We start from the raw sequence: 57,671 nt of genomic DNA, 5'->3' as shown, positions 1-57,671 counted from the left end.
AGTTTCTTTGCATACCTTTGCAATTTTCGAGAATCAATATGTTTTTCTCTCAATCCTCTCTGAAGCGCCTTAAGAGCAATTTCTTTCGAAAGGAACCGAAAAGAATCAATCATAGTACGCTCCATGTCAAAAATGGGTACTGATTCCCCATCAATCTCCCATGTTGTAAGACCCGTACTTACATCCCTCATTCTTTTGATAATGGTATTTGTTCTCATTGGTTTCGTTGTACTATGAGGTACTGCTATCCAATGCTTACGAGGCATTTCATCTGTAAGTTCATAGATTGCTAAGGCGCTAACAAGGCAAATAACACCTTGGGAAATTGATTTTACTGTTAATATCAAATCTTCCCACTTAAAATCAAATTCTTTCTTCACGGAAACAGCTTGATAAAGACCTTTATTGACTCGATGAATAAGATCTTTTTGCATGTAGTAACAAAGCAAACTTGGAGACACACCAAGTTCGTTAGCCTCTTTACTTGTAAAAACAGCCTTTTTCAGAAGAGATTCAATGTTAGCAAGTTTTGAAGGTGTTTTCATATTTATATTTTAATAAATAAACCCAATAAAATCAAATGGGTTTATTTATTAAAATAATTTGCCGAAAGCCGCCATAAATCCGCCACAGAAAACCACCATAAACTCACCACGCTTTCGGCCTATAAAATCCAAGGAATTTTCAAAGATGCATGGTAAATCCCGCCATCCTCATGACGAGTATGCCGCCCTACTGACGATATGTCCGAATATTTTGAATAACTGTCCCAACTATCTCAACCTGCGTGCTTTCATTAACAGTAAAATTAGGCCAGTTATCATTCAAGGTGATCAATTCAAACTCAGGTGAAGTATAGGATAGCTTTTTGTACTGACAAATAATGACATCATGTTTGCCACTTATTTTGACAACAACGAAATCTCCTGGGTTGGGGCTTGTGGAAGGGTCAACTATTTGTATGTCATTGACTCTTATTTCTGGGCTCATGCTGTCATCAAGCATTCTCAAAGCAAATGCATTTTCATCTAGTTGATTTGCAATGTCTGGACTAACAGGAACAAAAGTTATTTTTTCGGAGTGAAATTCTTCTTTAATCTTTTGAATATGATGGCTCGGATCACAAGCTTGCCTGTAGTCAAGTAATGGTATTAATGAGTTTATACGAAAATCACCATCTCGCTCATCGGATAATCCCATGAGAAAAGCTGGGGATACATCTAAAGCTTTAGACAACTGCGTAATTTCTTCGGGTCCTGGCATCCTTGTGCCATGTTCCCAATTATTTATTCGAGAGGGTTTTATATCATCAGTTAAATCAGCTAAAGCCTGCCTGGTTAAGCCTTTTGCTTTCCGCGCTTCATGAATACGTTCCCCAATTTTTTCTCTAATACTCATTACAATAAATTCACCAAAATTGAAAAAGCTCTGATTGATACTTGATTATTACACTTAAAGTGTTATATTCAATTAAATTTACACGATTCGTGTAATTTATTGTGTTTTATCTCTTAAACTTAACACAATATGAGTAATTTAACGAGCGAGAATTTGGAAACAACTACATTTTACAACAATAGTTTGCAGTACTTATTATGGAGTTATTATATGGAACATAGAAACAATACACCCTTTAAGCAAAAACTACTCTTTATCAAAGACGTAGAGCAAATCATTGGTCGGAATAGACTGACATTAAGAAGATGGTGGTCTGCTGGTAAGTTTCCTAAGCCAACAAAGCTTAATGGCACAGCATTAGCATGGCAAACAGATGTTATCGAACAGTGGATTAATCTGCATACTGAATCAAAATAAGCAAAATATCAAAAAATTCTTTAGGAAGAGTGAATAATGCATTTTTTATTTGTTAATGCTGAGGAACTTGAAGCGCTGATGGAATTACCCTATATTCAACGTTTAGCTTATCTCATGGGCATTCGCCCCTATATGGACAGAGAAACGCATATAGTTGGGATAAAGCGTAGAATTAGTTATCAATCACTACGAGAGGCGTTATACGTTGCCCCAATTGCAGGTGTAAAAACTGGCAGCCCAAGCCAGCAACAGGTAAAGCGAGCAGTTAAATCGTTAGAACGTGCAGGTTTGATTGAAATCAAATCCACAACACGGCATCTTATTTTAAAATGCCTTTTAGCCGAAGGGCATCAATTTTTTCCAAAACAGGCCGACCCTAGGCCGAACCCTCAAGCCGCCATAAACCCGACACAGTTTTGGCCTTTTAAAATATAGGAGTTTTCTAACATGCATTGTAAAACCCGCCATGCCTATAATCGTATAGGCCGACCCACCTCATAACTCAGAACTTTAATTATATATATATATTGTTTGTTTTAAAAAATTTTCTTTAAAAGTTATCCACAGAAAAGATATAAATGGTGCTGGAATTTTAGTGAGTATAAGTGACTACGCAGATCAACTGCATTTAGGAAAAATTCGGTGCAGCAATTGCAATGTGTTTTATGATTTAGAAGAATTAATTCCACCACCATTTAATGACGTCACTTTACTATTAACTCATTAATAAAAGTTTCTATGCCCTTCATTTCATGATGAACTCATGGTGAAAAGTGATGAAGGAGTTATATTTATCCCAGATAGACACTAGATCTTTCGTGCATCACCTAATTCATCACACATTCACCACTGTTTTTTGCTGTTTACCACCTGTTTTTTGTAAAAAATCATTATTAATCATATGGATATGATACATATTTATATAATGCGAAAGGTGTGTATTTACTCATGATGTTATTTATCTAACTAATAACTAATCAATTTATACCCATCATTTAGCTTTTTAATTGGATGAGCGCAGTACAATTGCGTGCTTGTGATTGATAAATTTAATCTTTATCGTCATTTCGGTAGGGCTACTCAAAAAAATAAAATACTCTTCATTCAATATAATTTTAAAAAGGATTACTTAATATAGCATTTTATTCATCGTATTAATTAATTGAATCATCTATCCAGCCAGGGCTCAAAAAATGATCTTAATTATAACAGTTGCGTGTAAATTACTTTGATATAATAGGTGTGTTTTGTAATTTATAACTCATCTACAATTTTAAAAAACCATGTTTCAGACCAATAGATTTCATCACCTGTAGGATGAATGGTAACCTCTCCACTTTGGGATTGTATTACATGAGTAATATCACCTAATAAGGGTGGCAAGATTGGGTTTAATGAATTTGGGTTATGAAAGAATACTAATCCTTCTGACCATCCCTCAAAGTAGGAAGGATCATCTAATTCTTTCATTTCCCGCTTTTGTTTTTTATTATATTTCAAGTCGCCTTCCTTAGATCGAGTATATAATTTTTGTATCAACCTTACCCCTTTTATATTTTTTTCACCGTACCCAGCTAAAATACCCATTCGATTAAATTTTGGAATAGTAGCTTGCCCCGAAATCAGAATACCACTAATATGTTTCGATTCTTCCTGTTCAAAAAAATCAATATATTTTTTTTCATCTTTAATTTTATTTAGATACAACCAATCTATTAAATGAAATGGAGTGTTGCCTAAAGTTTCATTTAAAGTGTAATCATGAATTGCAATTATAAGAGGTTTTTCTTTTACCCCTTCTAACTCCCAATATTTCTTTCTCATTTTTTTTATTAAAGCAGACTTGTATTTATTAAGAAGATAAAAATCATCTACCTTAATTGTTTCATCATCAGGTATATTTAAAGTTGTTGCTTCAATGAAATACTCATGATTATTTTCTTTAATGTGTAAGTCAGGGCTAATATTTTCATTAATAATTTTACGGCTTGGATTACTATTTATGTATGAATAAAGATAAAGCTCCCATAAGCGATGATGAAAGCTTTGTTTTAACTGGAATTGTCTAATAAAATTCCCATCTTTAATTTTAAATTGCTCTAAAAAATTTAAAATAAGCTTTCTTGCAGCAATAAAATTATCACTATGGGCAAGTTGCCTAAAAAGTTCATGTTGCTTATTTTCCGCGACAACTGATCTAAATAGATTTATCAAAATTTATCCATTTTCCAAGATTATACATTATACGCAAAATCTATAGTTGCGAACCAATACATCATTTTGACATCTGCTTCCAAAGGATGGGGCATTTTAGCAACCAGGCTACCCTATCTAAGTCTTTTCAAATTCTAAGGGTTAAACACGTCCATTAATTCTTTCCTATATTTTTTTTGCATTAGGGGTGTTAATGAACCTATATAATTTGAAAATTTAATATCTGCATGGGAAGGATTTAATAAAGTGGGCGTATGATTGATATCAAAAGCATTATTACCATTACAATGAATATTAATTACTGCTTGTACCATTGTTTTATAATTACATATGAATTGGTGTTTACCCTTTTCTAAATCTTTTATAACAAATTTAAGTATATTATTAGATAATAATCTTTCAATAGATACTGATAAACCGTTTCCTAAAAGCTCGCTTCTTTGGAAGGCCGCTTCTGTTGGTTTTCCCACAGAATATGCATACATATAATTCATTATATGGCGAAGCAAACAATCATTATTAGCTATTTTGATTGGGTGTTTTGATACATTAGAAGATTTAGAATACATTTCAATTCCCTTTCATCATATCCCTCTTTTTCGGACATAACTTCTCTTCCTTCAGCATCTTTTGCATAGCAATAAAAGCCATTCTCATTAAAAGATATATCTATATAAACAGAGGTATTTGTGGAACTCCATATGAAGTTGACCTCACCATCTTTAGAGAGATACATTGCAGGAAGCTCAATTTGAAATTGTTGCACTAAATGCCAAAAATTAGTTGAATTACTTAAAGTTACATGGGAGGGAGCTACAGCTCCTTGGTTATCCCAATTGTCGTGTAAATCAGAATATATATGCAACATATGATCAATATTATGTTTTGAAATATCTAAGTTAGGCATAGTATTACCATTGCATAAAGCCCCAATATGTTTAATTATACATCATGTAGATGAATTTTTTATTAACAACTGTCTTGAATGATAAATTTAAGACAGTTGTTACAACATAGTTAGAACAGATATTATATTTGCAAATTTTTATTATTGGCATAAAACTCCTGCTACATTTTCAAATGAATAGCAAGTATCCAGTCTCTATTGTCGGGGAAAGGTTCTCCGCGTCTAAACCACCTTCGACCTTCCCAGTCAGGTTCCAACATACCATCATCATCTTCTGAGATGGGTAAATAATATCCATCTTCCTCAGCATGGTCATTTGAATATTTGTTTATAAGCTCCTTGTAGTTCATTTGATCCTCCATCTCAAATTAAATATTTAGCTTCTTGACGATTATGTTCTTTTATTTCTATGTAATAAGATTAGTAAACAATTTGGATAAGAGTTTAAAGGCGCGATGAGATCATGTAACAATTATTTAAAATTTGGGCTCTACCCCAAATAAGGGGACATTTTAATCGAGTAAATATAAACTAAACATTGACAGTCAAAAGGAATTGAAAAACTTCATAGATGTGTTCTTAATATAACGCTATGATTGGCTTTAGCACCATTTTGCAATCGGTACCAAAACTGGTACCAAATATTTCTGCTAGGGGTTGGAGAGTTTTATAAAACCCTTACTGGGCTTGGTCGGGACGGAAGGATTTGAACCTTCGACCACTAGCACCCCATGCTAGTACGCTACCAGGCTGCGCTACGCCCCGATTAGGTGGGAAATGATAGCGAAGTCTGGGGAAAATAACAAGGGTTTATCTGTTTATCGTTTTCTTTGTAGCCTGGGTTGTGGGCTGCGATGCCCTGAGGTACTCCGTCACCGGATTACGCTTTGCTAATCCGGGCTACAAAGTGCTTTGGCTTCATTTACTGTTGCGGAATGATTCGCTTTGAACTTTCTGAAAGAGTAAACGCACAGGCATCAATTCCTGCAGTACACAACATTTGCTTCTCTTCTTTACCCCAATAGGCTCCATAAGGTTTGACGATTTGATTCACTGAGGGTGATAAGTGAATGGTCATCCAGAGGTAAGTGCCCTTCTCTTTTGGATTTGGCCAATGATAATAGCAAACCAGATTATTGTTTGGGTTTATCAACGCTTGCATGAATCCCACCCCGTCCGGCGCCTTCCATTCTTGATAATCCATTTGCCAATGTAATGTCCCGATTTGGAAGGCTTCAGCGTTGTATTGATGTGTTACAACTTCTGCTGCGGGCGGACAAAAGTGGAGTTCTGGAGTTTTTTCTTCTTGTCCTTTGTCTACCAACACCCTATTCATTAACTCTTGAATTGATGCGTGGTAATGGCTGCCAAGAGCAATACCTAATATAAAAATGATAAGGATGAATAAACTATTTTTTAAAAATGGGTGCACGTCCTGACTCCTGCTACCCAACTCCTCAAGTCTGTAATGAATACCCGAGGAGCAGGCTTATTTTTATAATAATGTTTTAATCTTATGGGCTTCAAATTTAGAATGTGAAATTTGAATGTATTGCTTGCAGCTCAATAGCTCGGCATATTGCAAGGCAGCTACTGCATTATTCAATAGCTCTTTTGCCACATCAGAAGAGTCCTGCATGATTAAATAAGCTGCTGAACTCATTTGTACTGAAGCCATATAGAGTTTATTAATGCAGACTTTTTTCTCTTGGTTGTCCGCCAAAGAGACTATCACTCGAGAAAGCTCATAGCACTGATTGGCTAAAAATTCTTTGCTTGGCCCGCACTGCACATTCATACTGAATACAGGTAAAGTTAAAATTAACGCTGTTTTTAAAGTCATTTTAAACATAGGGATACTCCTGTAAGTTGCCGAATAAACCTGCTTCGCTTCACACAATCCTGATGCATGAAGAATAAGTTCTAATTTGAGAAAGAACTCCTGTTAAACCCTGGCGATGCCAATAACTTATAGAACAAAAAGTAACCTGGATCCAATTTCCAGGTTACATTAAGCCATTGATCTTGGTGCTTAACCGTTTGGTGTCTGGTTTAAGCAAAAGCATTAATTCCTGTAATATGTTTTCCAAGTACGAGCGTATGGACATTGTCCGTACCCTCGTAGGTAAAGACTGATTCTAAATTAAGCATGTGACGAATCACATGATACTCAAGGCTGACTCCATTTGCCCCTAATAGATTCCTGCATTTTCGTGCAATATTCAATGCTTCACGGCAGGCATTGCCTTTAGCCAGAGAAATCATCACCGGATTCTCGCGATGATTATCTTTTATCCGGCCTATCTGTAAATTAAGACATTGTGCCTTAATAATTTCAGTATACATATCTGCCAGGTCTTTTTGAATAAGCTGGAATGATGCCAGAGGTTTATCAAATTGCTTACGCTCTAAGAGGTAATCTCGAGTGATATCAAAACAGGCCATTGCCGCCCCCATTACGCCCCAGGCAATGCCATACCGCGCCTGGCTTAAGCAACTTAAAGGCGCACCCAAACCTTTGTCACTTCCAGGGAGATAATTTTCATCAGGGACAAAAACATCATCAAACACCAACTCCCCTGTATTTGAAGCACGTAGTGACATCTTTAATTTGATTTCAGGGCGACGTAATCCTTCAGAGTGAGCATCCACAATAAAGCCACGGATCCCGTCTTCGGTTTTTGCCCAAACAATCGCGAGATCAGCGATGGGTGAATTGGTGATCCACATTTTAGCACCATTCAAAATCCAGCCGCCCTTCACTTTCTTCGCAGTGGTTCTCATCCCACCCGGATCTGAACCAAAATCAGGTTCAGTCAAACCAAAACAACCGATAATCTCACCTGCAGCCATCCCGGGTAAAAAACGTAGGCGTTGCTCTTCAGAACCATAACGAAAAATAGGATACATGCATAAAGAACTTTGCACGGAAACAAAACTCCGTAACCCGCTATCGCCGCGCTCTAACTCCTGGCAAACCAAACCGTATGCAACATAAGACGCTTCAGCACCACCGTACTCAGCAGGCAAAGTCAAACCCAATAACCCCATTTCGGCGGATTTTTTAATAAGCTCTCGTGGAAATTGAGCATGTTCAAAAGACTCGGCCATCAAAGGCATTACATCATTGCTGACAAAACGCGCAACGCTATCGCGTATCATGCGCTCATCACCATTCAACTGCTCATCAAGAAACAACAAGTCGTCCACTTTCTTTCTCCCTTTTATCTGACTGTAACGCAATCACCGCTTCAATAATACTTTCTTTACTGGGTAACAAATATTGCCAGGCATTACCCAAGGGAATAAAGCAATCTTTACCGGTAATTCGCTTGATTTTTAAACTCGTTGAGGCCTCTTCTAATAACAAAGTCATCAAGCCCTCACTGACCGAAGCACTTTGTCTGCCCTCATCCACAATTAATACGTTTTTCGCTTTGGCGATTTCTTTCAAAATTCCTTCGACAGGTAAGGGGCTAAGCCATCGTAAGTCGACTATTTTTACGGAAATATGATGTTCTTCCTGCAGGACCTTTGCAGCTTGTCGTGATAAATAATAACCATTAGCATAGGTTAAGATAACCGTAGTCCCCTCTCCATAGACACCCACCTCTCCTGGGGCAATCACCGTATCCGGTGCTGGATAATTAAAAAGCCATCCATTATCCCCTGCTTCATGCAAGTCTTTCGTCATGTATAAAGCGATGGGTTCTAAAAAGACAATGACCCGACCTTCTTCGTACGCCATACGGACACAAGTACGTAACATTTTTGCAGCGTCAGGGCCATTTGAAGGGCAAGCAACAATCACTCCGGGTAAATCGCGAAGTACGGCAATGGAGTTATCATTATGGAAATGGCCCCCAAATCCTTTCTGATAAGCCAGTGAGGCAATGCGCAGAACCATGGGATTTTGATATTGGCCGCTGGAGAAAAAGGATAAGGTGGAGGCTTCGCCGCGCAGCTGGTCTTCGGCATTATGCAAATAAGCCAAAAACTGAATTTCTGGAACCGGAATAAATCCATTATGAGCCAAGCCAATGGCGGTACCTAAAATCGTTGTCTCATCCAAAAGGGTATCAAATACGCGCCGTTGTCCAAACCGGGCCTGTAAATCGGCAGTGACTCGATATACGCCCCCTTTTTTACCTACATCTTCACCAAATACCAACAGGTTGGGGTATTGCATCATTAAATCTGTCAAAGCAAAATTGATCTGTTGGCATAAATTGCGTTTCTGGGCTAGTTGCGGGAACGCATTGGCAAAAACTTGGGTTCGTTGTTCCTCACTGGGAAGAGGAAGTGCTGGCTTTTTAGCTACCGAAGGGATGAGCGACGACATCACTGCATCAGCACTGGAGAGTTTGGGTTGCCTTATGGCGTCCAGCGCTTTGGCTTCAATCAAATCTTTATTACTTTGATAAAGGCTTAGTATGTCAGGAATACTCATCCAGCCTTCCCGATAGAGAATGCCTGCCGAATGCAACAAAGGATCCTGGGCCTCTCTGGCTTCAATTTCCTCAGAGGTACAATATTGGGATTCAATATCGGAACCGGCATGCCCGAGCAAACGCACACAGCGCATATGCAAAAAAACCGGCTGTTTTTTTACACGCGCCAAATATTCTGCCTCTTGTGCTGCGGCATAAGCATCAGCGAGATTCAAACCATCACAGGCAATGTAATGCAAACCAGGTCGAGCACTGACAGAACGTTCTATCCAGCCTGATGGAGTGGGCACAGAAATGCCTATGCCATTGTCTTCACAAATAAATACAATGGGTAAAGGATAATTTTGCTGTGCAATCCAAGAGCAAGAATTCAAAGTAGCTTGTGCCGAGGCATGGTTGGTCGAGGCATCACCAAATGTGCAAATGATCACAGAATCCGGATGTAAATTGCTGGGGGTATTTAATTCTTTTGCACGAGTAATCGATAAGGCAGCGCCTAGGGCTTTGGGTAAATGCGATGCGATAGTTGAGGTTTGTGGCGGAATATTTAAAGGGACACTTCCAAAAACTTTATGGCGTCCTCCTGAAATAGGATCGGTTGCTGCGGCAACCAAAGACAGTAAAATATCCTTAACCCCATCAGTTCCCTCTATTTTTTTAGCACGTTGTAAATAAAAGGCGCCACTTCGATAATGCAAAAATGCCATATCATCGGGACGAAAAACTTGTCCCCAAACCGCATTTCCTTCGTGTCCACTGCTGCCTATGGTATAAAAAGACAAACCTTTTTCCTTAAGCTGCCTGGCGATCAAATCAAGGAGGCGGGATTTGATTTGCGAATCAAAAAGCTCTATGGCAGTTTTCTTATCCAATTCCGCCGTTTCTGGACTCATTATACTCTTGGGTTTTGGAAAGTCTGCTTGTTGGACTCGATTTATAAATTGCTCATCAACTACAATGGTCCTGTCTAACATCACTACATCCTGTTTGAGTTATTTTCTAATAGAAGATGATGAGTATATACCGATTCAAAATGAACAGGAAGAATGAGTTTATATTACTCCCTTACTCCTTTCCCCGAGAACGGAAGCGGGGAACTTTTTTGTTCGATTTCGAACACCACGCGACAAAAAAAAGCCAGGCTGGTTAATTCTGGATATTATTGTTTAAATAATCTACACTTTCCGTAAGAATCCACTAAGAGGGCTTCATAATGAAATGGATCATTCTGTTAGGAAGTATGGCTTTGATGGTTGGATGTTGTTGCAACACGGTATACTACACACCAGCATATGCACCAGCAGTGGTTGCCTATAAGCCTGTAGTATCCTACAGACCCGTTGTTGTCCGGCCTGCGGTGACACCGGTTGTGCAACCAGTAACCGTTTATTCTTATCCTGTAGGTCCTCTGGATGTAACGACCACAACAATTGATTTTTATTGATCTCACCCACTGTAACCTGGGTGAAGCCTACAGGCCCAACCCAGGATTTACTGCAGCCAGAACTGATTCGCTGCCCTACTGAATTATTCCTCTTCATCCTTGACAGAGTAACCGCATCCATCTTGTGGGCAAAGAATTTGTCGACCAAATTTTTTGCTTTCTTTTACCGTTAAAATCGGCCAATTGCATTTGGGGCACGGTTGGTTGATCGGTTCATTCCATAAAGCATAATCGCATTTAGGATAATTGCCACAAGAATAGAAAATTTTGCCCTTTCTTGATTTACGCTGCAGAATTTTTGCTTCATGACACTTGGGACATTCCACACCTGTATCCGCTGGTTTTTCTATTGGCTCCATGTGCTTGCATTGAGGATAATTACTGCAGCCAATAAAGCGGCCATAACGCCCATTTTTTATGTGTAACGGACTGGAGCACACGGGACAAGCTCTTCCCTCAACCACTTCGGGTTCATTTTTTTCGTGCTCTTGGCCGGCAATATCCTGCGTGTAATCACACTCAGGATAACCTGTGCATCCAATAAATCGTCCTCGTTTACCCAATCTTATGGACAGTGCCTTTCCGCATTTAGGACATTGTTGATCCAAAACTTCTGTAGTGACATCTTTACGCTGGACCTGTTGATCCGTAGTTTCTATTTGTTGTACAAAAGGCTTCCAGAACTCTTCTAAAACGGGAATCCATTCTTTTTCACCACGCGAAATCGCATCTAATGTGTCCTCAAGCTCAGCGGTGAATTTATAGTCTACGTAACGCGTAAAATAACCAGTCAAGAAACGATTCACAATACGGCCAACATCCGTTGGGAAGAATCTTTTCTTATCCACAATCACGTATTCACGCTGTTGTAAGGTATGAATAATGGACGCATAGGTTGATGGGCGGCCAATATCATATTCTTCTAATGCCTTAACCAAAGTTGCTTCAGAATATCTTGGAGGCGGCTCGGTGAAATGTTGATTGGCCAGGATGTCTTGTACCTTAACCTTTTCACCAACAACGAATGCCGGCAGTAATGAGCCTTCACCTTCATCGTCTTTGGTATCATCACGACCTTCTTCGTATACAGAGAGGAAGCCAGGAAAAGTGATGGTAGAACCATTCGCGCGAAAGATGTTCCCTTCCCCACAATTTAAATCAACAGCAACCGTATCAAGGATTGCATCGGCCATTTGGCAAGCTACTGTTCGTTTCCAAATAAGGCTGTAGAGTTTGTATTGATCCGCGGTCAATGCCGATTGCACCATTTCGGGCGTACGCTTAATCGATGTGGGTCGAATTGCCTCATGGGCTTCTTGAGCATTTTTGGATTTGGTTTTATAAAGTCTTGGACTTGAAGGACAATTGTCGACACCATACCGCTCTGTAATAAACTGTCGGGTTTCCTCTATTGCTTCCGTCGATAAATTAACCGAATCGGTACGCATATACGAGATAAGACCCACTGTTCCAGTCCCGATATCTATCCCTTCATACAATTGTTGGGCGACCATCATTGATTTTCGCGCCGTAAAGCCTAATTTTCGTGCTGCTTCTTGTTGCAAGGTTGAGGTAATAAACGGTGGTGAAGGCTTACGCTTGCGTTGCTTTTTCTCAATTTGGCTGACCTGTAAATATCCTTGTGCCTCACGCAGCAAATGTTCTTTGATTTGTTGTGCCTGATCTTCTTTATTTACGGTAAATTGTTGTAATTTTTCATTTTTGAAGTGCGTCAACCGGGCTTCAAAAGATACATTAGTATGAAGACATTGAGCCAAAATCTTCCAATACTCTTGAGGTACAAAACGCTCAATTTCTTCTTCTCGCTCGACAATAAGTCGCAGTGCCGGGCTTTGTACTCGACCCGCAGAGAGTCCTCTTCTGACTTTTTTCCATAACAGAGGGGACAAATTAAAACCCACTAAATAATCCAATGCGCGTCGTGCTTGTTGGGCATTAACTAAATCCATAGAAATTGAACGGGGATGATTGATTGCATCCTGAATTGCTGATTTGGTGATTTCATTGAAAAAAATCCGATGAATCGGTTTATCCTTGGTCAGATTTTTTTCTTTCATTAATTCATAAATATGCCAAGAAATGGCCTCGCCTTCGCGATCAGGGTCCGTTGCCAGTAATAAAGAATCTGATTTTTTCAGCATTTTTGCAATGGTTTCGATATGTCTTGAGTTCCTCTCAATCGGAACATAAGTCATAGCAAAGTGTTTATCGGGATTAACCGACCCTTTGCGTGCTGGCAAATCACGAACATGTCCATAAGAGGCAACAACCTCATAGTCACTGCCCAAATATTTTTGAATCGTCTTCGCTTTGGCGGGTGATTCAACGATCACCAAATGTTTACTCATAGTAACGTTAACCTTATCCTTTTCACTTCATCCTTAAGCCACCCAATATCCCCTATTGCAGAAAAAAATGGGGGATTGGTGCTGAATATGAAATAGCAACAACTTCTAGTAGTATAGGAATAGATGATCTTTTAATGTAATGTCAATTGATCTTCTGATTGATAAAGAACTAAATCAAGAAAAGCCAATTGTTCTTCATTCAAAGTACTGGCTAAAGTATTTCTAATTGTCCATTTAGTTTCTTGAAGCGTCACGATTCGAGAGTCAGAAAATTGCAATTGATTCATAACCATTTCAAATGATTCTTCATTGAGAATTTTCCATTGTTTCATACGAATGAGAAATTGATAACTGGCTTTAGTCAATTTCATTTGCTCATCGTAAGTAAATACTCGCATTGATGTTTGTTGTTGTAACTTCAAATGCAAAACTTGTTCTTCCGAAGCCAAACTCTCTTCATCGTTTAGTTCCGTTGCATCCTGATCAGCGGTTTTATGGCTTTTTTGCAGTTGGGTAAGACTTTGTTCAAATAAACTCAATAACATTTCAAATAAGTTATCTTTCATATACTAACACCTCATATAGCCACCGGGCACAGATACAACAGCCCCATTTAATTCTAATTTTGCAAGCTCACTAGTGACTTGCTCAACGGTGCATCCACTACGTAAAATGATCTGATCAACAGTTGTCATTTCAAAGCCAATGAACTTTACTAGGTTTTTATTCCCGCTGGCAAGAGGTAAAATCGCTTTATCAGTTGTTTGCTGTTCTGAATCAATCCGTAACTCTTCAAGAACATCGGCAACTGAAGTGACTAATTTAGCTCCTTGCTGCAACAGGTAATGACACCCTCGAGCCAGGGGGTTATGAATGGAACCAGGGATTGCCAAAACATCTCGATTTTGTTCCAGGGCCATTCGTGCTGTGATTAACGAACCACTCTTTATTGCTGACTCAACAACCAAAGTGCACAATGATAAACCACTTATTATACGATTTCTTCGTGGGAAATGTCCAGCAGTCGGAGGACTTTTTAGAGGAAATTCGCTCATTAATAGCCCGCATTGTCCAATTTTTTGCGCAAGTGACTGATGTCGGTAAGGATAAATCCGATCAATTCCGGTTCCCAAAACAGCGATTGTCTGTCCTCCAGCCTCCAAACATCCTTCATGAGCTTCAGCATCAATTCCTAAAGCTAAACCACTGACAATGGTCACTCCATGGGCGGCGATAGCTTTTGCAAATTGGCGGGCATTTTCTCTGCCAGTTATCGTTGGATTACGGCTGCCTACCACCGCTAATTTCGGTTGTTTTAAGCAGGCAAGCTGTCCTTTAACATACAAAACGATCGGAGGGTCGATAATTTCCTTCAATAAGGCGGGATAATCAGGCGAATCCCAAGTCAATAGATGATGGGTATCATCAGCCTCTAGCCAGCTGAGATCTTCTTCAATCAAATGCCAATCAAAACCCGCTATGGTTTGTGCCAAGGGAGGTGATAGTCCGGCTTCTTCAAGCTCCATTGCTGAGAGTTGGAACATTTGTTGCAGATCAGGCCAGCGTTTTTGCAATGTTGCAACCGTACGCGGCCCCACCCTTTCCATTCGATTTAATGCGAGGTAGGAAGATAAATTATTCATGGGTTAGTCACAAAGTTTGATAAATAAACAGCGCGAGTTGAGCGAACGATTAAAGCAAAACTGGTTTTAGTGAATACGCGAAACACCATGAGTTCGCCAATACGCTCGGGCGGTAATTTGATAGGAAACAGTTTATTTCTAGGGTCACTGACAGTACCTGAATCTCTATAGATTCCCAGTACATCTCCTGCTTCCAATCCTTCTCGTGCCCCCAAACTGATTACTACTACACCACCCACTGCCTCCTGGACATTCCCATTGGGCATCCCATCAGGCATATCAATAATAAATCCCCGCACGAGAAATCGAGGCGCTTTAGGTTCAAACAATAAATTAAACTCAGGACTCTCATTGATTAAAACACTGTCTTGAACTTTAATCCCTTCGTTAATACTGGTTAATAAAATGGTCGCCGGTTCTCCTCCCGCAACTAACTCAGCATACCCGACTAAATCTGCTCGATATCCCAAGAGCTCCCTGGTTTTGGGATGCTCATAATTTTTTCCCCCTCTAAAAATAGAGTAAGCAGGAATACCCCCAGTAGGCAGTTCTCGAGAAGGATGCAGCCCTTGAACCCAAGCTTGATCCCCTTGGCCACCCATCATATGCTCCCCGACTAAAGCAACAATATAAGGAGCACGACTGAGGACATCCTGATCCAAAATGAGGGATTCATTTAAAAAAGGCTTGATTTCACTTAATGGAATTGCCGGCACCGGGTCTTCTAAGGGCATAGGACGAGCCTTAGGTGATAATTTGATAGTGCCATTCGAGAGTACTTTGAGGTAAGGCTTATTTTCGTAATAGGCTAAAACCAGAACCGCCCCAGGATACAATCGATTGGGATTTTTGATTTTAGGGTTGGCATGCCAAAGCTCTTTCCATTCCCAGGGATTATGCAGATAACGACTGGCGATGCTCCATAAAGTATCCCCATGCTGAACCACGTAACGCTCAGGAGCATCTGTGCGTAAGCTTAGAGCATAATTCAATGTAGAAAAGAAAAAGAAGAGTATAAAGAGAATAAATCTCATCAGAGTCAATCCTTTGTTGGAATATCTTGCGTGATTCGACCGCTCATCAAGACTTTTAGATCCCACGTAGCCTATTACGATCTTGCAGCATTGCAATATATGGAGGATAATATAACATGATTTTTACGCAGAGAACCAGATAAACGATGGCTATTCATACGATTCTATATTTACCTGATGCTCGATTAAGAGATGTAGCAAAACCTGTTGTTCATTTTGATGATAAATTGCAAACGTTAATTGACGACATGTTTGAGACCATGTATGACGCCCGTGGTGTTGGACTTGCTGCACCGCAAATCGGGGTGAGCTTACGTTTATCAGTGATTGATATTGAAGGGGATAAGCAGAATCAAATCGTGATTATCAACCCTGAAATCATTGCCTCTGAGGGTGCAAAAAAATTTGAAGAAGGCTGTCTTTCTGTTCCTGGAGCTTATGATACAGTGACCCGCGCAGAAAAAGTTACCGTAACTGCCTTGGACCGAAACGGAAAACCTTTTGAAATTAAAGCCGATGGCCTGCTCGCTGAATGTTTGCAACATGAAATAGATCATATGAATGGCAAATTATTTATCGATTTGCTTTCTCCATTAAAAAAAGCCATGGCTCGCAAAAAGCTTGAAAAGTTCAAACGCCAACACGCACGAAAATAATGTGCTGCACTGTTTACTAGGCATTCTCAAGACATGTCCTATAAAAAATATATAAAAATCCAGGTGGACGGTTACGGCCGTTCCTCAATACTGAGTGCCCCTTTACCTTGAGTACTTACCATGAGTCAATTGAACATTATTTTTGCTGGAACCCCAGAATTTGGCTTGCCTTGTCTTGATGCCTTACTGCATTCTGCACATCATATTCAAGCCATTTATACTCAACCGGATCGACCTGCCGGACGTGGTCGCAAACTTCAGGCCTCGGCAGTAAAAGAATGGGCTTTGACGCAGAACATTCCCATTTATCAACCCCTGAATTTTAAAAACCCAGAGGCAATATCTGAGCTTGCCGCATTAAAACCCGATGTCATGATTGTTATTGCCTACGGGTTAATTCTGCCTAAAGCAGTACTTGATATTCCACGCTTAGGTTGTATTAATGTGCATGCATCTTTGTTACCTCGATGGCGTGGCGCCGCTCCAATTCAATCGGCAATTCTTCACGGTGATACTGAAACGGGAGTAACTATAATGCAAATGGATGTGGGTATGGACACCGGAGCAATGCTTCGTAAAGTAAGTTGCTCCCTAACTGCATCAGAAACCGCACAGAGTTTACATGACAAGTTAGCCCAGATCTCCGCTCAGCCTTTATTGCACACTTTGGACGAATTAGCCAACCAAACCATTCAACCTGAAATTCAAAATAATGAATTAGCGACCTATGCGCACAAAATTAAGAAAGAAGATGCATGCATTAACTGGCACCACTCTGCAATCGAAATTGATCGACTCATTCGCGCATTCAATCCTTGGCCCATCGCTTATACACCCTTTGAGCATGAAACTTTACGGATTCACCAAGCGCAAATTGTTGCGTTGCAAGCGCAACACGCTCCAGGTACAGTAGTTCACCTTGATAAAAAGGGCATGTTAGTTGCAACGGGCGACCAAGGGTTGCTGATAGAAAAAATTCAATTCCCAGGAGGTAAAATCATTTCTATAGCTGATTGGTTAAATTCCTCTAAGTCACAAGCGCGCGTAGGATATGTCTTTTCATGAACAAGAATGAACGATTGCATGCCTTAAACATTTTAACACGCTTGCTTGCTGAAAAATCATCCTTATCCCAACTGATGTCGGCTACTGAAGTATCCCCAATGACCAAAGAAATCTGCTTTGGCTTTTGTCGTCATTATTTTCGTTTGCAAGCCATTGCAGCGTGCTTGCTGCAAAAAAAACCCAAAGAACTTGAAATTTGGGTGGCATTACTGATAGGTCTTTATCAATTACACTTCATGCAGCAACCTGATTACGCGGTAGTTAAAGAAACCGTCGCCTTACTCGAAAAAATCAAAAAACCTTGGGCTAAAGGTTTGGTCAATGCCGTATTACGCAATTTCTGTCGTCAACAAAAAGAGATCATCAGCCGTTTGAGCCAAGATCCTGTGTTTCTTCATGGCCAACCTCAATGGCTGGTAGAGCGCTTGCAAGTCGATTGGCCCAATGACTGGCAAGCAATAGCTCAAGCAAACGACGCACATCCTCCTATGACCTTACGAGTGAACCTTCAAAAAAATTCGGTTCAAGAATACCTGCAGAGGTTAAACCGTGCAGGGATAGCTGCCGAAGCTCATCCTGTAGCACCGGAGGGAATTACTTTAAACACCCCCTGTGATGTCCATCAATTACCCGCTTTTGCCGAAGGAAGCGTCTCGGTTCAGGATGGTGCGGCACAATTGGCCGCTTCTTTATTGTCTTTAAAACCAGGATTACGTCTTCTTGACGCCTGTTGCGCTCCTGGAGGTAAAACCTGTCATATTTTAGAAAAAGAGCCCAACCTGGCGGCATGTATTGCATTGGATGTGGATAGCAAACGGTTAAAACGGGTTCAAGAGAACCTGAACCGGCTTAATTTACAGGCAAGTTTAGTTCAAGGAGATGCTCTAACGCCCTCCTCGTGGTGGGATGGGCAGCCCTTTGATCGCATTTTACTCGATGCCCCTTGTTCCGCCACCGGGGTTATCCGCCGTCACTCAGACATTAAGTTATTACGCACTAACGAAGAAATTGTTACTATAACCAATCTACAGCGTGATATGCTGAATTGTCTATGGCCTTTGTTAGCCAAAGGTGGCTTACTGGTTTATGCAACCTGTTCCGTAATGTCGGTGGAAAATGAACAACAAATCGCAAATTTTGTTGCTGCTCACCCTGACTGTATCCAATTAAATGAACCCAGGAATTGGGGACATGCAACAGGTCATGGCCAACAAATTTTGCCAGGGGAACAAGGGATGGACGGATTTTTCTACTCAGTACTATTTAAGGATGAAAAATGACAATCAACTGGCCTTTAATTACTGTTTTGTTCTGCTTATCCATTCCAGGGGTGCTCATCGCAATAAAACGTTTAATCTTTTTTTTATTGCCTGATAACTCTGAAGCGTTAAAAAAAAGAATCAGCTATTTTGCCATTGTGCAAACTTTATTGATGGTCTTTATCCTCAGTCTTGCCGGTGCGATTTTATCGCCGATGACCGGGTTACATGACGCCCTTCTTGAAGGACTTTTACAAGGAACTACCCATGTAAAAGCATTACTTCCTATCATGTTACCTACCGTCTTCTATGCCTTTTTTGGTTTACTGGTGTTTTTAGCACTCCTCTATGGCTTGATTGCACGCATCATCGATAAAAAAAATATGCAAATCATGGCCAATATTCGTACCGTTCTTGGTGTTGATGGCTGTGTTCTTTATGGCGGTGTAGTGGAGGAAGTGATTGGACGCTGGGGATTATTGAATCTTGCTACTTTTTTTGCCTTGCTGTTTACGAAACAATTTCCCAATTTGCTTATCTGGATTTCAATAGTTATTAGCGGCTTAATTTATGCAGTGAGCCAAATTCCGATTTACCTTGCTGCCGGTTGTACCAGAAGCCGCCGTTTCATTTACTCGGTTATTATACTGAGTTTGTATCAATCCGTGCTTTTTGGATATCTATTTTGGCAGTATGGACTTATCGCTGCGATTTTGTCCCATATGTTATTTCATTTGGGATGGGCCGCATTTGAAAATGTAAAAAGATCGTAAAGCCCTCCCCCCTTAATTTTGTCTTAACCTTCATCTTTTATCCTACAAGGGAATGTAATGAAAGTTAGGGGGGGTAGGATATGGCCACTTCAAGTAATGAATTTGCTGCATTAGTCAAGCAATTACATCAATCACCTAATGATCCTGTTTTGAAACAGGCGATAGTCCAACATTTACCTAAAATGATGGCTTTAGCTCAAGATAACCCTATGGCTTTGTACCATTTAGCTCATATTTATCCACCTACTTCTTCTCAATACAAACAAACCATGCGCCAAGCAGCTAACTTAGGGTGTACGAGCGCGATGCTGGTTATGGTGCAAGTTTTAGGCAACTCAAATGATGTGAGCGATCTAAAAAAAGCAGCCCATTATATGAATATGATCAATAAATCGGGTGATCCTTACATTAAAGATCAGGCTCAATTGCTCTTAAATGAATATTCTGAGTTAGCAAAAACAATAAAAGAACAAGCGAAGCCTCATTTAACTTATGGACTCGCTCATCGTTTCTTCACGCCACAACGGGAAAAAGAAGAACCAATTGAACTCTTGGAAACGGTAGCGTATAACGCTTAACCTTAAAAACGGTAGCCTGTTTGCACGCATCCAGGCTACTGATGGAATGACGAAACATTTAAACAATCAAGAATCGAAAATTCTTTTGAATCTCATTCAAATCAAATTGATTTAAATATAAAGAAAAACTCATCCATGCACTTAAAGCCGCTAAATCTTGAAATGGAGGAGGAAGATAAACGGGATTGGTTAAAACGCCGCGCTCTTTGAGTTCAGTGAGTAAAGGCAAATCATCCAAGACCAATTTCCCAGTAAATAATAAGGGTATCGAATCCACATGCTTCTTACTTATTGCAAAACGTATGTAATTATAAATTAATACAAAACCTTTGGCATATGATAAATCTTTAGTAAAAGGACCACCTGTTGGTGTACTTCCTCTAAAAACACGAACCGATTGGTTATAACTGTCCTCTTCGCTCAAACCACAATCCATAAAATAGTTATAAATATCCAGAAAGTCAGCCCCTTGCGTCACCATATCCAATGCAATAACACGATTGGTAATCTTTAACATCCGACTGGGATAAGAAGAAAAAGTAACTATCTCGGTAATGACTGCCAAACCCTCCTGAATGACGCTGCTCGAAGGAGAACCCTTAGAAAGAAAAAAACAATTGGGCTGCATCGAACCATTCAAGGTGGTCCCAACGTGAACCCAACCTTCATGTACTTCAAGATAACGAAGGTCACGATCACTAAACATCGCTTGCTGACTTAATTTAATATTGTCCGCACCCGCAGAAGCATCTGCAATCATTTCGTCGCTGACCATTACGGTTACCTTGCCAGGATGTTTATCAAAAAACTGCCCTAAACGCGCTTGCAAAATTTCCTGAGCCTGCTCTGGGGTATAACGTTTGATATCTGCTTCAGATTGTAATTGAACGCTAAGACCTGTTAACACATCAAAAAGTAGAGTACCCATCTCTGACATGCGTGGCCCACCTGCGTAAAACACATCATTGGGGCTACCATACAACTCCATCGCCAGTTCAGAAAATGCAGGAGTGCCCCGCGCAGCAAGCATTTGGGTAGCACGACTGTATTCCTCGCACTGCCGACGTATTAAACGAGTTAAGGTAGAATATTGCCCGAGTTGATTCTGGGTATCGCGCAAAATAATCCGAAACTCTTCTTGTTTTTCGTGCACATCGAAAGGCAACGGTTTTTTTTCATAATATTCTTTATCAACAGGGGGAAGCCTTTTGCCTTTATGTTTAAAAAATTCCTTTTTTATTGTTTCATCCCATTTGATACTATCAAGAATCCTGATTTTGCGTTGCGCATCCACAATACGCTGTGATAATTCCTGTACTATAAGCAATTCAGCTGATTCTGATGGTGTCATAATAAATCCCCTATGATACAGGTGGTGCGATACTCACACGTGCATCCTGGTTCTGTTGTGGCAAATCATAAAAATTACTGATATTTGCTTTCGTTAAAGGTGGCGGCACTTCTAATGAAGGACCATTACGGCTGCTCAAATAGAGACTCTCACCATTACTGGCATAACGACTGCATCCGGAGAGTACGAGCGCCACAAAAACAATAAAACACAATTTTTTCACTTAAATCAACTCCAAACTTTTCATAATCTTTTCTAAGGGTTCATGATGCTCTTCAGACAAACATGTCAATGGCATCCTTAACTCGTTTTCCATTAACCCCATTCTGTTTGCGGCCCATTTTATCGCAATCGGATTCGTTTCAATAAACAATAATTCATACAGAGGTGCAAGCTGTTCATTGATCCGTAAAGATGCAGCGTGATCACCGTCTAAAGCAGAATCACATAATTTGGCCATTAATTTTGCAGCCACGTTCGCTGCTGCGGAAATATTTCCTTTTGCTCCAGCCAGCATCCAGGATGCTGCGGTAAAATCATCGCCACTAAATACATCAATGCTGCCTTCTGAAAGACGTAAAATTTGCTGTAACCGGGTCATCTGCCCTGTAGCATCTTTGATTCCTACAATATTGGAAATCTTAGCAAGTCGAGCCACTGTTTCTGGCAACATATCACATGCCGTTCTCGTTGGCACGTTATAAAGAATAATCGGCATTGCGACCGCTTTGGCGATTTGACTGTAATGCAAATATAACCCTTCTTGGGTCGGTCTGATGTAGGCAGGAGTCATAATTAATGCTGCATGCGCGCCACACTCCATCGCCTCTTGGGTTAATTGAATGCAATCGCGTGTTGCATTCATACCGGTACCAGCAATTACCGGGATTCGCTCTTTTGCCTGGTCTACTACTGTTTTAATGACCAATAACTTTTCTTCATGAGATAAAGTTCCTGATTCGCCGGTAGACCCCGCCGCAACAAGACCATGACTGCCCATTTCAATATGAAATTCGACCAATTCCCGTAAACGTGGAACATCAACTTCATCATTCTTCATGGGCGTTAATAAAGCAACTATGCTTCCTTTAAACATACAATCCTCTGTTCTTATTCTTTATACTTCTAATACTACTGGAAAATGAGGGTAAGAGTAAAATCTGATCGCAAAAAGCCGCCTGCAAAAGCAAAATATGATCACTTATTTTACATTAAATATTTTTTTTGTACTAAAATCATAGTGAAGATGAAGAAACCAGGATTTTCCTGCCGTGAATCTGCCTTATCAATGCAGAAGTCCTGAAAACTATAAAAAGGAGTTCGCTATGAAAAAAATTATTGCTCCCTTATGTTTTGTTGGTCTATCCGCTTTTATGCTCGGGGGTTGCACTAACACTCAAGTGGGTACTGCTGCTGGTGGAGCTGCAGGAGCTGGTATAGGGTATGCAGTAACTGGAGGCAGTGCCGTTGGAACTGTGATTGGTGCCGGAGCAGGCGCATTAGTAGGCAATGCAATCGGCCAAGATCAAGACCGACGAGCATACTATTATCGACATCACTACTATCGTCCTGGTTACAATTATTACTATTACTAATACCATCCAAAATACCCTTAACCTTTTCGGGGGTTAAGGGTGTTTTTATTCTCATGATGAATCAAAGTGAAATACCCTGTTGTTCTGCAAAAAATTAGAACATGTTTTATGGAATTTTCTTTAACCCATAAAAAAACTTAATAATATAAAGCAATATCAAATTTCCATTGCTATACTTTTTAAAAGGAATTTCAGGTTAATCCTAACCGATTGATCATTAACTCAAAAAATACAAGGATTGTAATCATGCGCTTAAAAAATAAAGTAGCAATAATTACCGGTGCGGCCAGTGGAATAGGTAAAGAAATCGCCCTTGTTTATGCCAAAGAAGGAGCTAAGGTTGCTATTGCCGATCTTAATCTCGAGCAAGCCCAAAATACAGCTGAAGAATTAAAGTCTATGGGTGGAGAAGCCATGGCTGTTGCCATGAATGTCGTCAATGAAGATGAGGTCAATAAAGGTGTTGACGATGTTGCAAAATACTTTGGCGGCGTGGATGTGTTAGTCAGTAATGCAGGGATTCAAATCATCAGCCCCCTTGAACAATTGGCTTTTGCGGATTGGAAAAAATTATTATCCATTCATCTGGATGGAGCTTTTCTAACCACTCGTGCTGCACTAAAACATATGTATGCCTCAGGTAAGGGAGGCAGTATTATTTATATGGGCTCAGTCCATTCTAAAGAAGCCTCTAAATTGAAAGCACCTTATGTCACTGCAAAACATGGATTACTGGGTTTGTGTAAAGTGGTCGCCAAAGAAGGGGCTGCTCATAATGTCAGAGCCAACGTCATTTGCCCAGGTTTCGTACGCACACCGTTGGTGGACAAACAAATTCCAGAACAAGCTAAAGAACTGGGAATTACTGAAGAGCAAGTCATTAAAAACGTCATGCTTAAGGATACAGTAGACGGCGAATTCACTACTACAGATGATGTGGCACAAACCGCGTTATTTTTCGCCTCTTTTGAATCCAATGCGCTGACCGGTCAATCATTGGTGGTGAGTCACGGATGGTTCATGGAGTAGTCCTATGGCCCGGACAAAAAAAAGTAAATCGAAAAAGCATCTACATGTTGCCTGCTGTTTTCAGGGTGGAGGCGCTTTAGGCGCCTATCAAGTGGGTGTTGTACGTGCCTTGGATGAAGCCGGTTACGACCCTGATTGGTTTGTTGGCACCTCAATAGGCGCGATTAATGCAGCCATTGCAGCCGGTAACCCGCCTGGGGAACGTGTCGAAAAAATGTATCAATTTTGGCAAAAAATTGCCACCCCCTCTTGCATCACCCCTAACCTTCTACCTAATGATGATGAAAGTCGAAAACTGGAACATTATTTATCGGCTCAATCCGCTTTACTTTGGGGTCAACCGGGCTTTTTTACACCTCGTTTCCCACCTTTGCTCATGGGATATTATGACAAGCCCGATACCATCAGTTTTTATGATACGCAATACTTAAAATCCTCTCTGGAGCAATTTATTGACTTTGATCGCATCAACTCCAAAGCTACTCGATTGAGTGTCGGTGCTGTTGAAATTCGCAGAGGAGAAATGGTGTATTTTGATTCACAAGACACCAAAATCGGCCCCGAACATATTATGGCCAGTGGTGCATTACCCCCTGGGTTTCCGGCTGTTGAGATTGAAGGGGAATATTATTGGGATGGTGGAATATCCAGCAACTCACCAGCAACTTATGTATTGGCTGTCAATCGATGCCCTCGCGATTTACTTTGCTTTGCGATTCACTTATTTGACTCTTATGGTTTGTATCCAACCTCTCTAGATGCAGTGATGAAGCGACAAAAAGATATAGAGTACTCCAGCCGGTTTTCCCAAGCGATTAACATGTATCAGCAGATCCATGCATTAAAAAATACCATTCATATCCTTTCTCGCTATGTTCCTGAAGAGGAACGCGGAAACCCGGAACTAAAACTGTGTATCGCACGCGGACATCAATCTACCGTCTCTGTAGTTCGTTTTTTATATGAGCACGATGAGTCAGAACTTTCTTCAAAAGACTATGAATTTTCACAAAAAAGTATTTTGGAACGCATTAATAATGGCTACTTAGATGGAAGAAGAGCCATTAAAAAATCACCTTGGAATCAAAAGGTTTCTCAAACAGCAGGGATAGCTGTTTACGATATGTCACCCAACAAACATTTAAAATCGGAGTTTGAAAATGAATGAAGCAGAGGTCAAAAAACAAGCATTTGCGATGCCACTCGTCAGTCCATCTTATCCTCGTGGCCCATACCGCTTTATTAACAGGGAATTTTTGACAATTACCTATGAAACCGACATGGATGTGTTGCGGGAGGTAGTTCCTGCCCCACTAGAGGTGGTAGAGCCTTTAGTCAAATTCGAATTCATTCGGATGCCTGATTCCACGGGATTTGGTGACTATACCGAGTCTGGGCAAGTCATCCCTGTTCGCTACAAGGGTAAAATGGGAAATTACACCCATGCCATGTTTTTAGATGATCTCCCTCCTATCGCAGGTGGTCGTGAAATATGGGGATTCCCTAAAAAACTGGCGCAACCCAAATTGGAAGTTGTCCATGAAACTTTGTTAGGGACATTAGAATATGGACCTTGCCGTATCGCGACAGCCACCATGGGTTACAAATATGAAGCACTTGATGTAAAAAAAGTAGCCGAATCAATGAGTACCCCCAATTATTTGCTTAAAATCATTCCTCACGTGGACGGTAGTGTGCGAATTTGTGAATTGGTTGAGTATTATCTTGAAGATGTTGTGGTTAAAGGTGCTTGGCAAGGACCAGCTCAACTGCAATTAGCACACCATGCATTAGCTCCTGTTGCGAATCTTCCCATACGACGCATAGTAAATGGAGTCCATTTATTAACCGATCTCACCTTGCCTTATGGTCGCGTTGTGCACGATTATCTTAAATAGAGGTTAGGAGAGCGAGACAAAATGTTAATTATAATCGGCTACATAGTCATACTACTCTGTGTTTTTGGAGGATTTGCTTTGGCTGGAGGCCATCTTGCAGCAGTCTTTCAACCCATTGAACTGCTCATTATCGCTGGGGCTGCCATAGGTTCACTTATTGTGGCAAACAGTGCCTCAGTTTTAAAATCCCTGTTAAAGGCCATACCTAAAGTATTTCGTGGTGAAAAATCCATCAAGGAGAACAATACTAATTTATTAGGCCTTTTATACAATCTGCTGAATAAAGCGCGGCAGCAAGGATTAATGTCTTTGGAAGCAGACATTGATTCACCCGAAGAAAGCCCTATTTTCAATACTTATCCTTCGTTAATGAAAAACCATCATGTGATTGAGTTTATTTGTGATTACTTAAGATTGATCATCACTTCGAACCTGCAACCGTTCCAACTTGAGGCTTTGATTGACATGGAAATTGAGTCACATCATGAAGAAGAAATGATTCCAGCCAATGCCCTATCGAAACTCGCTGATGCGATGCCTGCTTTCGGGATCGTTGCTGCAGTTCTGGGTGTAGTTCATACGATGGAATCGATCAATTTGCCTCCGCCTGAACTTGGAGTACTTATTGCCCATGCCCTGGTAGGTACTTTTTTAGGGATTTTAATCGGTTATGGCTTTATTGGTCCCGTTGCATCGGCAATGGAACATCATGCCAACCAGACCCAGTTGATGCTGCACTGCATTAAAGCGACTATACTAGCGAGTTTACATAATAACCCTCCTATTATTGCCGTCGAATTTGGGCGTAAGGTATTGTTTTCGGGCCAACGTCCCTCCTTTGCTCAGCTTAATGATGAAATTAAAAATTTCAAACCGGCCGCATCCTCATCCAGCTCTGAGGGTTCTGCTGCTGAACCGACCCCGAGTTAATGAGGTTACAGCATGAGTGACAATGGTGGTAAAGGAAAAGCGGGTTCAACCCCAATAATTCGAAAAATCAAAAAAAATCAACACAAGCATCATGGAGGCTCATGGAAAATCGCTTTTGCCGATTTTGTTACCGCGATGATGGCCTTCTTTTTGTTGATGTGGCTGATTGCATCACTGAATAAAGCGCAAAAAGATGGTATTGCCGAATATTTTAAACAGCCAATGAAAATCACTTTTTTTGGCGGTAAAAACGTTGGCAATCAACAACTAAATCTTAAAGGCGGGGGACCAAATCTCAAGGACACCAATGGTCAAGTTTCTACAACTGACAAGGCATCCACGCAAAGTAAACAAGCCCAAGACATTCAAGTCATTCAATCGGATAAAGAGGAAACCCAAAAACTTGAAGAATTAAAATCACAAATTAATTTAAGCATCCAACAAGATCCCTCACTCGCAGGATTAAAGAATCAACTACTCATGGAGGTAGTAAAAAATGGGCTGCGAATCCAATTAATTGACAATCAGAAAAAGCCCATGTTTGATGTGGGATCAGACAAACTCAATCCAGGTATGGATCCTATTTTTGCCCAGATTGCCAAACTACTTAAGACAGTACCCAATAAAATCACTATTGAAGGACATACTGACGCCCACCCCTACCATAATCCAGATGAATTAGAGTATACCAACTGGGAATTATCCACCCAAAGAGCCAATGCCGCCCGTCGTGCTTTGGTTAAAGCCGGCTTAGATCCTGATCGGGTCTTGCGCGTATCTGGTTTTTCATCAACCATGCTTCTCAATACAAAAGATCCCTTCAGTCCCGAAAACCGAAGAATTAGCATTATTGTCATCAAAAAAGGGTCGGAAAACAAAATAATGAAGAAGTAAGCGGTAGAGAACGCAACACGCCCATTACATTCAGGCTCCCTTCGCCTCCAGGAAGAGAAGGTGCCCGTTAGAGCGGATGAGGGGATGATGGGGATTAATAAAAGAAAAAACCTCAAGCACCACTCACCTCTGCCCCCTCCCACACGTCGGAGAGGGGATTTTAATCAAACCAAACAGGGGACAAACCAGCTCAACCCAGGTTGCAAACTACCAACATTGTGACCGGTCATTGACAAAAATTAAACCGTAGAGGCATTCAACATCCAGCGTGCTTTTTCATGAGCCGCGATGCGTTCACTGAGTAATGCAACAGTCCCCTCATCACCATGTTCCTGAGCCAGTTTAATTGTTGTATTTAAATCCTTAACCAAAGTTCCATGATCTTGGGCTAAATCGCTCACCATTCGATTCGCATCGAAGTTGGAATCACCATCCATAATTGTTTTTAATTGGTTCAATGCTGTAAATGTCGCAGGAGCCTTATGCCCCATAATCAAAATGCGTTCGGCAATAGCATCCACGGCTTCGGCCAATTCCTTATATTGCATTTCAAATAATTCATGCAAACTTTTAAAATGCACGCCTTTAACATGCCAGTGATAATTTTGCGTTTTAAGATATAAAGCATAAGTATCAGCCAAAACTACTTCCAATTTTTTAATTATTGTTCCCATTATGACTCCCGACTTTATAAATTCTAGTTATTTTGAATAATAGCACGCCATCTCGAGCGCAGCGAGGGATGATGTTCTTCTTTACAAATAAAAAACCCGCCATTACGGCGGGTTTTTAAAGGAATAGGGATGGAGAGAGGCTTACATCATGCCGCCCATGCCTCCCATACCGCCCATTCCACCCATGCCGCCCATATCACCAGCAGCGTCATCTTTCTTTGGTAAATCAGCAATCATGCACTCAGTAGTCAGCATAAGGCTTGCTACAGAAGCAGCATTTTGTAATGCCATACGAGTTACTTTGGTTGGATCCAAAATACCCATTTCAACCATGTCACCAAATTCACCAGTCGCAGCATTGAAACCATAGTTATCTTTGTTTTCAGATACTTTGTTTACAATTACTGAAGCTTCATAACCAGCGTTAGATACGATCTGACGCATTGGCGCTTCAATAGCACGACGAAGAATGTTGATACCCATGTTTTGATCGTCATTGTCGCCTTTCAAAGAATCCAGAGCTTTTTGGGCACGAATTAAAGCAACGCCACCACCTGCTACGATACCTTCTTCTACAGCAGCACGAGTAGCATGTAATGCATCTTCAACACGAGCTTTTTTCTCTTTCATTTCGACTTCAGTAGCAGCACCAACTTTGATGACCGCAACACCGCCAGAAAGTTTAGCAACACGCTCTTGTAATTTCTCACGATCGTAATCAGAAGTAGTTTCTTCGATTTGAGCACGAATTTGAGTAATACGCGCATTGATTTCAGAAGCTTTACCTTCGCCATCAATAATTGTGGTGTTTTCTTTGGTTACTACGATGCGTTTTGCTGTACCTAAATCTTCTAAAGTAGCAGCTTCTAAGCTCTTACCAATTTCTTCAGAAATAACTTGGCCATGAGTTAGAATTGCGATGTCTTGCAACATTGCTTTACGACGATCACCAAAGCCAGGCGCTTTAACTGCACATACTTTAACAATACCACGCATGTTGTTAACAACCAGAGTTGCTAAAGCTTCGCCTTCAACATCTTCAGCGATAATCAATAATGGACGGCCAGATTTTGCAACGCCTTCCAATACAGACAACATGTCACGAATACTGGAGATTTTCTTGTCAACCAACAGAATGAATGGATGCTCAAGCTCACAAGTCATGTTTTGTTGGTTGTTGATGAAGTATGGAGAAATATAACCACGATCAAACTGCATACCTTCAACAACAGATAATTCATTTTCAAGTCCATTACCGTCTTCAACAGTAATAACACCTTCTTTACCTACTTTATCCATTGCACTGGCAATAATAGAACCAATTGCTTCATCAGAGTTAGCAGAAATAGTACCTACTTGAGCAATTGCTTTATTGTCTTTGCAAGGCTTAGACATCGATTGTAATTTTTTGGTGATTGCAGCAACCGCTTTGTCGATACCGCGCTTCAGATCCATAGGATTCATACCCGCAGCAATTGCCTTGTACCCTTCGACAACAATCGCACGAGCCAATACAGTAGCAGTAGTAGTACCATCTCCAGCAGTATCAGAAGTCTTAGAAGCAACTTCTTTAACCATTTGTGCGCCCATGTTCATGAAGCGTTGATCAAATTCGATTTCTTTCGCTACAGATACACCGTCTTTAGTTACAGTGGGAGCACCATAAGCTTTTTCTAAAACTACATTACGACCACGTGGGCCCATAGTTACTTGTACTGCATCAGCTAATGCATTAACACCAGCTAACATTTGTAGACGCGCGTCGTCACCAAAACGTAATTCTTTAGCCATTATCTCTATCTCCTAAATGAAACGATTACTTCTCGATTACACCCATGATGTCGTCTTCACGCATCACAACTAATTCTTTACCGTCGATTTTCACTTCAGTACCTGAGTATTTGCCGAACAGGACAACATCACCCACTTTTACAGCTAAAGCGCGAACATCACCGTTGTCTAATACTTTACCGGCGCCAACAGCAATGATTTCACCACGCATTGGTTTTTCAGTAGCGCTATCTGGAATCACAATACCACCCGCTGTGGTACGCTCTTCTTCCATACGACGAACAACAACTCGATCGTGTAAAGGACGAATTTTCATGCTTCTATCTCCTGATTAATTAATCTTTAAAAGTCAATTTGCAATGTTACTGACTGCCATATGGGGACAAGGAAAAGAGTTTCAAGGGTCAAAATAAAAAAAAATTTAATTTTATTTTTTTCACACCACCCGATGTTCTGATATAGTTACACTATATATCAGTAAAATTCTGTAGCCTGGGTAAAGCACAGCGAAACCCGGGATTTTTTTAGATGAATTTCTAATCTCGGGTTTCGCTGTGCTTTACCCAGAGCTTCATGGTCATAATCGTAATAAAGGTTTCAGAATGAGAAAATGGTTTTTATTGTTATTTTGTTGCATAACCACATTTGCTCTGCATGCAACCCCTCTTCCTGCTGCAGAAGTTTTCCAAGTCAATGTAACTACAGTGGATCCGAATACATTTGCCATTAATTTCCAGATAAAGCCTAATTATTTTCTCTACAGCGATCGAATTAAATTAACGACCAAAACGAACGGTACGGTGCAAATAGGCACCCTTCGGTTCCCCTCTACAGAGAAAAAAGTAGATAAACAAGGACATGTGTATCCTGTCTATCGTAATCACGTCACCATTCCCGTTGGTATTTTAGGCAATAAACCTGGAAAAGCTTTGGTCAACTTACACTATCAAGGCTGCTCTGACGATGGTTTTTGCTATGCCCCAGAAACCCAAGCAATTCAGTTAACTATAGACGAGAATTTGGCTTTAACCGGAGCAAGCCTGGATCAAGGCCACAATACGCAACCCGCGGTTGCTGAAGAAACGCAAAGTGAGGGAATTACAAAAGTTTTTTCGAGCCACAATTGGTTGCTCATTTTGATTACTTTTTATGGCTTTGGTTTACTTTTATCATTCACTCCCTGCATCTTACCTATGGTGCCCGTTTTGTCTGGAATTATTGTCGGTCACGGTAAGGAAATTACGACGCGAAAAGCCTTTTTTCTCTCATTAAGCTACGTACTGAGCATGTCGATTACCTATTCTATCATTGGCGCAGTTGTCGCTTTACTCGGATCCAATCTGCAAGTGAGCATGCAATCACCCTGGTCTGTAGGTGTATTTAGCCTAATTTTTTTGCTGTTAGCCTTATCCATGTTTGGGTTTTATGAATTCAAGTTACCGCATTCCTGGCAAGCAAAAATACACGGTTCCAGCAATCAAAGAGGAGGCCACTATCTTGGGGCAGCGATCATGGGTTGTTTATCCACCCTGATTCTCTCACCTTGTGTCACCGCGCCATTAATCGGCGTCTTAACCTACATTGCGCAAACTGGCAATATTGTTTTAGGTTGCCTAACCTTATTTGTTTTAGGCCTGGGAATGGGTACACCTTTATTGCTTATTGGTACTTCTGCAGGCAAATGGTTGCCTGAAACAGGCAGCTGGATGAATACCATCAAGGCATTTTTTGGTATTATTTTCATTGCGGTGGCCATTGTGCTTATTTCGCGAATCACCCCCCCCTTGTTCAGTATGATATTATGGGCAAGTTTGCTTATTTTTTCAGGAATCTACAGTGGCGCCCTCACCTATTCAGCGACCCATCGTGAAAAATTCAATCAAGGAGTGGGCCTCATCCTGCTGGTGTATGGTTTCTTGATTTTGGTGGGAGCAAGCATGGGGGCAACAAATCCGCTGCAACCCTTAACTACAGCCCAATCAGCAAATGCGGCGCCTATTAATACTGCGATTAAAACACAACCAGAACAGACCTTGAGTTCCATAAAGAACGCTTTAACTGAAGCCAAAGGCAATCCGGTGATGCTTGATTTTTATGCTGACTGGTGTACATCCTGTAAGGTAATGGATGCAACCACATTTCAAGACCCTCGTGTACAGGAAGCTTTGGCCCGTTTTACGGTAATTAAAATCGATGTCACCGCAAACACTGCGGAACATAAAGCCATCCTCAATTACTTTCATGTCGTGGCCCCCCCAACCTTTATCTTTTTTGATGCGCAAGGCAAAGAACTGAATAAGCTCAAGCTGGTTGGTGAAGTCGCTACAAATAAATTTTTAAAAATCGTACAGCAGATAGACTAGACAGAGAAGAATATCCTCCTCCACTCGGAATGAAATGCCTTAAGGACGGATGTGGGTCTCCCGAAACAGTAGAGCGTGTAGCTTAGGCCCACCTCCATTTGCAAAGAACCATTCATTTACCTAAATGCAATCAAATACTTAAAACCTCCATAATCTTGTCGACAATAAGACTCATTAAGAGGTATAATTCGTTCACTTTTTTTACAGTTAGAGTTTTATGAATCATAAAGTAGGATTTGTTAGCTTGGGTTGTCCCAAAGCTCTGGTAGATTCCGAGCGCATCATTACCCAACTGCGTGCGCAGGGATATGAGTTGGTATCCAGTTATCAGGATGCAGGTGTTGTAGTGATTAATACTTGCGGGTTTATTGATAGCGCCGTCAAGGAGTCTTTGGATACCATTAAAGAAGCAATGGCAGAGAACGGACGTGTTATTGTTACAGGTTGTCTCGGAGCTAAAGCCGAGATTATCAAAGAAGCCTGTCCAGATGTTCTGCACATTAGTGGTGCGCATGCCTATGAAGAAGTAGTGAATGCCGTTCATCAGCATCTCCCTCCACCTGCCGATCCCTTTACACAGTTGATCCCTCCCCAAGGAATTAAATTAACACCACGTCATTATGCCTATTTGAAAATATCTGAAGGCTGCAATCAAAAATGTACGTTTTGTATTATTCCAACCATGCGTGGAAAATTGCAAAGCTACCCAATGGCCCAGGTATTGACCGAAGCGCAAAAATTAAAAGACGCGGGGGTTAATGAAATTTTAGTGATTTCCCAAGATACCAGCGCTTACGGAGTGGATACTCGCTATCAACCTATAACCTGGAAAGGAAAAAGTGTTGATACTCGTTTTTATGATTTGTGCGAACAATTAGGAGAATTAGGCATTTGGATTCGCCTGCATTATGTCTATCCTTACCCGCATGTCGATGAGATCATCCCTTTAATGAGAGATGGTCTGATTCTTCCGTATTTGGATATCCCATTACAGCATGCTAATTCGCGAGTACTTAAAGCAATGAAGCGTCCTGCAAGCAGTGAAAATACCTTGCTGCGTATCGCTTCCTGGCGAGAAATTTGCCCCGACATTACCTTACGTTCAACCTTTATTGTCGGTTTTCCCGGAGAAACTGAAGAAGAATTTGAGGAATTACTCGATTTTCTCGAGGAGGCGCAGTTAGATCGCGTAGGGTGTTTCAAGTACTCACCCGTTGAAGGGGCTAAAGCGAATGAATTAAGTGACCCCGTACCGGAAGAAGTAAAAGAGGAACGTTACCATCGCTTTATGCAATTACAGGCAGAAATTAGCCGCGATAAATTAGAAAATAAAATTGGCAGTACGCAAACCGTATTAATTGATGAAGTCAATCCAGAACAAATTATTGCCCGAAGCCAAAGTGATGCCCCAGAAATCGACGGACTTGTTATTCTGCCACCAACTCCCGGCGTTAAAGTGGGAGCGTTTGCAGAGGTCCTGATTACCGATAGTGATGATTATGATCTCTATGCGGAATTCAAGTAAATGCAGCCTTTTACAAGGATCTGTAGGGCTGTAGCCCGTATTAGCGCAGCGTAATACGGGGCTAAATCCAGATTCCCAATGTTAGCGTAGCGTAATCCGGCTTTAAGTCTAGTTCCCCCGTATTACGCTGCGCTAATACGGGCTACAGGTAGAAACTATTTCACCCGATTATAAAGTTCTTTGCACACACTCAATATCTCATCTTGCATGTTTTCATGATTCACAACCCCAGGACGCAGTATACTCTGATGCAATAACTGATGGTGTTTTTTGTATGCTCTCTTTAAAAAACTGAAGTGCTCTTTGCTTAAAACACCGGCTAAAAACAAGTGGTGGACTTGACTTAACGTATGCGTATATCGTGATAAAGAAGGAGCTCCCAAATGCAGTATTAAAAACTGTACCAAAAACTCCAAATCCAATAACCCACCAGAAATAGGATTTCGATCCTGATGTTGCTCCATTTTGGACCTCATCGCCAATACATCGTGCAGCAGCGTCGGTTGATCACGCGTCATGAACAATACCGATTTTTTCAACTGTAAAAAGGTATTTCTAATCTTTGTATTTCCGTTCAGGATACGTGCTTTCAATAACGCCTGATGCTCCCATGTCCATGCTTGATTTTTTTGGTACTCGACAAAGGCATCCACATGACTTACCAATAATCCTGCCGCACCAGAAGGCCTAAGGCGTGTATCAACAGTATAGAGGACCCCTGACTGGGAACGAGTAGTCAGCATATGTAAAATTTTTTGCGTTAAACGGGTAATCAATGCTTCCTCAGACAGAGGTGCCGAATGTAAAAAAACCAAATCCAAATCAGAAGCATAATTCATTTCCCTGCTCCCTAATTTCCCATAAGCAATGATTGCAAAGTGCGCTTTAGCTTGCTTCATTTCCGGATATCGCACGCCCAATTGATCACTAGCAATGATTAACACTTGGTTGACGATGACTTGCGCCACATCCGACAAAAATTGTCCAATACGCACCGCATTACATAAACCATAAAGCTCTGCCCGGGCAGCCATTAACCAATTGGTTAGCTTAAATTGACGCAATATTTCTTCTTGTGCTTCCACATCATGATGATGGGTTAGTTTTTCAATTAATTGCCCTTGTAATTGATGCAACGACTGGGGTCGCCATTCCTCCCCCTGATCCAACAACACCTCCAACAAAAAAGGTTGGTTTACGAGTAAGGAGGTGATAAACGGACTTTGGGCAAACCAAAACAGCAACTCAGTCAAGACCTGAGGATTCTCAGTTAATAAAGCAAGATAGGCGCTACGGCCTACTATATTTTCGAGTAAATGCATCACTTGCAATAAAACTTCATCGGTTTGTTCCACATGGGTTAACTCGGCAAGCAACATCACCATAAACCGATCCAGTCGCATCCGTGCCCCTTGCGTAAGACGTCGGCAACGAGGGCTATGACGAAAAGAATGAATCATTTGATAGCAGTGAGAGGCATTGGTAAAGCCTAAACTAGTGAGCAAATTAATTGCCATACTGGTTTCTACATGTCCTTGCCAAAGACTGGCTAATTGATTGGCTAATAATCGTTTCTCATCTTCATAATCTTTGACCTTCCCGAGCACTGAATGAAATGCATAGCTAATAATCCTCTGATATTTATGTAGTTTATTAAGCAAATCGTCCCATGACCTATATCCCATCGCTAAAATAATTTGCTCTTGTTTCACCAAATCATCGGGTAACGAGTGGGTTTGCTGATCGTTTAAACTCTGGAGTGTGTTTTCAAGCTTACGTAAAAACAAATAAGCTTGCTTTAAAGCATCCGTGTGCGATAACAATTTTTCTCGCTTTAAAACAGTCAGTGCCAGCAAAGCATTCTGTACCTGCAATTGCGGTAAGCGGCCACCACGAATTAATTGAAAATTTTGAATGACAAACTCTACTTCCCTGATCCCGCCTTTGCCACGCTTTATATCATCCAATCGTGGATTTAACTGTACCTCCCGTTCAATCATAGCCTTCATACTACGTAACGATTCAATCACACTAAAATCGACATACCTCCTGTAGACAAAGGGTACGATCAACCGTGTAAACCAGGCAGGCACCTCATCCGCTGTTTCAGCAATCACCCGTGCTTTAACCATTGCATAACGTTCCCAGTCGCGCCCCTGCTCTTGATAATAAGTTTCCATGGCAGCCAAACTAGAAACCAGTGGGCCACTGTCTCCATTGGGTCTTAATCGTAAATCGACTCGAAATACAAAGCCATCAGGCGTTACATTTTGTAAGGTCTGTACCAGTTGCTGCACGAGCCTACTAAAATAGTGCTGATTATCAATGCGCTCCTCACCGTCCGTTTCTCCCACAACAGAATAGGCAAAAATAAGATCCACATCCGAGGAGAAATTTAACTCCCTGCCTCCTAATTTACCCATCGCCAGAGCAAATAATTCGACCTCATTCCCTTTTTCATCGCGGGGGATCCCATAACGTGAAGATAATCCTTGTTTGCAATAATTAATCGCATGCAAAATAAGCGCATCAGCACAATCAGACCAGGAACTCATAATCTGTGCCGTACTGGCAATATCGGCGAATTCAAGAAGAAGTAACCGCAGAAAATGCGTATTACGGAATTGTCGCAATGCACGAAAATAGGCCGCCTGGGGCAAGTTAAGTGACACATCCTGCACCCTATGAAAATAATCCTCGCGAGACAACAACGAGCAGCACTCATCTTCGTTGACTAAGGTCTTTAATAATTGAATCTGTCGGCACGCATAATCACTGACAAGAAGCAACTTGACGACCTGGTCATACAAGGGATGATGCAAATCCGACAGGTGTTTTTCAAGGAACCATGCTTTTGATTCCAATAATTTAGGGATTTCGATTGTCATAAATTTTTATTTTTCATTTCCCAAATTAATACTCTCGTTATAATCTATAAAAATCAATAAATAATTCTATAATTAAAAAATGACTCGATTAATTTTATTTGCATTTATTTGTTTCACCTCCTCGCTTTTCGCACAGGGCGAAACACTCAATGTAGGGATTGAAAGTTTTGATCCCCCCTTCGTCATGCAAGGAACCCGTAATGAAGCATACGGCTTTGATGTTGATATGATGAACAGTTTATGCAAAATTATGAATAAGACCTGTGTCTTTCATGTGATGCGTTTTGATAAATTAATCGATGCAGTGGTTAATAATAAACTAGATATTGCGATAAGCTCCATCACGATTACTAATGAACGCGCAAAAATAGTCAATTTCAGCCTACCTTATTTACTCAGTTACTCTCGTTTTTTAGAGAAGCAGTCTAGTTCAAAAGACAAGTTCAGCCTAAATCTTTTGAACAGTAAAACAATAGGATTAGAAACCGGTACCGTATTTTTAGAACAACTTAAGGAGATGGGTGTAAATAATCCCAATATTAAAGAATATTCGGGGATTGAGGATCAGCTTGCGGCCTTAAGTAAGGGTGATGTCGACATTATTCTACTTGATAATGCAACCGCCATTTATTGGGCATCTAACTCATCCGATGCATTTAAATTGATAGGACCACCCTACATGTACGGATCGGGTTATGGAATAGTCATTAATCCTGCTAAACCCGATTTATTAACCGAAGTAAACCAAGCCTTAGTCAAATTTCAAAATTCGGATGAATACAAACAAAATTATAATAAGTACTTGCTTGAATTCTAACCATGGAAGGCGCTGTTTAGGTGCCATGCTTGAATCTTGGAGAGCGGTTGGATGTAAGCTCATGCACGATGTGCCAAATACCACCGCTCCGTAAACCGTTAAATTAATGGAGTGTTTGTCCTTGCGTCAAACAACGAGTAATAATTTGTCGGGTCACAAAATCACCCTGACTCACACCATACATTGAATTAAAATGCTTTGCCAAAATGACCACCCAACCAGACAAACGAAAATTCATCTTCTTTTCCGCCTGATCCACAACAATTTCAAAAAGGCCTAAGGTATCACTTTCACGATCACTAGCATACTCTTCCATAATCACGCGGGCGGCTTGTAAATCTTTGTCTCTGGTAGGCCAGTTTTGATTCATATAATTCTCCCTAAAAAGCATGATTAGGATCTCTGTAATTTTGCTATCATATTGAGATAACTTCCAAATTACAAGAGCAAAAATAGAAGCATATTGTCTCATATTTCAACCAAATTCTCAAGATGCAAGACCTGGGCAAACACACACTTTAGTTCCATAACACGTGGAATGTTTTTTCAAGACAGAATATGATATACCTATTCCTCCAAATTAAATAAATACTCTATGACTTATCATATTTTACCCTCGATTTTGTCTGCTGATCTCACTTGCCTAGGCAATGAAGTAGAATCTGTAATGAATGCAGGAGCTGATTTTATCCATTTTGATGTTATGGATAATCATTACGTTCCTAATCTGACGTTTGGTCCTGCGTTCTGTGAGGCGTTGCTCAAACGTTTCCCTAAACTTCCCATTGATGTTCATCTGATGGTAGAACCTGTTGATGCTCTCATTGAAGCATTTGCAAAAGCAGGTGCAAAACGAATTAGTATTCATCCCGATGCAACAATCCATTTGGATCGCAGCTTAAAACTGATCAAAGATTTAGGATGTGAAGCAGGTCTTGTTTTAAATCCAGCAACCCCGATTGAGGTATTAACTTGGTGCGCTCATAAACTTGACTTTATATTGGTCATGACGGTAAATCCTGGCTTTGGAGGACAGAAAATCATCACTGAAATTATTGATAAAATCCCTCAAATCCGAAAGCTTTATCCCAAAATTGATCTTTGTGTTGACGGTGGGGTAACCATAGAAAATATTGCTACTTTGGCACGTGCAGGAGCGAATCAATTTGTGGCAGGTGCTGCCGTATTCAACAGCAAGAATTATAAAGAAACAATTGACTCCATGCGCAAACAATTAGGGACTGTTTAAATTTTAATCTAAGAAAAAGTTATGAAAAAAATTATTTTATTTTTATGTGGATTCATTTGTTCTCAGGCCTGTATTGCCCTCTCAGGTGAGGCATATATGGAACGCTTTAATACCTATTTATCGTTTAGCCAAAATCTTCCGACAACCACACCCAGTGCTTCTTTCTTGGATTTTATTAAAGGAACTGCTCCTTTATCCACCAAACTTCGCGAAAAATGGTTGTATGAACTGGCAAAAAATAAGAATTGGGTGACCTTTAGTCAATACTATCAACCGTCTAACGATTTGAATCTGGTTTGTTATGAGCAAATCGCAAACTACAATACAGGCAAGCAGGAAGAAGCATTAAAAGCATCTATTCCTCTATGGCTAAGTGGTGATTCAAGGCCCCCTTCATGCAACAGTTTATTTGACTTTCTTTTAAAAGATAATCACTTTGATCAAAACTTAATTACTCAACGAATCGTTCTGGCTTTGGAACGACGCAATATTCAACTGGCTCGATATTTATTAAAGCAATACAGAACACCACATACATCTGATTTAAATACTTTAAACCTCGTTTATCAAAACCCAGCAAACATCAGCAAGTTAAGCCCTGGTGGTTTAAATAGTGACTTTTACCTGTACGGCTTGAAGCGGATGGTTTCCATTAATATGAATAAAGCGCTGCAGTTATGGCAGCAAAGCAAAACTCAAAAAATGCTTAACCCAGCACAAAAGCAAGCATTTTTAGCCCATGTAGCACTTTATAGAGCCATGCGCAATCATGAAGATGCGCTGGAATGGTTTGCTAAAGTCAAACCTCAATATTACAACGATGTATTACTGGATTGGCAAATACGTTTTGCATTAAAAAGAAAAGACTGGGGGCAAGTGGCTACATTAATCAATGATTCGAAGAACAAAGATGAACCTTGTTGGCAATATTGGTTAGCCCGATCTTTAGAAGAACAGGGAAAGAAAGCAGAAGCCAAAGCCATTTACGAGCCTTTAGCCAGAAACAGGCAATATTATGGATTTCTTGCCAGTCTTCGCCTCAATAAAACGCCCAGTTTTACCAATGAAACGCCAACAACAAATCTGGACGTGTTGAAACCCTATCAAAGCTTCATTGATCAAATTCAAACCCTTTACCTAAGCAAACAAACGCTGCAAGCATCCCGCTTACTCAATGATTTTATTAGTGAGTTACCTAAAGACGAGGCGAGTGCCTTAGTTTATTGGATTGATCAGAAACTACAATGGCATGGTAAATCCGTTTATTTAAGTAATAACGAAACCTTAAATAATCAACTTTCGTTACGATTTCCTTTGGCTTATAAAGACAGTATTTCACTCTATTCTAAAAAATATGCTGTTGCCCCTGAGTTTATTTATGCCATTATTCGTCAGGAAAGTGGGTTTAGAGATGATGCAACCTCTTCTGTAGGAGCTCGAGGATTAATGCAAGTCATGCCCTATACCGCTCGAGTTGTCTCCAGAGCAGATAAGATTCCCTATAATGATCAAAAACAATTATTTCTTTCCCAAAAGAACATTAACATCGGTGTTGCTTATTTAAAACAACTTGCGAAGCGATTCGGAAATCATCCCATACTGATTGCTGCTGCATACAATGCAGGCCCTAAACAAGTCGTTTATTGGTTAAGGACGCATCCGCCCAAGGAAATTGATGTATGGATAGAGACACTGCCCTGGCAAGAAACACGCAACTACCTAAAAAACATAATGGCTTTTTATGTAGTGTACCAATACCGCCTGGGCCAAAAACCTAATTTAGGTAATTTCCTGGAGCCATTATAATTTATTGATGTCGTAAATTATCGCGAGGGCAATCAGCAATCTCCAGGTAGTGACAGGGTTCTGACTATAGGAGATCGCTCATTGCACTGGAGATAGTGACAAAGAGCCTGCGTGCTCTGCCCCGCCACAAGGCTACAAATATCGGCTACACCCACAAGATAAAATTATACCCAATCTGTTCTATAATTATACAATACAGACAGTAAGGCAATACAATATATTTTTGTATTCCTAAGGGTGTTTTTTTATGCTGAAGACCACCGGTTCTATTAGTCTTCTAGGAACAATACTTATTTTAGCAGGATGCGCTCCAACGGCTTATGTAGTAGGTACATCAAATCCACCAGCCAATTACACTTTTGCTCCTGGATATAATCCACCGCAAGCGGCTTATCCCGATGTACCATTAGATGCAAATACGTCCATAGATAGTCCTGCGATTGTCCAGCAAGAAGATGCCATCAATGCCATGAATGACTCGATTGCCGCTGCCCAACAGCAAAATGAAGCCGCTCAGCAGCAGGCAATTCAACTACAACTCAATAGCATGGCTATTCATCCTTAATCATTAGCTCAACTTAAGAGCAACGATCGATGAAAGCAAGCGTTTATTGCATGTGTTTATTGATTAAATACATGCGCGGGAGAATTGACAGGAAATTTCAGAAATAAAATGGTCTTGTATTATTCGCTTGAAGTCTTGAATATCCTGAGCAGACACTGCTGCGTGATTCAATAAATCCAACATTTTTGCTAATTCTTCTTTCTCGAAGTCAACAATCAAAGGAAGATTGCTTAGTGCATCAATGATCTCATTTCGATTGAGTATATTATCCTTTTGTTGACAAATTATTTTAAAATTAGGTTCATCTAACATAGAGGCGTGTTGTAAAAGTTTCATAAAGTGAAATGCACCCGCCCCTAAATGACTTATTGTTGATAAGCACTCAGGATTGCGACAATCTATCAGTGATTCGCTCTTGAGTAACAAAATATTTTTAGCAAAGATGTTGGCATTTTGAGGATTGTCCTCAATCATCGTAAAATAGTCTGGGAATAGAGCTTTTTCTGCGGCAAGCTTTTGAGCCCCTTCGTAAATTTTATCAATATGCTTTTCTTGTCTTTGAATAATATCAACCACATCAGGGTAAAAGAGATTATGTTCTAATATTAAATCAAGCAAACCGATCGCTGTATCCATACGCTCTGGAGCAATCAAAACAGCTTTAAGTTTATCCACTAAAACTGTAGGCGAATAAGCGCGTTCTTGAAGCTTAATTAGCAATTGTGAGATGTTGAGCGATTGCTCCGGATAGGCAAGCAATAAATTAAAAATATTTGAATCAAGCATCCCCAGTAAAGCCAAATCTCGTATGCTTTGTGTTACGGATGCTTCAAATTTCGCAGCATAAAATAAACGCGTTATTGGCAGAGAGTCAATGTTCATAGGAACATCTTTTTTGATTAACTCTAATAAACTGACAACCCCTCCTACTTGAGAAATATTTTCTCTAATCGTGCTTTCAAGACCGTCCGTCAAATCGATTTTAAATTCCTTGAGTGCCTTAAATAAAGAAATCAAACGATTACCAAAATTAGAATGTGCCCGAATCAGAGACACCATTCGAGTATCATTTCCTAGATTTAATTTCTGCAAGCGGCTAATAAAGGGATCAGTAGGTCCTTCATAAACTACAGATGCGACAGGTGCAACAGGTGCAACAGGTGCAACAGGTACCACCGGTACTAAGGGTGTTTCAGATATGGTCTTGATTCCATTAGGCTTTAAGCTGGTAATCATTCTATTGGTGCTGCTGTCTGTTCCACCCATAACTGTCCCTTAATTGATCTCTAAGAGCACAAATATAACATAAATGACTGTCTTAAAGCAATTTTCCATTTTTTTACCAATGGAGTTTACTGGTTAAATCATGCTTTTGAATCATTTCAATTAATTCATGTTGATCACTATCCGAGCTGGGTTCTTTAGTAATCAAAACAAGCATGTGTTCCAATTCTTCCTTGTCGAACGCGGCGAATAAGGGAAGACCACATAAAGCGTCATTGACTTTTTGGGAATTCAGTATGGAATGATGCTGACTCACTTTTTTATAGTTCTCAGCATCTAACATTCCTGATTGCTGCAAATGCGTCAAAAAGTGAAATGCACCAGCCCCCAATTGGCTTGCAATTAAAAGATCTTCGGTTTTTTTATAATCGATAATTGAAAGGTTCTGTAGAAGCAAAATAAGATTTGCGAGAATATTAGCATTTTGGGGATTTTTTCCAACGGCATCAAAATAACTTGATGAAAGTTTATTTGCTACAGCAAGTTTTTTTGCTCCCTCACATATTTTACCTAGATACTCTTGCTGTCCTAAAAAGAGGTCGAGGCAGTCAAAATAATAGAGGTTGTTATTTAAAAGTAAGGTAAGTAACTCGATTACTGCGTTCATACTTTGTACCGAGAATTGTCCCAACTTTTCTACTACTTTTTCAGTAGGATAGGCATGCGCTTGAAAATTAATAATTAAATCGGCAAGTAAGTAAGACTGCTCCGGATAAGAAAATATCAGTTTTAAAGTGGCAGCATCAAGCGAGTTATGTTTGATAAGTTGGCGCATTCCATGTTTTAGTGTTGTCTCTGATTCTGCAACCTGAAATAAAAGTTCTAGCGGAATAATCGCAGTATCAATTCCTTCTTCGCGCATAAATTCTAAAAGATTTACCACATAGCTGGCATTGGGAACATGATTTGCAATGATTTGATGGAGACTATCATCCAGTGTGATGTTGCATTTTTTTAACACATTGAACAAGGCGGTCAATCGATTGAGATAAGGAAGATTTTCCTCAAGAGTTTGGATCATCCGTGGATCAGACTTCAAACCTAATTTATCGATACGTGCCATGATCTTACTTCTTGTCTCAGTTGTTTGATTGAACTTCATAAATGCCATTTGCTGCCTCACTTTCCTGTGTCATTGCTTTACTGTAAAAATTTTTATCTGTTATCTTTGAGTTTATCATCAAAAAAGACTCACCAAGGTCAAGATACTATCAAATAATTGAATTTTAAAATACCGTAGGCCTATCTACCTTAGCTACTGTATATCATATACCCCCTGAGATGATCAATTTGACACCAGCGAAATCACTTAATGGTCACTTAATATTCTTTTTGTATAATCGCAAATATTAAGTACATTGTGAGACTTAATTTACAAATTAAATAATAAAACTACTTAATGGTAACTTAATATTCATTTTGTATAATCAAAAACCTTAGGCGACTTGTCACCTAAATACCCAAATATAATTTATAAGGATCTAGATTATATTTTTATTTTTTAAAAATTATTCTATGGGGAGATTCTTATGGGCGCTAATGGCGAAATTGTTAAAAGACAGATTGCAGATCTTAAGGATTACACAGATACCGTTGCAGCAGTTCATTTATTAAAAGAAGTTGTAACCAATGGAGCAGTGGTTACAGTAGGTTCAGCAAAAGAGATAATTGCTGTAGAAAACTCAAAAAAAGATCCTAAGATTGGAAATGTCGTAAAAGCGATTTTAGCGAAAGCAGGTAAGCCCGGAGAAGAAAGGAGTCAATGGATTCAAAAAGCAGACGGATTGCATCTTGAAGCGGCCATTACTATCGGCGGCGCGGTTTATACCGTAGATTTTACTTATAATGGCATAAAAGACGATCAACAAGAATACACCGTTAATATAACCAGCAAATTAAATGCCGAAGTGAGCCGAGGCAAATTATTTTTCGATCACGATCATACAGCCACTGTTAAATTAACCTACGATAAAGAAGGTGATCTTCGTGCAGTGACTAAGAAAGGGTTAGCTGTTGATACGAAATCTTTTGTTCCACATGCGTATCAAAATGAAATATTAGCCAAATTTACTGACAGCTTAAGTGCAGGAAATGAACAACGTCTCGCAGTGATGGGTACCGGGTCAGGCAAGAGTATTGTCATGGCAGGTATTGCTCAAGCTGTTGGACGCACCGTGATGATTGTTCCTGATAAAACATTAGTGGATCAGCAATCTGGTGAAACCCAAAAAATGTTGGGTGCCGGAAAAGTTAATGGCATCTCGCATGTTCCTACTGTTTTTACCTTAGAAACGATTAAATCAAAAGTAGATGTGTTTTGGGATGGTTTGAAGGACGATTTAAGTGATATGGAAGAAGAGGACAAGCTAAAAATTAAGGAATACTTTGCTAAAGTGATTGCTGGTACCGAACCGTTTGATCAGATTGTTTTACAAGCGGAACACCCCCTATTCAAGATAATTGCCAGCGAAATCAAAGATTCAATGGTATTAATTGATGAAAGCCATCGTCATACCTTTAATGAGGAAGACACAAAAATTTTAGAAGGCTTAAAAGGGCGCAACTCCATTTTGGCACTAACAGCTACACCAACTTCCAAGTTGTACGACCTCTTTTCTGGTACGCCTTTGGATGATTTAAGTCTTGGTGCTGCAATTCAGTTAGGGACCATTCGTCCAATTAAACCGGAAGTGGCTTATTTGGAAGAAAAAGATTTGGTTGATCAAGCAGTAACTCATTACTTTGATGATTATTATCTCCAACAGGGAATGAATGGTTATGTTGATCCAGTCGAATTAAAAGAACAGATCAAAAAAGCACATAGTGGGATTGAAGACTCTGTGGCACAACAACAAGCCATTGATCAAGCTTTAGAATTGAACCGTATCCGTGCTCAACGCAACATGGGCTTCTCTGATGACAAAGAAACACGTGAAAAATTGGCTGAGACCTATCAGAAATTAGCCAATGGGGATGAAGCAACTCTTGAAAAATACCAAGCAAAAGTAGCAGAGCTCAGAAAAGAATCTGAATCGCAAGCCAGGGTAGAATTGGCCAAAAGATTTGGGGCTGTTAATGAACTAGAGGTGCGTGGTCAGGTTCCTTTACGTGAAGTGAATTTAAAAAATGATATCAGCACAGAACAACAGAAAGACATTCAAAGAACAATCAATAGTTTTGCTCTTGCATTGATCTTTAATGAAAAGTTCACCGATATTGCTGAGAAGGACAGAACTCATAAACTTGAGGAATATGTCAAAGAATGTGATGAGCATATCAAGAAATACAAAACAAAAGATGTAGAAATACCGCCTCCGTTTTTAAATAAGCTTAAAGTATGTGAAGAGACAAACAGGGTAAAATTAAATGAAGCTTTGACGAAATTGGGAGCGCCTATTTCTAAATTGCCTCCTGAGCAAAAAGAAGCCATGGTCAAATTGATTTTGGATAGAGCTGAAGCAATGGTGGCAAAAATCAAAATGTCACAACCTATATCTGATGTGGTTACCAAGGCTGCTCCTGTTGATTTAGCTGTATTAAAAGCAACGGAGAATTACGCTGGTGCAATTGATATGAAAACGAAACAAGAGGTCATTGATGCACAGCTTGCACAAATTGAAGCAGGACTGAGAACGCATATCGTAGCCGATGAGGTCATTGCCACAGGGGTAAGTATTCGAGATATCCTGAACGTACAAGTGATTAATTCTAATTCGCCAGTAATCGAATCAAATATCAATGCGATTAATGGAATTCTATCAGGTCCTCAAGCAACGGGGCGTTGTGTACGAAATAAAGATGTTGAAGCTCGTGCGCAACAGTATATTGATAAAAGATATCAAGGTACTGGTCTCATTCTTACTGTGGAAGATATCATTGATCCTAAGAATTCAGCTGAAAAAACAAGAGAAGTGATGCTGAATAGAGAAAGACAAGCTCAAAAAGAGGCACAAGCCGTTGTTGCTATTCAAAGTGCTATAAGAGGATTCCAATCGTTTCGATTGTTCCAACAATCGATCCCTTTACATGAACAGATTGTGTCACTTACTGCAAAATTGGAAGTAGCCAATAACAAATTAATGGATCAAGAGAAAACTCATGGTTCCCATAAAGACAGATTGGTTAAACTTGAAGAAATAGTCAAACTTGACCATGAATTAGAAATTGTACCAGGAAGAAAAAAAGAAGGTCCGCTTCCGGCAGAATATGCTCGAAATCCGTCTCTTTATTTGGCATGGGTTAGATCAACTCTGATGAAAGCGGAACTCAAACTGACAACAAAAGAAGCAAAAGAGGCAATACAGGAAGTGAAGCATGAAATCGATCTACTCGAAAAATCGATAACTGAACTTAAGGGAGTAATCAAAGATGGATCTGAGGAATTAATTAAATTGCAAGAGCAAGAAGCTCAGTTGTTAGAACGAATGGAGGCAATCAACAAACAATTCCAGATATCTTAAACATACCTTTTAAAACCTCCGCCTCAGCGGAGGTTTTTTTTACATCAACAGGGTTAAATTTCATTCCCAACGATTATTGCTGATCACTCACGCCCCTCATCATCAACAGTCACTCATCCTTAATAATCAAGTAGATTAGCAGCACTAAAAAAGTAATAAATAGTTGAAACGCTATGGTTAAAGATCCTCTTAACGAGGAAGACATCCATAGGCCAAACCACTCACCGCCGATGGACATAAAAACAACGTGCCAGGTTAAAAAACCCAAAGTAAGGCCCGCTACGGCCCACCTTTTAGTACCATTAAAAATTAGTGCACTTGCATGCCTCACTTTAAATAACTTCCAAGCACCTACGGCACAAAGCACCGTGGTTAACGTTTCTAAGCCGATGATAATTAGGTATGCTGCATGATGTACTGTGGGATTAGAAATAGCCCGATAGCCAATTTGAGAGTCTGCAAAGAGGTCGTTCATCATCAACGCACGCTCTACCAGAACATAATTGTTTTTATAATCGGTCACATTACCCAAAACAACAAGAAAACAGTAAAAAGCAAGTGCAATCACACAAATTATTTTTGATGTCCTTATCATCATGATCCTGTAGTATTCCTCACAAAACGCGACAACACATGATCGGTACGTAGTGCAGATTCCCGCAATGCTTCATTTGGGCTTAAAAATCCTGCAAACATCGCCTCCAAAATTTCATCGTTAATCCCCCGAATCTGATTCTGTGGACCAAAGCGGGGTAAGAGTTTGTCTTGCGATGCCCCTGCTAAATCAGTACGCGCCATCAATAAAGTGGGATGGTGGCTGCTGTGCAAAATATCAGCATAAATACCGTTTAAACCTATAGGAAAATAGCCCGTATGCTCATGCCAACGCTTTTGTATTTCAGGTTTGGTGATAAACGCAAAAAATTGGGCAATTCCTTTATACTGCTCTTTTGTTTGTCCCGCTACAGCCCATAATGCCGCACCACCAGCAACATTGGCATGTCTTACCTGACTGACCTCGGTATCCAATGGCATGCTGGCAATTCCTAAGCGGAAGGGGACTAAGGCAGACAAACTGTTATAAGCCCCAGAAGATTGGCTAAACAAAGGACAAACACCACTTGTAAATAAGATAGTGGCATCATCCACCCTTCCTGCATAGCGAAAATAATGCAATGAATGCCAACGCTTCAAACGTGCGAAATGGCTCTCTAATTGTGGCGTATTAAAAACAGCGCGCGCAGGATGCTCTTGAGTCAGTGGCAACCCATGAATTGCTAAAAAAGATTCAAAAAGCACCCAGCCTGGGTAAGCCGTGGTATAAGTACAATCATAGCCTGCTTTGTTTAATTTTTCAGCCAATACTTCCATCTCAGCCCATGTGCGTGGAAAGTTAGCTGGGGAGTAACCTACTTTAGCAAGTATATCTAGATTGTAATACAGCGTTGCAACGGAGAGATTAAAAGGCAACGCCATGAGTTGTCCGTCTTTACTGTAAAACTCACGAACAGATTGAATAAAGTCCTCTTTAGGCAAGCTTATCCCTTGTTCCTGCATCAGTTCATCTACCGGCTTGATGGTTCCTCTCGGGGATTCCATAATAGCAGTTCCCACTTCAAAAATTTGTACGATCGCTGGTGGATGATGTGCTCTGAATGCAGCAGCAAAACTCGTTAATGTTTCAACATAATTGCCCTTATAAACGGGCTTAATCAGGTATTCTTTTTGACTTTGATTAAAATCATCAGCAAGTAATCGGACCTCATCTCCCAAATGCCCGGCCATTGCATGCCAAAACACCAGTTCAATCCGTTTTGCCTGAGCAGATAGAGCAAACAAAATGACAAATAAAAAAAGAATAATTTTTTTCATGCTAATAAATCAGGATAATCACTAAAAACCGCATCGACACCCCAGCTAAATAACTTATTAGCCAAGCGTTTGCGATTCACCGTATAAGCACAAAGAACATAGCCTGCTGCTTTAATTGCCTTAACACGTTCCTCAGTTAAAACCCTACGATTAAAATGAATCGAGAAACAGTCTAGTTGCTTTGCTTTTTGCAACCATTGTTCATCCCAAGCATGCAAAAGTAAACCTAAGGGCATTTCTGGAGCAATACTTCGACATAAAACTAATGCATCCCAAGAAAAACTGGAAACTAAAGGTAACTCTTTTCCCTGTGGCCAATAACGTTGAATGTGGCTCATCACCGCAACTGCAGTTTGCTCCTCGGTACCAGGATAAGGTTTGATTTCTATGTTTGCCTGTACACCTGAAAAAGACAACCACTTCAATACCTCTTTAAAATGGGGAATATGCTCGCCTTTAAATTGGCGGGAAAACCAAGAGCCCGCATCCAAAGAGTGCAAATAGGATGACTCCACTAAGCCTACATCACCGCGTCCATTTGTTGTTCTTTTTAAATTATCATCATGAATTACAAAAGGTTCCCCATCAGCACTGCACATGACATCAAATTCAATGAAATGACATCCTAAAGTCAGCGCCTTATCGAATGAGGATAAGGTATTTTCAGGGGCATAAGCGGATGCGCCTCGGTGCCCAATAATTTTTTCAACAACCAACAAAATTCATTCCCCTTTTGTAAAGTGTAATGTGCCCCCATTGGGAGAAGATACCGCCCAGGACGGATGAGGATAATGTCGTAATTCCCTCACCCCTGCCCCTCCCCTCAGGGGAGAAGGTGCCCGTTAGGGCGGATGAGGGTTTTAACCCCTACCCTTCTCCCACAAGTTGCTGAGGGAGTTTTAGCGTCAATTACTTTGTATTTGGTTTGCGATTCGACGCAACCTCAACAAGCGCTGTTAGAATTAATTCATTACTTACCGTTAAAGCAGGCGCCGCAGCAGATGCTTCGCCGACCATCAGGGTATTCATAGCTTTCGCTTGTAAAGGTCTAGGCTGCGACGGATTACTTCCTTCAACAAAAACCAAATTGCTCACACTGTAATTTTGGTTTGGGTAGGCCTTATTAATACGAGCCAATTCATCATTCACCTGCTGATACAACCGTTGTCGAATTTGACTTAAAACAGTCTGGGTTTCATCAAAACTGGGTTTAAAATCCACACTGGATATTTCATATTTCGCACCCGGTAAACTGACATCCTTGGCATTTTTATAAATCTCCGTTAATGCTTCCTGATTGACTCGCGCTTGCGCTTGCACAAAGAGCTTTTCAAGTCCTGAGCTATCTTGAGAACGGTCAAATTCAATTAAATGCCAATCCCCTTTCGCGATTTTATTTAATCGTTCCATAATATCAGCACGCGCTTTCACTAAATCAGCACTGGTCAATGTCACATTAATACTCACACCCAATAGAGCAGTTTGCGTTGTAACCCACTGTTTTGCGGAAAGTTGAAAATCAATTTTATCAAGAACCAATTGAGGTTGTGGTGGAGGAGGCGGTGGTAAAACATCTTCAGCAAAAGCAAACGGTGTGATAACCAATAAAACCAGGATTCTGGTAACGATTTGGCGCATAACCCTCTCCGATCTGATGAATAATCAAATTAGTGTATACCAGCATGCCTTAAGATACCAAATTATTCACTGGGCCTGAGACACTTTAAAATACTCTGGTTTGGCAATTTATTTTTTTTGTCTTGGACGTTTTGATGAGAGGAAATAGCCACTTTCTCTTGCGAATTGTTAAAAAATTCCAGAGCGAGAAAAGCAATAAGATAACAATAGCATTTTAGAGTTTCTTGGGATATACCATTGATTTAATCAAAAAATAGGAATATAACTTCTGCAACTATTTGCAAGAGGAGCATTAATAATGATTTCTGTCGACAATATATCAAATACTAACCAAATAGCAACCGAAGATGATTTCCTCGATTACGCTCTCTCTCATGATTTTGGTGACTTGCACTTTAAAGTAGATCCTAAGACTGGAATGAAAGCAATAATCGCCATCCACAATACCAAATTAGGCCCTGCTTTAGGGGGTTGTCGTTTTATTGAATACCCAAATACTTATGCAGCGATTCAAGATGCCATGCGTCTTGCCCGAGGAATGAGCTTTAAAGCTGCATCAGTCAACTTGCCCTTGGGAGGCGGTAAATCAGTTATTATTAAACCCAAAGGTCCATTTGATCGTGCTCAATACATGCATCAATTTGGTCGATTCGTTAATGAATTAAACGGTCGCTACATTACTGCTCTGGATAGCGGAACTGAATTACCTGATATGGACATCATTGCAGAACACACACCCTACGTAGCCAGTTTATCCAAATATGATGGCGACCCTTCACCTTCTACTGCAAAAGGGATTCTACGTGGCATTCAAGCAGCTGTTGCATTTAAACTGGGGAAAGAAAGCCTCCAAGGAATTCATGTGGCCATCCAGGGTTTAGGCCATGTTGGATTTTTGCTCGCCAAACATTTACATGAATTAGGGGCGACATTGACGGTTGCGGATGTTTCTCCAGCAGCAGTAGATCGCGCTGTTACCCAATTCGGCGCTAAATCAGTCAGTACGGATCAAATTCATAAAGTTCCCTGTGACGTTTTTGCTCCTTGTGCGTTGGGTGCAATTATCAATGATATTACCATTTCTCAATTGCAAACAACGATTGTTGCCGGTGCGGCCAACAACCAGTTAGCGCATACCTATCACGGTAATAAATTACATGATAAAGGCATTTTATTCGCAGTAGACTACGTCATTAATGCTGGAGGATTAATTTTTGCAGCATCGAAATATCTGCATACTCCAGAAGAAAAAATTAACGAACAAATCGATGCGATTTATACCCATCTAACTGAAATTTTTGTGCGATCTGCTCGAGAAAATTTACCTACTAGTGAAATCGCAGATAATTTGGCAAAAGAGAAGTTATCTTAGGGCTCTCGTCATCCCGAGTGCGCCGAGGAATCTCCATGTTGTAGCACCGCATTAAGTCCGGAGATTCCTGCACTCGACGAAGTAGTAGATGAGCATTGGACACTTAAAAGCCAATGCCATTTTGGCCCAAATAATAGAACTTAGGAATCTATGAAACATTTAAACCTGACTCCCGAACTTTATGAATACATGCTGGACAAATCTTTGCGCGAGCATCCCTCCCTAACTGGTCTACGCAAAGTGACCTCCACTATGGAGCTGGCGAACATGCAAGTTGCGCCGGAACAGGCACAATTTATGCAGTTGCTCCTACGCTTAATCCGCGCCAAAAATGTTTTGGAGTTAGGTACATTTACGGGCTATAGTGCCTTAGCCATGTCCTTGGTTTTGCCTGATGATGGAAAGCTCATTACCTGTGATATCAATTCCGAGTGGACAAGCAAAGCCCATCCCTTCTGGAAAGAAGCACAGCAAGACCGTAAGATTGAATTAAGACTTGGCCGTGCATTAGATACCTTACACAACCTTCTCAATGAAGGCTGGGAACAAAAGTTCGATTTCATTTTTATTGATGCCGATAAAACCAATTATGTGCATTACTACGAATTGGCATTAAAACTAATTCAACCTAAAGGGTTAATCGCTGTAGATAATATTTTCTGGGATGGTAAAGTAATTGACGAAAAGGAACTAGGTGGACAAACCAGAGAAATTAGAAAACTGAATGATTTGATTAAAAACGATCAACGCGTGTTTGTTAGTTTGTTACCTATCGCAGATGGATTATTTTTAGTACAACCATCTTAAGACAACCAGTAGCGAGGAACCCCCTCTCCCTATGTGGAGGAGGGGTAGAGATGAGGACCCATTAACCCAATCAACATCCTCATCGGCCCTAACGGGCACCTTCTCCTTGTCTTCGTGATTCCGAGCACAGTGAAGGATCTCCCCATTTTAGAACAGTGTTCACCCTGGAGAGAACCCTGCCTGCACCCGGGATGACGGGCCAGGGAACAGGTCAATAGCTGAAGGCCACGAGCCAGGCAAGGTAATCCTACTTTACCCATCTCCTATGGAGAAAGGAGTTTTTAAGTACCGAATCATTTTAAAGGAGTAATCAACAATGCAAACAAATAACAACCCCTGTGGATTAGATGGTTTTGCTTTTTTAGAGTTTTCAGGTCCCGATAAAAAACACCTCCATCAACAGTTCATGGATATGGGTTTCCAAGCTACCGCGCATCATAAAAACCAGGACATCACTTTATTTCAACAAGGCGAAATTCAATTTATTGTCAATGCAGCAACCAATTGCCAAGCAGAAGAACATGCCAAAACGCATGGAGCGGGTGCTTGCGCCATGGGATTTAAAGTAAAGAATGCCAAGGCAGCATTCGAATACGCACTCAAACATGGAGCCAAAGCATTTGACGATTGTGCTCACGCGCATCATGGTTTATTGGGTATTCAAGCTATAGGTGGCAGTGTCATTTATTTTGTTGACGATCAACATCAACCGTTCTCATCGCATTGGGAAAATCAAGCCCATAAAAAAGTAAAAGGTAATGGCTTAGTACTCATTGATCACTTAACCCATAATGTATTTCGCGGCAATATGGACAAATGGGCTGAGTTCTATGAATCCATTTTTAACTTCCAGGAAATTCGTTATTTCAATATAAAAGGGAAAATGACCGGATTATTAAGTCGTGCTCTAGGTAGCCCTTGTGGAAAAATAAAAATTCCTTTGAATGAATCGAAAGATGATTTATCGCAAATTGAAGAATTTCTCCATGATTACAAAGGTGAAGGCATCCAACACATCGCATTAACTACAGAGAACATTTACCACACGGTACATACATTAAGGGAGCAAGGGGTTAAATTCCTTGATGTTCCAGATACCTACTATGAAATGGTGCATGATCGCCTTCCTTGGCATCAAGAATCAGTGAGTCAACTTCAAGAAGAGAAAATATTGATTGATGGTGAAAGCGATCCCAAACATGGTTTATTGCTGCAAATCTTTACTGAAAATATCTTTGGTCCAGTGTTTTTTGAAATCATTCAACGTAAAGGAAATCAAGGATTTGGTGAAGGTAACTTTCAAGCCTTATTTGAGGCAATTGAAAGAGATCAGATCAAACGTGGAACTTTGAAAGAAAAGTCTGCCTAACAAAAATATGGTCTGGGCACATAGGGTAATGATTCCCTTCTCCCCATGGGGAGAGGGTGCCCGTTAGGGCGGATGAGGGTATGGTTACCGCTAATGAAACCCTCCCCCCCACCCCTCTCCCACCAGTGGGAGAGGGGATTAACTTACCCTGGACTACAACTAAATGAGGAGCTTATGAAACTTGCCAGTCTAAAATCAACATCATCACGCGATGGGGAATTATGCGTGGTCAATCAAGCATTGACTCGTGCAATACGAGTACCTCAAATTGCACCCAATTTGCAATATGCCCTGGATCATTGGAATGCAGTGGAGGAACAGTTACAAAAAGTCTATCAACAACTGAATGAAGGACTTTTGGAGCATACCTTTAGCTTTGATCCACAACACTGTGAATCGCCCCTCCCTCGTGCTTATCAATGGGCGGATGGCAGTGCTTATGTTAACCATGTTGAACTAGTGCGTAAGGCACGTGGTGCAGAATTGCCAGAGAATTTCTGGACTGATCCTTTGATGTATCAAGGAGGTTCTGATTCCTTTTTGGGCCCCAGAGATCCCATCTTGGCAGCAGATGAAGCATATGGCATCGATTTTGAAGCAGAAGTTGCTGTAATTACTGATGATGTTCCTATGGGCATAAGCGATGAAAACGCAGGGCAACATATTAAGCTGCTCATGCTGGTCAATGATGTTTCATTACGCAATTTAATACCCAATGAACTGGCAAAAGGTTTCGGTTTTTTCCAATCCAAACCATCCAGCAGTTTTTCTCCTGTAGCCATCACCCCTGATGAACTAGGGTCTGAATGGGATGGTCAGCGAGTGCATCTGTCTTTATTAAGTCATCTGAATGAGCAATTATTTGGTCAACCCAATGCGGGGATAGATATGACGTTTTCCTTCCCAAAACTGATTGAACATGCTGCAAAAACCAGAGTCCTCCGTGCAGGAACCATTATTGGTTCGGGTACAGTCTCTAATCTGGATCGCAGCAAGGGTTCATCGTGTATCGCGGAAAGGCGAATGCTGGAAACCATAGAGCAAGGTCAGGCAAAAACGTCTTTCATGCGTTTTGGCGACAGAATTCGTATTGAGATGCTCGATAAACAAGGCAACAGCCTGTTTGGGGCAATCGATCAAGTTGTGAAGCAGGTATAAGCGATGAAACTCTATGATTATTTTCGTTCTACAGCGTGTTATCGGGTCCGTATCGCTCTGAATTTAAAAAATATTGCCTATGAGAAAATAAATATCCACCTGGTGAATCATGGTGGAGAACAGCATAGTCCAGAATACCGAGCGGTTAATCCCCAAGAATTAGTACCCAGCTTAGAAATCAATCAGCGCGTGATGAGTCAATCACTTGCCATAATCGATTATCTGGATGAGACGTACCCTAATCCTGCATTATTGCCTTCTGATCCTTGGGATAAAGCCATTGTAAAATCCCTTGCTTTAATTGTCGCATGTGACATGCATCCGCTGAATAATTTAAGGGTATTAAACCGCTTAAAAGAGCAATTTCAAGCACATGAAACACAGGTCACCGAATGGTATCACCATTGGCTGAAAGCAGGATTTGACGCTTTTGAAATGAAATTACACCAGATAAAACGCAGTCCATCTTTTTGTTTTGGCGATGCAGTGACCTTGGCCGATCTTTGCCTTATCCCCCAAGTCTATAATGCCCATCGATTTCATTTTGCTATGGACAACTACCCTCTTATCAATGCAATCAACGCGCATTGTTTGACACTGGAACCCTTTCAAAAAGCAGCTCCCGAGATTCAATAATTATTCTAGGTTGGGCCCTGCCCCAACCTACATGACTTAATTGTTAATCAATAAGACTTTGTCTCAAAACCAAGCCTTCTTTAATTCTACGGTAACCACACCTTGTGGGGTTTTCTGGAGCATGCTCCAAACATTTTTGCATCGCTGTAAATGGCCAACTAGATAATTTTTACTGCTGCATTGATAACGCACAGGCATTTGATCATAAATTTTACCCGAATTAATCGCCATACAATGCTCACCATTGGTCAGCTCGATGCCCCAAGGATAAGTGAGTGACATATCTAATGTTTTATTTTGCTCGTTATGCAAAGGTTCTTTCACTTTAATCAGTACACTCTCTCCAATCCAAGGAGATTGAGGGCATAATGCCTCGGTCCGCCCTGGTCCTGACTTAACAAAACACGGATCATAAGTTTTGCCATCTGCCAGGCAACGCCAAGCATCTTCACGCACAATTAATTGGGATTGAGAATAACATTCACCCATGAGTGTGTTTTTCACCTGCGGAATCGCTTGATCCGTGACATCACCAAAGGGTCTATATAATTTTAATATCGTATCATCTGCTGCAGCCCCTAAAGAGCAAAAAAACAATGAGATACAGAACACTTTTCGCAACATAATGTTTCCTCAATGATAAAACTCGAAAAAGCCGTGGAGATCAAAGCACTTTCATTCTTATTTGGAGTTATCGTAATGCAGCAAGAAAATCAACATGTTTTAGCACTAAGATAGTAGAAATGCTAATAACCCCAGTGTATCATCTCATTTTTAGTTAAAGGTATCTATACTTCGCGAAGCCGCAAATCGGGATTGGCATTGCCCATTCTCGCTAACCAGACGAATTCTTCAATCGGGAAAAGCTTGGTGTAACGCAAATACTTGCGCTGTATTAATAAGCGTACTTCGACTGATAGAATTTAAATGCACCCAAACTGTGCCCTTGTGAGTGCGCAAAGTATAATCAGAGTGAGGAGTAAAAAAATGAGTGAAGTTTTTACCATAAAGCAGTGTTTAGATGGTGAAATCAGCATTGATGAACACGTTACCGTGAGAGGTTGGGTTAAGACTCGCCGCGACTCCAAAACGGGTTTATCTTTTGTTAGCTTACATGATGGTTCTTGTTTTGCTCCCATTCAAATCGTGGCAACAGATAATTTGGACAATTACCTTGATGAAGTCAGTAAACTGACGGCTGGGTGTTCTATAATTGCTACAGGAAAATTGGTAGCCTCTCAAGGTAAAGGCCAGGCATTTGAGATTCAGGCTGACTCGATTAAAGTAGTAGGTTGGGTAGAAAATCCAGATACTTATCCTATTCAAGCCAAACGCCACACGCTAGAATTTCTGCGTGATGTAGCTCATCTACGTCCACGTACTAATACGATCAGCGCGGTAACACGAATTCGTCATTGTTTGTCACAAGCCATACACCGCTTTTTCCACGAACAGGGTTTCTTTTGGATACATACCCCCATTATCACTTCCA

The 57,671-nt window shown here is 40.5% G+C and carries 56 protein-coding genes and 1 tRNA gene (2 of these 57 cut by a window edge); 27 read left to right on the top strand and 30 right to left on the bottom strand.

Annotated features, from left to right (window positions below; translation table 11 throughout):
• Together OQJ13_RS12450 and OQJ13_RS12445 are read right to left on the bottom strand one after the other, a co-directional pair.
• On the bottom strand, positions 1 to 545 hold the 5' portion of the coding sequence (locus tag OQJ13_RS12450; RefSeq protein WP_265711136.1) for a type IV toxin-antitoxin system AbiEi family antitoxin domain-containing protein. It extends 43 nt beyond the left edge of the window; the window shows 545 of its 588 coding nt (coding positions 1–545); the start codon lies at positions 543 to 545; its stop codon lies beyond the left edge, outside the window.
• 187 nt (positions 546 to 732) lie between these two features.
• Positions 733 to 1,398, bottom strand: coding sequence for a LexA family protein (locus OQJ13_RS12445; protein ID WP_265711135.1), 666 nt, complete (start codon positions 1,396 to 1,398; stop codon positions 733 to 735).
• A gap of 210 nt (positions 1,399 to 1,608) precedes the next feature.
• On the opposite strand from OQJ13_RS12445, the gene OQJ13_RS12440 reads away from it, so the two are divergent.
• Both OQJ13_RS12440 and OQJ13_RS12435 read left to right on the top strand, forming a co-directional pair.
• Positions 1,609 to 1,815: a helix-turn-helix transcriptional regulator gene (locus tag OQJ13_RS12440; RefSeq protein ID WP_265711133.1), complete on the top strand. Its 207-nt coding sequence runs from the start codon at positions 1,609 to 1,611 to the stop codon at positions 1,813 to 1,815.
• A gap of 36 nt (positions 1,816 to 1,851) precedes the next feature.
• On the top strand, positions 1,852 to 2,250 hold the full coding sequence (locus OQJ13_RS12435; RefSeq protein WP_265711132.1) for a protein LvrA: 399 nt from the start codon (positions 1,852 to 1,854) through the stop codon (positions 2,248 to 2,250).
• 819 nt (positions 2,251 to 3,069) lie between these two features.
• Here the strand turns inward: OQJ13_RS12435 and OQJ13_RS12430 are convergent.
• The 9 genes from OQJ13_RS12430 to OQJ13_RS12390 form a co-directional block, all read right to left on the bottom strand.
• Positions 3,070 to 4,029 (bottom strand): hypothetical protein, encoded by a 960-nt coding sequence (locus OQJ13_RS12430; protein ID WP_265711131.1) that lies wholly within the window; start codon positions 4,027 to 4,029, stop codon positions 3,070 to 3,072.
• A 134-nt stretch (positions 4,030 to 4,163) separates the two neighbouring features.
• A complete protein-coding gene (locus OQJ13_RS12425) occupies positions 4,164 to 4,598 on the bottom strand; it encodes a hypothetical protein (protein ID WP_265711130.1) in 435 nt (144 codons plus the stop codon).
• On the bottom strand, positions 4,553 to 4,936 hold the full coding sequence (locus tag OQJ13_RS12420; RefSeq protein WP_265711129.1) for a hypothetical protein: 384 nt from the start codon (positions 4,934 to 4,936) through the stop codon (positions 4,553 to 4,555). Before OQJ13_RS12420 ends, OQJ13_RS12425 begins: the two co-directional genes overlap by 46 nt.
• Before the next feature lie 161 nt (positions 4,937 to 5,097).
• Positions 5,098 to 5,286 carry a hypothetical protein gene (locus OQJ13_RS12415; protein ID WP_265711128.1) on the bottom strand — a complete coding sequence of 63 codons (189 nt, stop codon included), beginning with the start codon at positions 5,284 to 5,286 and terminating at the stop codon, positions 5,098 to 5,100.
• A 338-nt stretch (positions 5,287 to 5,624) separates the two neighbouring features.
• Positions 5,625 to 5,701, bottom strand: a tRNA-Pro gene (locus OQJ13_RS12410).
• A 157-nt stretch (positions 5,702 to 5,858) separates the two neighbouring features.
• Positions 5,859 to 6,368, bottom strand: coding sequence for a hypothetical protein (locus tag OQJ13_RS12405; protein WP_265711127.1), 510 nt, complete (start codon positions 6,366 to 6,368; stop codon positions 5,859 to 5,861).
• Positions 6,369 to 6,431: 63 nt separating this feature from the next.
• A complete protein-coding gene (locus tag OQJ13_RS12400) occupies positions 6,432 to 6,788 on the bottom strand; it encodes a hypothetical protein (RefSeq protein ID WP_265711126.1) in 357 nt (118 codons plus the stop codon).
• Between the two features lie 200 nt (positions 6,789 to 6,988).
• The gene (locus tag OQJ13_RS12395) at positions 6,989 to 8,098 is read right to left on the bottom strand and encodes an acyl-CoA dehydrogenase family protein (RefSeq protein ID WP_322783759.1); all 1,110 of its coding nucleotides are present in this window, start codon (positions 8,096 to 8,098) and stop codon (positions 6,989 to 6,991) included.
• A 25-nt stretch (positions 8,099 to 8,123) separates the two neighbouring features.
• Positions 8,124 to 10,361: a thiamine pyrophosphate-dependent enzyme gene (locus tag OQJ13_RS12390; protein ID WP_265711124.1), complete on the bottom strand. Its 2,238-nt coding sequence runs from the start codon at positions 10,359 to 10,361 to the stop codon at positions 8,124 to 8,126.
• 239 nt (positions 10,362 to 10,600) lie between these two features.
• Here OQJ13_RS12390 and OQJ13_RS12385 point away from each other — a divergent pair, with 239 nt between their 5' ends.
• Positions 10,601 to 10,831 carry a hypothetical protein gene (locus OQJ13_RS12385; RefSeq protein ID WP_265711123.1) on the top strand — a complete coding sequence of 77 codons (231 nt, stop codon included), beginning with the start codon at positions 10,601 to 10,603 and terminating at the stop codon, positions 10,829 to 10,831.
• 83 nt (positions 10,832 to 10,914) lie between these two features.
• Here the strand turns inward: OQJ13_RS12385 and topA are convergent, their stop codons facing one another.
• The 4 genes from topA to OQJ13_RS12365 all read right to left on the bottom strand — a co-directional run bounded on the left by topA (position 10,915) and on the right by OQJ13_RS12365 (position 15,877).
• On the bottom strand, positions 10,915 to 13,200 hold the full coding sequence (gene topA, locus OQJ13_RS12380) for a type I DNA topoisomerase (RefSeq protein WP_265711122.1): 2,286 nt from the start codon (positions 13,198 to 13,200) through the stop codon (positions 10,915 to 10,917).
• Positions 13,201 to 13,331: 131 nt separating this feature from the next.
• Positions 13,332 to 13,766, bottom strand: a complete 435-nt coding sequence (locus tag OQJ13_RS12375) for a DUF494 family protein (protein WP_265711121.1) — start codon at positions 13,764 to 13,766, stop codon at positions 13,332 to 13,334.
• A 3-nt stretch (positions 13,767 to 13,769) separates the two neighbouring features.
• A complete protein-coding gene (gene dprA, locus OQJ13_RS12370; protein WP_265711120.1) occupies positions 13,770 to 14,843 on the bottom strand; it encodes a DNA-processing protein DprA in 1,074 nt (357 codons plus the stop codon).
• The gene (locus tag OQJ13_RS12365) at positions 14,840 to 15,877 is read right to left on the bottom strand and encodes a LysM peptidoglycan-binding domain-containing protein (protein WP_265711119.1); all 1,038 of its coding nucleotides are present in this window, start codon (positions 15,875 to 15,877) and stop codon (positions 14,840 to 14,842) included. The genes dprA and OQJ13_RS12365 overlap by 4 nt, the downstream gene beginning before the upstream one ends.
• A 146-nt stretch (positions 15,878 to 16,023) precedes the next feature.
• Here OQJ13_RS12365 and def point away from each other — a divergent pair, with 146 nt between their 5' ends.
• The 5 genes from def (at position 16,024) to OQJ13_RS12340 (ending at position 20,208) form a co-directional block, all read left to right on the top strand.
• Positions 16,024 to 16,533 carry a peptide deformylase gene (gene def, locus OQJ13_RS12360; protein ID WP_265711118.1) on the top strand — a complete coding sequence of 170 codons (510 nt, stop codon included), beginning with the start codon at positions 16,024 to 16,026 and terminating at the stop codon, positions 16,531 to 16,533.
• A gap of 120 nt (positions 16,534 to 16,653) precedes the next feature.
• The gene (gene fmt / locus OQJ13_RS12355) at positions 16,654 to 17,598 is read left to right on the top strand and encodes a methionyl-tRNA formyltransferase (protein ID WP_265711117.1); all 945 of its coding nucleotides are present in this window, start codon (positions 16,654 to 16,656) and stop codon (positions 17,596 to 17,598) included.
• Complete coding sequence (rsmB, locus tag OQJ13_RS12350; RefSeq protein WP_265711115.1) at positions 17,595 to 18,878, top strand: 16S rRNA (cytosine(967)-C(5))-methyltransferase RsmB; 1,284 nt, start codon at positions 17,595 to 17,597, stop codon at positions 18,876 to 18,878. Before fmt ends, rsmB begins: the two co-directional genes overlap by 4 nt.
• Positions 18,875 to 19,630, top strand: a complete 756-nt coding sequence (locus OQJ13_RS12345; protein WP_265711114.1) for a CPBP family intramembrane metalloprotease — start codon at positions 18,875 to 18,877, stop codon at positions 19,628 to 19,630. The genes rsmB and OQJ13_RS12345 overlap by 4 nt, the downstream gene beginning before the upstream one ends.
• Before the next feature lie 80 nt (positions 19,631 to 19,710).
• Complete coding sequence (locus tag OQJ13_RS12340; RefSeq protein WP_265711113.1) at positions 19,711 to 20,208, top strand: hypothetical protein; 498 nt, start codon at positions 19,711 to 19,713, stop codon at positions 20,206 to 20,208.
• Positions 20,209 to 20,266: 58 nt separating this feature from the next.
• Here the strand turns inward: OQJ13_RS12340 and OQJ13_RS12335 are convergent, their stop codons facing one another.
• Genes OQJ13_RS12335 through dapA form a run of 3 tightly spaced genes read right to left on the bottom strand, consistent with a single transcriptional unit; the run spans position 20,267 to position 22,655 of the window.
• Positions 20,267 to 21,559: a flavohemoglobin expression-modulating QEGLA motif protein gene (locus tag OQJ13_RS12335; RefSeq protein WP_265711112.1), complete on the bottom strand. Its 1,293-nt coding sequence runs from the start codon at positions 21,557 to 21,559 to the stop codon at positions 20,267 to 20,269.
• Between the two features lie 10 nt (positions 21,560 to 21,569).
• On the bottom strand, positions 21,570 to 21,782 hold the full coding sequence (locus OQJ13_RS12330) for a hypothetical protein (protein ID WP_265711111.1): 213 nt from the start codon (positions 21,780 to 21,782) through the stop codon (positions 21,570 to 21,572).
• Positions 21,783 to 22,655 carry a 4-hydroxy-tetrahydrodipicolinate synthase gene (gene dapA, locus OQJ13_RS12325; protein WP_265711110.1) on the bottom strand — a complete coding sequence of 291 codons (873 nt, stop codon included), beginning with the start codon at positions 22,653 to 22,655 and terminating at the stop codon, positions 21,783 to 21,785. It abuts the gene before it with no gap.
• A gap of 229 nt (positions 22,656 to 22,884) precedes the next feature.
• On the opposite strand from dapA, the gene OQJ13_RS12320 reads away from it, so the two are divergent.
• From OQJ13_RS12320 to motB, 6 genes are all read left to right on the top strand, one after another.
• The gene (locus OQJ13_RS12320) at positions 22,885 to 23,154 is read left to right on the top strand and encodes a glycine zipper domain-containing protein (protein ID WP_028381147.1); all 270 of its coding nucleotides are present in this window, start codon (positions 22,885 to 22,887) and stop codon (positions 23,152 to 23,154) included.
• A gap of 246 nt (positions 23,155 to 23,400) precedes the next feature.
• Positions 23,401 to 24,183 carry a 3-hydroxybutyrate dehydrogenase gene (locus tag OQJ13_RS12315; protein ID WP_265711108.1) on the top strand — a complete coding sequence of 261 codons (783 nt, stop codon included), beginning with the start codon at positions 23,401 to 23,403 and terminating at the stop codon, positions 24,181 to 24,183.
• 4 nt (positions 24,184 to 24,187) lie between these two features.
• Positions 24,188 to 25,351, top strand: coding sequence for a patatin-like phospholipase family protein (locus tag OQJ13_RS12310; RefSeq protein ID WP_265711107.1), 1,164 nt, complete (start codon positions 24,188 to 24,190; stop codon positions 25,349 to 25,351).
• The gene (locus OQJ13_RS12305) at positions 25,344 to 26,081 is read left to right on the top strand and encodes an acetoacetate decarboxylase (RefSeq protein WP_028381150.1); all 738 of its coding nucleotides are present in this window, start codon (positions 25,344 to 25,346) and stop codon (positions 26,079 to 26,081) included. Before OQJ13_RS12310 ends, OQJ13_RS12305 begins: the two co-directional genes overlap by 8 nt.
• Before the next feature lie 21 nt (positions 26,082 to 26,102).
• Positions 26,103 to 27,011: a flagellar motor stator protein MotA gene (motA, locus tag OQJ13_RS12300; RefSeq protein WP_265711105.1), complete on the top strand. Its 909-nt coding sequence runs from the start codon at positions 26,103 to 26,105 to the stop codon at positions 27,009 to 27,011.
• Between the two features lie 12 nt (positions 27,012 to 27,023).
• Positions 27,024 to 27,905 carry a flagellar motor protein MotB gene (gene motB, locus OQJ13_RS12295; RefSeq protein WP_265711104.1) on the top strand — a complete coding sequence of 294 codons (882 nt, stop codon included), beginning with the start codon at positions 27,024 to 27,026 and terminating at the stop codon, positions 27,903 to 27,905.
• Between the two features lie 239 nt (positions 27,906 to 28,144).
• Here motB and OQJ13_RS12290 read toward each other — a convergent pair whose 3' ends face one another.
• The 3 genes from OQJ13_RS12290 to groES form a co-directional block, all read right to left on the bottom strand.
• Positions 28,145 to 28,579 (bottom strand): Dps family protein, encoded by a 435-nt coding sequence (locus tag OQJ13_RS12290; protein ID WP_265711103.1) that lies wholly within the window; start codon positions 28,577 to 28,579, stop codon positions 28,145 to 28,147.
• A gap of 141 nt (positions 28,580 to 28,720) precedes the next feature.
• Positions 28,721 to 30,370, bottom strand: a complete 1,650-nt coding sequence (groL, locus tag OQJ13_RS12285) for a chaperonin GroEL (protein ID WP_416209910.1) — start codon at positions 30,368 to 30,370, stop codon at positions 28,721 to 28,723.
• 25 nt (positions 30,371 to 30,395) lie between these two features.
• Positions 30,396 to 30,686, bottom strand: coding sequence for a co-chaperone GroES (groES, locus tag OQJ13_RS12280; RefSeq protein WP_265711102.1), 291 nt, complete (start codon positions 30,684 to 30,686; stop codon positions 30,396 to 30,398).
• 286 nt (positions 30,687 to 30,972) lie between these two features.
• Between groES and dsbD the strand changes: the two genes are divergently transcribed.
• On the top strand, positions 30,973 to 32,733 hold the full coding sequence (gene dsbD, locus OQJ13_RS12275) for a protein-disulfide reductase DsbD (RefSeq protein WP_265711101.1): 1,761 nt from the start codon (positions 30,973 to 30,975) through the stop codon (positions 32,731 to 32,733).
• Positions 32,734 to 32,950: 217 nt separating this feature from the next.
• Positions 32,951 to 34,258: a 30S ribosomal protein S12 methylthiotransferase RimO gene (rimO, locus tag OQJ13_RS12270; protein WP_265711100.1), complete on the top strand. Its 1,308-nt coding sequence runs from the start codon at positions 32,951 to 32,953 to the stop codon at positions 34,256 to 34,258.
• A gap of 155 nt (positions 34,259 to 34,413) precedes the next feature.
• Here the strand turns inward: rimO and glnE are convergent, their stop codons facing one another.
• Positions 34,414 to 37,146 carry a bifunctional [glutamate--ammonia ligase]-adenylyl-L-tyrosine phosphorylase/[glutamate--ammonia-ligase] adenylyltransferase gene (glnE, locus tag OQJ13_RS12265; RefSeq protein WP_265711099.1) on the bottom strand — a complete coding sequence of 911 codons (2,733 nt, stop codon included), beginning with the start codon at positions 37,144 to 37,146 and terminating at the stop codon, positions 34,414 to 34,416.
• A gap of 79 nt (positions 37,147 to 37,225) precedes the next feature.
• On the opposite strand from glnE, the gene OQJ13_RS12260 reads away from it, so the two are divergent.
• On the top strand, positions 37,226 to 37,963 hold the full coding sequence (locus OQJ13_RS12260) for a transporter substrate-binding domain-containing protein (protein ID WP_265711098.1): 738 nt from the start codon (positions 37,226 to 37,228) through the stop codon (positions 37,961 to 37,963).
• 103 nt (positions 37,964 to 38,066) lie between these two features.
• Here OQJ13_RS12260 and OQJ13_RS12255 read toward each other — a convergent pair whose 3' ends face one another.
• Complete coding sequence (locus tag OQJ13_RS12255; RefSeq protein ID WP_265711097.1) at positions 38,067 to 38,333, bottom strand: hypothetical protein; 267 nt, start codon at positions 38,331 to 38,333, stop codon at positions 38,067 to 38,069.
• Positions 38,334 to 38,558: 225 nt separating this feature from the next.
• Here OQJ13_RS12255 and rpe point away from each other — a divergent pair, with 225 nt between their 5' ends.
• From rpe to OQJ13_RS12240, 3 genes are all read left to right on the top strand, one after another.
• On the top strand, positions 38,559 to 39,212 hold the full coding sequence (gene rpe / locus OQJ13_RS12250; protein WP_265711096.1) for a ribulose-phosphate 3-epimerase: 654 nt from the start codon (positions 38,559 to 38,561) through the stop codon (positions 39,210 to 39,212).
• A 21-nt stretch (positions 39,213 to 39,233) separates the two neighbouring features.
• The gene (locus tag OQJ13_RS12245; protein WP_265711095.1) at positions 39,234 to 41,018 is read left to right on the top strand and encodes a transglycosylase SLT domain-containing protein; all 1,785 of its coding nucleotides are present in this window, start codon (positions 39,234 to 39,236) and stop codon (positions 41,016 to 41,018) included.
• 247 nt (positions 41,019 to 41,265) lie between these two features.
• Positions 41,266 to 41,583: a hypothetical protein gene (locus OQJ13_RS12240; RefSeq protein ID WP_265711094.1), complete on the top strand. Its 318-nt coding sequence runs from the start codon at positions 41,266 to 41,268 to the stop codon at positions 41,581 to 41,583.
• A gap of 63 nt (positions 41,584 to 41,646) precedes the next feature.
• Here OQJ13_RS12240 and OQJ13_RS12235 read toward each other — a convergent pair whose 3' ends face one another.
• Positions 41,647 to 42,849 (bottom strand): hypothetical protein, encoded by a 1,203-nt coding sequence (locus OQJ13_RS12235; protein ID WP_265711093.1) that lies wholly within the window; start codon positions 42,847 to 42,849, stop codon positions 41,647 to 41,649.
• 73 nt (positions 42,850 to 42,922) lie between these two features.
• A complete protein-coding gene (locus OQJ13_RS12230) occupies positions 42,923 to 43,978 on the bottom strand; it encodes a hypothetical protein (protein ID WP_265711092.1) in 1,056 nt (351 codons plus the stop codon).
• 418 nt (positions 43,979 to 44,396) lie between these two features.
• On the opposite strand from OQJ13_RS12230, the gene OQJ13_RS12225 reads away from it, so the two are divergent.
• The gene (locus tag OQJ13_RS12225; RefSeq protein WP_265711091.1) at positions 44,397 to 47,327 is read left to right on the top strand and encodes a DEAD/DEAH box helicase family protein; all 2,931 of its coding nucleotides are present in this window, start codon (positions 44,397 to 44,399) and stop codon (positions 47,325 to 47,327) included.
• A gap of 109 nt (positions 47,328 to 47,436) precedes the next feature.
• Here OQJ13_RS12225 and OQJ13_RS12220 read toward each other — a convergent pair whose 3' ends face one another.
• The 4 genes from OQJ13_RS12220 to OQJ13_RS12205 all read right to left on the bottom strand — a co-directional run bounded on the left by OQJ13_RS12220 (position 47,437) and on the right by OQJ13_RS12205 (position 50,837).
• Positions 47,437 to 47,925: a DUF2165 family protein gene (locus OQJ13_RS12220; RefSeq protein WP_265711090.1), complete on the bottom strand. Its 489-nt coding sequence runs from the start codon at positions 47,923 to 47,925 to the stop codon at positions 47,437 to 47,439.
• Positions 47,922 to 49,199: an extracellular solute-binding protein gene (locus OQJ13_RS12215; protein ID WP_265711088.1), complete on the bottom strand. Its 1,278-nt coding sequence runs from the start codon at positions 49,197 to 49,199 to the stop codon at positions 47,922 to 47,924. The genes OQJ13_RS12220 and OQJ13_RS12215 overlap by 4 nt, the downstream gene beginning before the upstream one ends.
• Positions 49,196 to 49,915, bottom strand: a complete 720-nt coding sequence (gene ugpQ / locus OQJ13_RS12210; RefSeq protein WP_265711939.1) for a glycerophosphodiester phosphodiesterase — start codon at positions 49,913 to 49,915, stop codon at positions 49,196 to 49,198. The genes OQJ13_RS12215 and ugpQ overlap by 4 nt, the downstream gene beginning before the upstream one ends.
• Before the next feature lie 193 nt (positions 49,916 to 50,108).
• A complete protein-coding gene (locus OQJ13_RS12205; RefSeq protein WP_265711087.1) occupies positions 50,109 to 50,837 on the bottom strand; it encodes a hypothetical protein in 729 nt (242 codons plus the stop codon).
• Positions 50,838 to 51,135: 298 nt separating this feature from the next.
• On the opposite strand from OQJ13_RS12205, the gene OQJ13_RS12200 reads away from it, so the two are divergent.
• From OQJ13_RS12200 to maiA, 5 genes are all read left to right on the top strand, one after another.
• Entirely contained in the window at positions 51,136 to 52,209 is a 1,074-nt protein-coding gene (locus tag OQJ13_RS12200; RefSeq protein WP_265711086.1) for a Leu/Phe/Val dehydrogenase, read from the top strand.
• A 150-nt stretch (positions 52,210 to 52,359) separates the two neighbouring features.
• Positions 52,360 to 53,016 (top strand): O-methyltransferase, encoded by a 657-nt coding sequence (locus OQJ13_RS12195; protein ID WP_265711085.1) that lies wholly within the window; start codon positions 52,360 to 52,362, stop codon positions 53,014 to 53,016.
• Positions 53,017 to 53,332: 316 nt separating this feature from the next.
• Positions 53,333 to 54,385, top strand: coding sequence for a 4-hydroxyphenylpyruvate dioxygenase (gene hppD, locus OQJ13_RS12190; RefSeq protein WP_265711084.1), 1,053 nt, complete (start codon positions 53,333 to 53,335; stop codon positions 54,383 to 54,385).
• 174 nt (positions 54,386 to 54,559) lie between these two features.
• Positions 54,560 to 55,543: a fumarylacetoacetate hydrolase family protein gene (locus OQJ13_RS12185; RefSeq protein ID WP_265711082.1), complete on the top strand. Its 984-nt coding sequence runs from the start codon at positions 54,560 to 54,562 to the stop codon at positions 55,541 to 55,543.
• A gap of 3 nt (positions 55,544 to 55,546) precedes the next feature.
• Positions 55,547 to 56,179: a maleylacetoacetate isomerase gene (gene maiA, locus OQJ13_RS12180; RefSeq protein ID WP_265711081.1), complete on the top strand. Its 633-nt coding sequence runs from the start codon at positions 55,547 to 55,549 to the stop codon at positions 56,177 to 56,179.
• 63 nt (positions 56,180 to 56,242) lie between these two features.
• Here the strand turns inward: maiA and OQJ13_RS12175 are convergent, their stop codons facing one another.
• Positions 56,243 to 56,803 (bottom strand): hypothetical protein, encoded by a 561-nt coding sequence (locus OQJ13_RS12175; RefSeq protein WP_265711080.1) that lies wholly within the window; start codon positions 56,801 to 56,803, stop codon positions 56,243 to 56,245.
• Positions 56,804 to 57,166: 363 nt separating this feature from the next.
• Between OQJ13_RS12175 and asnS the strand changes: the two genes are divergently transcribed.
• Positions 57,167 to 57,671: the 5' portion of an asparagine--tRNA ligase gene (gene asnS / locus OQJ13_RS12170; protein WP_265711079.1), read on the top strand. Its footprint extends 899 nt past the window's final position; 505 of the gene's 1,404 nt are visible here — the first part of the coding sequence; its start codon is at positions 57,167 to 57,169; its stop codon lies off the right edge, out of view.

It is taken from the genome of Legionella sp. PATHC035, from assembly GCF_026191115.1.
Lineage (GTDB): Bacteria > Pseudomonadota > Gammaproteobacteria > Legionellales > Legionellaceae > Legionella.
This window is presented reverse-complemented; position numbering and strand designations above follow the sequence as displayed.

Bases quoted from the DNA above. Each gene is read 5' to 3' on its own strand.
- OQJ13_RS12255 (WP_265711097.1), bottom strand. From the start codon at position 38,333: ATGAATCAAAACTGGCCTACCAGAGACAAAGATTTACAAGCCGCCCGC.
- OQJ13_RS12345 (WP_265711114.1), top strand. From the start codon at position 18,875: ATGACAATCAACTGGCCTTTAATTACTGTTTTGTTCTGCTTATCCATT.
- OQJ13_RS12290 (WP_265711103.1), bottom strand. From the start codon at position 28,579: ATGGGAACAATAATTAAAAAATTGGAAGTAGTTTTGGCTGATACTTAT.
- rsmB (WP_265711115.1), top strand. From the start codon at position 17,595: ATGAACAAGAATGAACGATTGCATGCCTTAAACATTTTAACACGCTTG.
- OQJ13_RS12420 (WP_265711129.1), bottom strand. From the start codon at position 4,936: ATGCCTAACTTAGATATTTCAAAACATAATATTGATCATATGTTGCAT.
- OQJ13_RS12375 (WP_265711121.1), bottom strand. From the start codon at position 13,766: ATGAAAGATAACTTATTTGAAATGTTATTGAGTTTATTTGAACAAAGT.
- OQJ13_RS12185 (WP_265711082.1), top strand. From the start codon at position 54,560: ATGAAACTTGCCAGTCTAAAATCAACATCATCACGCGATGGGGAATTA.
- motA (WP_265711105.1), top strand. From the start codon at position 26,103: ATGTTAATTATAATCGGCTACATAGTCATACTACTCTGTGTTTTTGGA.
- OQJ13_RS12235 (WP_265711093.1), bottom strand. From the start codon at position 42,849: ATGGGTGGAACAGACAGCAGCACCAATAGAATGATTACCAGCTTAAAG.
- OQJ13_RS12230 (WP_265711092.1), bottom strand. From the start codon at position 43,978: ATGGCATTTATGAAGTTCAATCAAACAACTGAGACAAGAAGTAAGATC.
- OQJ13_RS12435 (WP_265711132.1), top strand. From the start codon at position 1,852: ATGCATTTTTTATTTGTTAATGCTGAGGAACTTGAAGCGCTGATGGAA.
- topA (WP_265711122.1), bottom strand. From the start codon at position 13,200: ATGAGTAAACATTTGGTGATCGTTGAATCACCCGCCAAAGCGAAGACG.
- groES (WP_265711102.1), bottom strand. From the start codon at position 30,686: ATGAAAATTCGTCCTTTACACGATCGAGTTGTTGTTCGTCGTATGGAA.
- OQJ13_RS12415 (WP_265711128.1), bottom strand. From the start codon at position 5,286: ATGAACTACAAGGAGCTTATAAACAAATATTCAAATGACCATGCTGAG.
- OQJ13_RS12340 (WP_265711113.1), top strand. From the start codon at position 19,711: ATGGCCACTTCAAGTAATGAATTTGCTGCATTAGTCAAGCAATTACAT.
- OQJ13_RS12305 (WP_028381150.1), top strand. From the start codon at position 25,344: ATGAATGAAGCAGAGGTCAAAAAACAAGCATTTGCGATGCCACTCGTC.
- dapA (WP_265711110.1), bottom strand. From the start codon at position 22,655: ATGTTTAAAGGAAGCATAGTTGCTTTATTAACGCCCATGAAGAATGAT.
- OQJ13_RS12310 (WP_265711107.1), top strand. From the start codon at position 24,188: ATGGCCCGGACAAAAAAAAGTAAATCGAAAAAGCATCTACATGTTGCC.
- fmt (WP_265711117.1), top strand. From the start codon at position 16,654: ATGAGTCAATTGAACATTATTTTTGCTGGAACCCCAGAATTTGGCTTG.
- maiA (WP_265711081.1), top strand. From the start codon at position 55,547: ATGAAACTCTATGATTATTTTCGTTCTACAGCGTGTTATCGGGTCCGT.
- OQJ13_RS12225 (WP_265711091.1), top strand. From the start codon at position 44,397: ATGGGCGCTAATGGCGAAATTGTTAAAAGACAGATTGCAGATCTTAAG.
- OQJ13_RS12260 (WP_265711098.1), top strand. From the start codon at position 37,226: ATGACTCGATTAATTTTATTTGCATTTATTTGTTTCACCTCCTCGCTT.
- OQJ13_RS12385 (WP_265711123.1), top strand. From the start codon at position 10,601: ATGAAATGGATCATTCTGTTAGGAAGTATGGCTTTGATGGTTGGATGT.
- OQJ13_RS12195 (WP_265711085.1), top strand. From the start codon at position 52,360: ATGAAACATTTAAACCTGACTCCCGAACTTTATGAATACATGCTGGAC.
- OQJ13_RS12205 (WP_265711087.1), bottom strand. From the start codon at position 50,837: ATGCGCCAAATCGTTACCAGAATCCTGGTTTTATTGGTTATCACACCG.
- glnE (WP_265711099.1), bottom strand. From the start codon at position 37,146: ATGACAATCGAAATCCCTAAATTATTGGAATCAAAAGCATGGTTCCTT.
- OQJ13_RS12390 (WP_265711124.1), bottom strand. From the start codon at position 10,361: ATGTTAGACAGGACCATTGTAGTTGATGAGCAATTTATAAATCGAGTC.
- OQJ13_RS12240 (WP_265711094.1), top strand. From the start codon at position 41,266: ATGCTGAAGACCACCGGTTCTATTAGTCTTCTAGGAACAATACTTATT.
- def (WP_265711118.1), top strand. From the start codon at position 16,024: ATGGCTATTCATACGATTCTATATTTACCTGATGCTCGATTAAGAGAT.
- OQJ13_RS12440 (WP_265711133.1), top strand. From the start codon at position 1,609: ATGGAACATAGAAACAATACACCCTTTAAGCAAAAACTACTCTTTATC.
- hppD (WP_265711084.1), top strand. From the start codon at position 53,333: ATGCAAACAAATAACAACCCCTGTGGATTAGATGGTTTTGCTTTTTTA.
- rimO (WP_265711100.1), top strand. From the start codon at position 32,951: ATGAATCATAAAGTAGGATTTGTTAGCTTGGGTTGTCCCAAAGCTCTG.
- OQJ13_RS12400 (WP_265711126.1), bottom strand. From the start codon at position 6,788: ATGTTTAAAATGACTTTAAAAACAGCGTTAATTTTAACTTTACCTGTA.
- dsbD (WP_265711101.1), top strand. From the start codon at position 30,973: ATGAGAAAATGGTTTTTATTGTTATTTTGTTGCATAACCACATTTGCT.
- OQJ13_RS12215 (WP_265711088.1), bottom strand. From the start codon at position 49,199: ATGAAAAAAATTATTCTTTTTTTATTTGTCATTTTGTTTGCTCTATCT.
- OQJ13_RS12175 (WP_265711080.1), bottom strand. From the start codon at position 56,803: ATGTTGCGAAAAGTGTTCTGTATCTCATTGTTTTTTTGCTCTTTAGGG.
- OQJ13_RS12220 (WP_265711090.1), bottom strand. From the start codon at position 47,925: ATGATGATAAGGACATCAAAAATAATTTGTGTGATTGCACTTGCTTTT.
- OQJ13_RS12365 (WP_265711119.1), bottom strand. From the start codon at position 15,877: ATGAGATTTATTCTCTTTATACTCTTCTTTTTCTTTTCTACATTGAAT.
- OQJ13_RS12200 (WP_265711086.1), top strand. From the start codon at position 51,136: ATGATTTCTGTCGACAATATATCAAATACTAACCAAATAGCAACCGAA.
- dprA (WP_265711120.1), bottom strand. From the start codon at position 14,843: ATGAATAATTTATCTTCCTACCTCGCATTAAATCGAATGGAAAGGGTG.
- OQJ13_RS12335 (WP_265711112.1), bottom strand. From the start codon at position 21,559: ATGACACCATCAGAATCAGCTGAATTGCTTATAGTACAGGAATTATCA.
- OQJ13_RS12320 (WP_028381147.1), top strand. From the start codon at position 22,885: ATGAAAAAAATTATTGCTCCCTTATGTTTTGTTGGTCTATCCGCTTTT.
- OQJ13_RS12445 (WP_265711135.1), bottom strand. From the start codon at position 1,398: ATGAGTATTAGAGAAAAAATTGGGGAACGTATTCATGAAGCGCGGAAA.
- OQJ13_RS12315 (WP_265711108.1), top strand. From the start codon at position 23,401: ATGCGCTTAAAAAATAAAGTAGCAATAATTACCGGTGCGGCCAGTGGA.
- OQJ13_RS12395 (WP_322783759.1), bottom strand. From the start codon at position 8,098: ATGATACGCGATAGCGTTGCGCGTTTTGTCAGCAATGATGTAATGCCT.
- OQJ13_RS12245 (WP_265711095.1), top strand. From the start codon at position 39,234: ATGAAAAAAATTATTTTATTTTTATGTGGATTCATTTGTTCTCAGGCC.
- OQJ13_RS12425 (WP_265711130.1), bottom strand. From the start codon at position 4,598: ATGTATTCTAAATCTTCTAATGTATCAAAACACCCAATCAAAATAGCT.
- groL (WP_416209910.1), bottom strand. From the start codon at position 30,370: ATGGCTAAAGAATTACGTTTTGGTGACGACGCGCGTCTACAAATGTTA.
- rpe (WP_265711096.1), top strand. From the start codon at position 38,559: ATGACTTATCATATTTTACCCTCGATTTTGTCTGCTGATCTCACTTGC.
- motB (WP_265711104.1), top strand. From the start codon at position 27,024: ATGAGTGACAATGGTGGTAAAGGAAAAGCGGGTTCAACCCCAATAATT.